This is a genomic window from Exiguobacterium sp. Leaf187 (genome assembly GCF_001423925.1).
GTDB lineage: Bacteria > Bacillota > Bacilli > Exiguobacteriales > Exiguobacteriaceae > Exiguobacterium_A > Exiguobacterium_A indicum.
The window spans coordinates 57706-115376 of sequence record NZ_LMPR01000012.1; the positions used below are offsets into that span (position 1 = coordinate 57706).

Below are 57671 nucleotides of genomic sequence, written 5' to 3' on the forward strand. Positions count from 1 at the left end.
TCATCCCAAAATCAAGCAAGACGATTTTGCCGTTGGACTGAACGAGGACGTTGCCCGGGTGTGGGTCGGCGTGAAATTTCCCGCCGAACAGTAGTTGTTCACCAGCGTTCAAGAATAGATTACGTGCCAGTTCGTCACGATTAATCTGATGTTCCGCTAAATAATCGAGATCGGTGATACGTGTCCCGTCAATCCATTCCATGACGAGAACACGATTCGTACAATGTTCTTCATAATAGCTCGGGATATAGATGACAGGATTCGTCTCATACATCTTTTTAAAGTAGAGACCATTTTTTAATTCAGTTCGGTAATTCAATTCATCACCGATGACGAAGACCATTTGGCGATATAGACTTTGTAAATCAGTCGATTTGTTTAACGAAGTCCGGCGTAACATGGCGATGACGATGCGCATGGCACGGAAATCGGTTTTGATGATTTGTTCGATGTTCGGTCGCTGAACTTTGATTGCGACTTTTTTACCGTTTGATTTTAAGGTTCCGCTGTACACCTCACCAATCGAGGCAGAAGCGACAGGACGGGGACTGATGTCCGAGATGATCTCTTCAATCGGCATACCCCAATCCTCTTCGATGATCTTACGTGACTCTCCAAGTTTACTTGAAGGAACTTTATCGACCAGTTCGGTCAGTTCCATCAAAACGGATGGCGGAAACAGATCGGCTCGAATCGATAAGAACTGACCGAGCTTGATCAATAATCCTTCTAACCGTAATGCTTTTTTCTTATAGTCACGCGCAATCCGGATCATGATGCGCTCAAACTCTTCGTTGTTCGTACCTGGCCGGTTTTTCCGGGTGAATCGATAGATCGTAAAGATGTAACGTGCGAACATCGTCACGATGACGACGATGCGATAAAGCGCCCAACGTTTCATACGGTCACCTAGCTTCCTGTACAGTTTGTTTCAGTATAGGTTACTTTACCTAAAAACGTCACTCGCAAACGGTCGAAACGGTGACAGAAAATTAATGCTTTACGGAAACTAAAAAGAGAGTATAGTAAGTATTGGAATTTCTTTGTAGAAAGGTGAAATGTGCGCATGTCCTGGGACTTATTGAATATCATCGGCACGGTCGCTTTTGCGATGAGTGGAGCAATCGTCGCGATGGAAGAAAAATATGATTTATTCGGTGTCTGGTTACTTGCTTTGATCACAGCATTCGGCGGTGGTGCCATTCGTAATTTACTGATTGGTGTACCGGTATCTGCTCTCTGGTCACAAGGTGGTCTCTTTTTAGTCGCGATTCTCGTTGCGTTGTTGATCTTCATGTTACCCCAGTTGTTCTTGCCGCACTGGACACGTTGGGGCGTCCTTGCGGATGCGCTCGGGTTGTCTGCGTTTGCGATTCAAGGTGCCTTGATGGCGACAGCAAAAGGACTGCCGTTGTCAGCGACGATTTCAGCTGCTGTACTGACTGGTGTTGGTGGTGGAGTGATTCGCGATTTACTCGCTGGTCGGAAACCACTCGTCTTGCATAAAGAGATCTATGCGATGTGGGCCGTCATGGCAGCACTTGTGATTGATCGTTTCCAATTGACGAATCCTCTACATTTGTTCACATTGCTCGGACTCATCACCGTTTTACGTATGCTATCGTATTATTATGAATGGAATTTACCAGCACGACGGTTAGGGGGAGAATAAGCATGAAAGTTTTCATTATGATTGGCGCGATCTCGATGATGTTATCGGTCGCACTAGGTGCATTCGGTGCACACGCCTTAAAAGATATGTTGACGGAACGGATGCTCGCGAACTGGCAGACAGGCGTACTTTACCAGATGGTACACTCGCTCGGTATCCTAGCACTCGGGGGACTCTTATTAAAAGCATCGATCCCGCAATGGTCATTAGCTGCATGGCTGATGCTTGCTGGAATCGTCTTCTTCTCGGGTAGTCTGTACGTCATGGCATTGACGAATGTAACGAAACTGGGTGCCATCACACCAATCGGTGGCGTCTTGTTCATCGCAGCATGGATCTTTGTCGCAATTGGTGCCTACAAAGGACTATGAGGATTGACCGTTTTTCTTCCGTTATGGAGAAGAACGGTCTTTTTTTTGTATGAAAAACGCCTACTCGCGATGGAGTAGGCGTAAGTATCAAAACGAGTTCATCGTTTTGTCGTTTGTGTTTTGTTTAGCTTCGATAATGCTTGCTCATAGCGATCCAGTACGCGATCTGCAACCGGTTTCAGCTCTTTTGAAAGCACAGCGAATTGCAATTCACGCGATCGTGTCGATCGGTTCATAGCATTCCCCATGGTAATTCCTCCTTACGTAATCAACCTACTATTTTATAGCCTGTTTTGTAGACGCAAGGAGTATATTCCCATGAGATATTTCAATCAAACGTCATTCAACACATTAAAGTGCAAAATGAGTACTTAATTGTTCACTTTCGAGACGGTTCCCGATGAAGAACTCACCAAACTCACCGTACTTCGCGCTGACTTCGTCAAAACGCATTTCATAGACGATTTTCTTGAACTGGAGAATGTCGTCTGAGAAGAGCGTGACGCCCCATTCCCAATCGTCAAATCCAGTTGATCCACCGATGATTTGCTGAATTTTCCCAGCATAACTCCGACCGATCATACCGTGACGATACATGAGCTCTTTACGTTTCTCCATTGAGAGCGTGTACCAGTTGTCGCCATCGCGACGCGACTTGCTCATCGGGTAGAAGCAGATGTGCTTCGCTTGCGGCAAGATTGGATAGAGACGATCACGCACGTAAGGGTTCTCGTATGGGTTTCCTTCGCCTGAACCACGGTACGTACCGAGTTCGACGACAGAAACGTAAGAATACGTCGGGATCAAGTAATCATAGAGATCGAGTTTTTGCATTTTGACTTCGACGTCTTGGATTTGTTCCATCGTTGGACGAAGAACCATCAAGACGAGATCGGCTTTTTGACCGATGATCGTGTAAAGTGCATGGCTTCCGTCTTTTGTCGCTTCGACACCAGAAAGCTCTGAGAGGAAGGCTTGGAACTCTTCAATCATGCGCGCGCGTTCTGTCGCGTCGACTTGTTTCAAGCGTGACCAATCGATCCGGCGGAAATCATGTAATGTATACCAGCCGTCGAGTGTTTCAGCGGCTTGTTGCGTAGCAGTCGGTTCAGATGTTTGGTGTTGCATGGGATGACCTCCTGAGTCTGAAATAAATTGTCTTTTTCCATATCTTATCTTATCACATTCTACTGAAACTCTTCGCCCGAAAAGGTCTTTGTCCATGAGATCGTAACACATGAAAAAAGCAGAGAGTGGGTAAAAGGGGAAGTGGAGATTACGTTGCTTGGAAATAGTCTCTGTACCATTCTTGAAAATGACTGTAATAGTCGGTGAATATGGCTTCAGTGCTTTTGTTAGATAACTTTTTTGCAAATTGTTTTAACAACGATTGAGAACTGTGTATAATAAACGATGGAAAAGAAAATGGATCAAATCGACGACGTCGTGTTTACCTAAAAAGGAGAGAAACTCATGCAATTATTCGATATGTTAGAACAAAAGATTAAAGCGCACCAACCGAAAATCGTCTTCCCAGAAGGAATTGACGCGCGTGTTCTTGGCGCAGCTGTCCGTTTGAAGAAAGACGGTCTCGTCACACCGATCGTCATCGGACCACGTGTACAAATCGAAGAAACAGCAGCAGCGAACGGAATCGATGTCACGGGACTTGATACGATCGATCCTGCTTCTTATGCTGGAATTGATGAGCTCGTCGCATCGTTCGTTGAGCGTCGTAAAGGGAAAGCAACAGAAGAGCAAGCACGTGCTGTCATCTTAAAAGACGTGAACACGTTCGGTACGATGCTCGTTCACACAGGACAAGCAGAAGGTCTTGTATCGGGTGCGATGCACGCAACAGGCGATACAGTTCGTCCAGCACTTCAAATCATCAAAATGCAAGAAGGCTATAAAAAAACATCAGGCGTCTTCATCATGGTACGTGACGATGAGCAATACGTCTTCGCAGACTGCGCAATCAACATCGCACCAGATGCGAACGATCTAGCAGAGAACGCGATCGCATCTGCGAAAACAGCGAAAACATTCGGGATCGATCCGAAAGTGGCATTGCTCAGCTTCTCAACAAAAGGTTCAGCAAAATCACCAGAGACAGAGCGTGTCGTTGAAGCAACTCGCATTGCTAAAGAACGTGCACCAGAACTTGCGATCGATGGCGAACTCCAATTCGATGCAGCATTCGTTCCAAGCGTCGCGAAATCAAAAGCACCAGAATCAGATGTCGCCGGTCAAGCGAACGTCTTCATCTTCCCAAGTCTTGAAGCTGGAAACATTGGCTACAAAATCGCACAACGTCTTGGTGGATTCGAAGCAATCGGTCCGATCCTTCAAGGGTTGAACAAACCGGTCAACGATCTTTCACGCGGTTGTAACGAAGAGGATGTCTACAAACTCGCGATCATCACGGCAGCGCAAGCAGTCGAAGAACGCCAAGCCTAAGCATGGTGTGAAAAAGTCTTTACTTTTTCGCTAAACCCCGTACAATGGTACACATCACGAAAATCACGAAACGTAAACGTATAGCAACGCTCGTATAATAGTGGGAATTGGCCCACGAGTCTCTACCGGATCGCCGTAACGGTCCGACTACGGGTGGTGAGTTACTGCTCTCTTTTTTGGCGTACAGTGGCTGCCCCCGGGTAGCGGCTGTACGTTTTTTCGTTTTTAAAGAGGAGAATGCATGTATGAAACGTCTACACGACATGATTAATCAAGAGGGAATCGTATTATCGGATCAAGTATTGAAAGTGGATGCCTTTTTAAACCACCAGGTCGACCCGACCTTGATGTGGGAAATCGCCTATGAGTTCATGGATCGCTTCCAAGATGCCGGTATCACGCGGATTTTGACGATCGAAGCAGGTGGTATTGCCCCGGCAATGATGACGGCGCTCCGTTTAGGGGTACCAATGGTCTATGCCCGTAAGACGAAATCCGTCACCTTGAATGAAGGAACGATTTCAGCTGAAGTCTTCTCGTTTACGAAACAACAGACGAGTACGATTACGGTTGCAGAAAAATACCTACAACCGGGTGAACGAGTTCTGATCATCGACGATTTCCTCGCGAACGGAGAAGCGGCATTTGGTCTCGCTCGCCTCGTTGAGCAGGCAGGTGCGGAAGTTGCTGGTTTTGGAATCGTCATTGAAAAGTCGTTCCAACCGGGACGTCAAAAGTTAATCGAAGCCGGGTTCCGCGTCGAGTCACTCGCTCGTGTGGAGTCATTGAAGGATGGAAAAGCGACGTTCGTTGACTCGGTGACCGTATGAGACTATCGAACTTCAAAGCCGCTAGTCTCGGACTTCAGCATGTGCTTGCGATGTACACAGGAGCAGCTGTAGTTCCGCTGATCGTCGGGAGTGCGATCGGATTGTCGGGAGAAGAACTTGCTTATTTAGTGGCGATTGATCTCTTCATGTGTGGCGTAGCGACCTTACTACAAGTGCTCGTCACGAAATATACAGGCGTCGGTCTTCCTGTCGTCCTCGGTTGTACCTTCACCGCAGTCGGTCCGATGATCGCGATCGGTAGTCTTCAAGGGATTACGGCGATTTATGGTGCTTTAATTGCGAGTGGGTTGATCATTCTCGTCATCTCAGGCTGGTTTAGTAAGATTGCAGTCCTGTTCCCGCCAGTCGTCCTTGGTTCTGTCGTGACGATCATTGGGATTTCCTTGATTCCGGCTGCAATCAACGATATCGGGGGCGGACAAGGGGTGAAGGACTTTGGTGACGCACGTTATCTTGGACTCGCCGGACTAACGATCGTCTTGATTTTAATCTTGAATCGCTACGGCACGGTCTTTTCAAAAGCAGCAGCCGTCTTGATTGCTGTGATGATCAGTACACTCGTTGCGTTTGGCATGGGGATGATCGACTTCAGTCCGGTGGCGGAAGCGTCATGGTTCCAAATGGTGACGCCGTTCTACTTCGGTGTTCCGACATTCAATGCGACGGCGATCTTGACGATGACGCTGGTTGGTCTCGTCTCGATGGTCGAATCGACAGGTGTGTTCTTGACACTTGGTGAGATCACGGATCGCCGTTTGACGGATAAAGACCTAGCACGTGGCTACCGGGCAGAGGGTGTCGCGACGATCGTTGGCGGTATCTTTAATAGTTTCCCGTATACGACCTATAGCCAAAACGTCGGTCTAGTTCAGTTGACTGGCGTGAAGACACGTAAAGTCATTCTGTTTGCGGGCGGATTTTTAATCTTGCTCGGCTTCTTACCAAAAGTGGCGACGTTCACGACGTTGATTCCAAAACCTGTCCTAGGTGGGGCGATGTTGATCATGTTCGGAATGGTCGCAGCGAGCGGGATTCGTATTCTGTCGCGGGTCGATTTCTCGAAGAATGAACACGTCATCACGGTGGCACTTGCCCTCGGAATTGGTCTAGGAATCAGTATGAATCCTGAGATCGTAGCCGGTCTCCCGTCACAAATCCGTGTCTTGACGGATAGCCCGATCGTCGCAGGGTCACTAACGGCATTATTGCTAAATGGAATCTTCCGATTGACGAGTAAGTCGGAGTCACCGGATGTACCACTTGCTAAAGTTGAATAACAATTGTAACTTTCAGAAAGGAGCCATCCTGTATACTACATAGTAGCAGGAGGTTCCTTTTTTTATACCGCTAACGTAATCAGAATATTCCGAGTATGTGGATTTGGTAAGAAATATACATTGAAAACGTTTACAAAATCGACACATCTTCTTTATACTGACAACGTAGCGGTACGGGGAACTGCTAAGAAACAAACAGAGACGGGAAGGACGTCGTAAAAATGAAACAACAGACAGAGTTGAATCGGGGACTGGAAGAACGTCATATTACACTGATGTCGCTGGGGGCGGCAATCGGTGTCGGACTCTTCCTAGGGTCAGCAAAAGCGATCCAATTAGCAGGACCAGGGATCTTACTTGGTTATCTGATTGGTGGTGTCATCATTTTCATTATCATGCGAGCACTTGGGGAGCTTGCAGTGCGGGAGCCGGTGGCTGGTAGTTTTGCGGAGTATGCCCGGAAGTATGTCAGTCCATTAGCTGGCTTTTTAACAGGTTGGAATTATTGGTTACTCTGGATTTTTACGTGTATGGCGGAAATCACAGCAGTCGGTATTTACATGAAAGTATGGTTCCCGGATTCTCAGGGGTGGGTATGGGCACTAGCAGCACTTGTCTTGATGACAAGCATCAACTTCATTGCTGTTAAATTTTATGGTGAATTCGAATTTTGGTTTGCGTTGATTAAAATCGTCGCGATCGTCGCCATGATCATCTTAGGGACCTTGACGATTGTCATTGGTCTTGGAAACGGCGGCACACCGGTTGGGATTTCGAACCTGTGGTCACATGGTGGATTCTTACCGAACGGATTCGGTGGAGTACTCCTTGCCATGCAGATGGTCATGTTTGCGTTCTTAGGAATTGAAGTGATTGGGGTCACAGCAGGGGAAGCGAAGAATCCGAAGAAAACGATTCGAAAAGCCGTCAATAACGTCTTCCTTCGGATCTTAGTATTCTATATCGGAGCGCTCTTCGTCATTTTATCGATTTATCCGTGGGATCAAGTCGGTGCGAACAATAGTAGTCCTTTCGTATTACTATTTCAATCGCTAGGTATTCCGGCAGCAGCCGGCATCATCAACTTCGTTGTCTTAACGGCAGCACTTTCGTCATGTAACTCGGGTATCTTCTCAACAGCCCGGATGATGATGAACTTATCCGAGAACAGTGAAGCACCACGTCGTTTCTCGAAAATCTCGAAAAACGGTGTTCCAGCACTGGCGACGATTCTTTCAGGTGTCGCCTTGCTCGTCGGTGTCGCTTTGAACTACTTCTTACCGGAAGATGTTTTTGCAATCGTTACGAGTATCGCAACGTTCGGTGCCGTCTGGACGTGGGCAATGATTCTGATCGCACAAATGCGGGCGCGGAAGGTACATGGTTCAGCAGAATTTGCTGTTCCGTTCTTCCCGGTTGCCAACTATATCGCCCTTGCGGCACTTGCTGGTGTCATCGTCTTGATGGCATTTGACGCAAGTACACGCATCGCTCTGGTCGTTGGACCACTGTGGTACGCGATTTTGATTGCCGTCTATTATGCACGGGGAATGCATAAGGAAACACGTCAATCGACGCGTCGAGCATCAGGAGAATAATGAGATGGGCGGATCCGCAAACGGGTCCGCTTTTTCATCACTTCGTATCAAACGGTTTCGTTTTGTTTTGATGATGAATTTGCTACACTTACGGCAGAACCATACAGGAGGTCATACGAAATGAAAACGATTCATGTAGACGAGTTACAAGAGCGATTAGAGGCAGGCGAGGCGTTACACGTCGTTGATGTCCGGGAGCAGGATGAATACGATGCAGGACATATTCCGAACGTCCGCTTCCTTCCGATGTCTGAAATCGGTGAACGCTATACGGAGCTGCAAGAAGGTGAAACCTACTACTTAATCTGTAAAGCGGGCGCGCGAAGCGAAAACGTCGGTCGTTTCCTCGAGCAATATGGATACGACATCGTCAACGTCGAAGGCGGCATGATGAACTGGAAGGGCGATCAAGAAGCATAAGAGGAAGCGTTACCAAGGAAGACGACTCCATGAGAGTCGTCTTTTTTTCATGTGAATCAATGAACGATTATCGATTTCTCTATGAACATTTTTCGTTATTCTTCCGATAAAGAAGGTAGAATAGCGGGTCCTTGCACTCGAGAATGGAGTGACACATGGAACAAAAGATCAAACGAACGATGAGTATCAAACAAAAATTAATTCTGACATCGATTCTATTATTAGTAATTCCAGCGCTCGTGATCGGATTCGTCGCCTACAATCAGGCGAAACAATCGATGACGGAGCAAATTCTACAATCGGCACATGGTGGAGTCGATCGAATGAACGATGAGATTCAGAATATCATTGATCCGATGCGACGCGATGTCGCCTTTTTTGCGGACCGAATTGACGGGACGCTCTATCAAAAAGGAAAACAAAATGCAGCGTTGAAGGAAAAAATGACGGAATATCTCGACATGCATCCGCAAGCGGCGAACATCTATTTCGCGACGACAGAAGGGGATATGAACATTTTCCCGGAACAAGTCATGCCCGAGGATTATGACCCACGTGAGCGCTCGTGGTACCAATCGGCTGAAGCAGCCGGTGGAAAAGTCGTCATCACCGATCCTTACGTCGATGCTGCCTCGAACAAGATGATGGTGACATTGTCACAAACGACCGGAAACGGAAGAGGTGTCGTGGCGATTGATGTCGATGTCGACCGCATCGCGGAAATCGCGAAAAAGATTAAAATTGGTAAAGAGGGTTATGTGACGATTCTCGATTCGAATAAGAAGTTCGTTACGCACCCGACGCTAAAACCAGGTGAAAAGGCAACAGGGAACTGGGTTGCGCCACTCTACGATGACCCAGCCGGACAATTTTCGTATGAATTCGAAAATGAAGGTAAACAGATGGACTTCATGACGAACGATTTAACGAAGTGGAAGGTTGCCGGAACCCTGTACGATCATGAAATCACCGATGCGACGTCGAGTATTCTGTGGACAACGCTTGCTGTCATCGGCGGAATGTTACTCGTCGCAGCCGTCTTCATTTACTTCATCCTTCGCTCGATCTTACGCCCACTCGGTCATTTGACACGTGGGGCAGAACGGATTCAATCTGGTGATTTGACGGAACCCGTCATCGTTGAATCAAACGATGAGGTCGGACAGGTCGCGCAAAGCTTTAACGTCATGGTCGATTCACTCCGCTCGATCATCATCAATCTCGACCAGTCGATCACACAAGTGGCTGGCTCGTCGCAGGAATTAATGGCGAACTCTGCCCAGACGACGTCCGCATCGGAACAAATTGCGGGATCGATTCAACAGGTCGCAGCAGGGGCGGATCAATCGAAACGTCAACTCGATGCAAATGCTGTTTCGCTCCAGTCGATTACAGCGGGCATCATGCGAATTGCTGAGAGCTCAACCGATGTGTCAGAGCTATCACGTTCAACGGCAACAGAAGCCGAGAACGGAACGGTTGCTGTACTACAGAACGTCCAGCAGATGAAAGAAATCGATGCCTCCGTTCAAAACTTCGGTGGTGTCATCAGCTCACTCGCACATCGTTCGAATGAAATCGGGAAAATCGTCGATGTCATCAACGGCATTGCCGAACAAACGAATTTATTGGCACTGAACGCGGCGATTGAAGCAGCACGGGCAGGCGAAAACGGAAAAGGGTTCGCCGTCGTCGCAAGTGAAGTGCGTAAACTAGCAGAGCAGTCACAGGATTCAACGAAGCAGATTGCACAGCTGATTCAAAACATCAAGCAGGAGACAGATCAGTCAGTCACGATGATGAAAGAAGTATCAGGACAGACGAAAGCCGGTTTATCGACGACAGAAGCATCAGCAGAACGATTCCAGAAGATTCTCGAACGGACGCAAGAGATGACACCGCGGATTGAAGATGTGACGGCAACTGTCGAGGAAATCGCAGCGAACGTTCAAGAGGTTTCTGCCTCTGCAACCGAAATCGCACATATCGCGCAAGAGAATTCATCGGCGTCGAAACAAGTCGCAGCGACGACAGAAGAACAGTTGAGTGCGATGGAAGAGATTTCGCAATCAGCCAAAGCATTATCCGATATGGCGGAAGAATTACAGGTGCTCGTTGCCCGTTTCCGTGTTTAAGCCATCGATTATAAAAAGCAAGGAAGCTAGTCTTCCTTGCTTTTTTCGTCTGTCACCATTCTGTGACGAACTGAACAAATAGCTTGGAATCCTTGTGAATCCGGGCTTGAGATGGTACTAAATCGGGAATTTAATAAATATCTAAACACTTCGAAGGAGGTGGGTGCGATGAAGCAGTTACGCAAGATGAGAGAGTGGAGTGAAGCGGGGCTTTTGGACGAAGCAACCGTCAAACGAATCATCGATTATGAGAACAATCGTAAGGAAAAACAACGTCTACCGCTCTTGTTGATTGTAGGGGGTACGTTCGTCGTATTGGCTGTGTTCAGCTTTTTAGCCGCTAACTGGCAAGTCATGCCGATCGGATGGAAAATCGGACTTGTCGTAGCACTCATGTGGAGCTGTTACGTCATGGCGGATCTTTCGGAACGTCGGAGTATGTTGCATCCGATTGTCTTCCGAATCGGTGGAATCCTAGCGTTTGGCGCCTCGATTCTCGTCGTTGTTCAAAGTTTCCACTTGCCGATGGAAGGATCATTACTCGGATGGTGTGTGTTTGTCGCCGCGTTAGCGCACTATGTGCTTTGGCGTCATGAAGCATACGGTGTCGTCGCCTTCCTTTCCGGATGGACGATCTTTACGAGTCTCGGTGGTTTTGGTCAGGAGCAGGCGAGTTATCTCGACTGGACATCGTTCGGTCTGATGGTCGTGCTGTCGTTCAGTTGGTTTTACTTCAGCCAACGTCTGCCATCGCTTTTGTTTAGCTGGCTGTTTCTCTTCTTCAGTGGTCTCTCCTTGTTTCTCCTTGTATCATATGACGGATTCCTGTGGCCGGTCTGGACGCTATTTTTACTCGTTCCAGTTCTCTGGCTTGTTCGTGAGGAGTCCAATCGTCGGATCGTCGAAATGGTCTATCTGGTCGTTGCTGCCATCAGTTCGATCGTCTATCTGTCTGTACGTGCGGAATCAAATGCCGCATTACCATCTATGACAGAAGCGATTCTGCTAGCTATCGTATCCATTGGGTTAGGAATTTTCCTCTATCAAAAACGTCGCTCCTTATTGTTTATCGTTCCGCTTGGATTCGTTGGAGTCCTGTGGCTTGATGAACAGGCCATTCTACTCGCCATCCTCGTTGAACTATCCGCGCTACTGTATCTGTTGTATCAAGAACGTCGTCATGCGGTCGTCTGGCCAGCCTTCCTCTATTTCATTCTCGTTCAACTCGCGATATACGTCATCTATGCGTGGGATCGTTTGAACATGTCTTTGTTTTTCCTCATCGGTGCGCTCCTCATCTTCCTATTGTCCGGTGTCTTATGGTGGTTACGCCGTAGAGGAGGTGCGACGTCATGAAGCGCTATTTAATGCCCGTATTGCAGACGTGCGCCGTTGGTCTGTTGATCGTCAGCTTTTTTGCGACCTCCTGGTTCGGAACATCGTACCGTTTTCGGGCAGAGCCGTTTGATCCGTTTGATCCCGTTTACGGTGAATACGTGATGCTTCAGTATCCGGATTTAAAACCAGGTCCGACGATTCAAAATGGGCGTGTTTATGTCAGCTTCAAGACAGATGCTTCTGGTTATGCTCAAATCGACCGGATTTCGAATGAACGATTCTTCGGAAGTGTTGCTGGCGACTATTACGATCAATACGTGTCGATTCCACAGTTGACGCAGTATTATGTCGAACAGGGAAGCGGAAAACAATATGAAAAAGCAAAAGCACTGGAAGTCCGTGCGGATGTGTCACCATGGGGAACGATCCGGACGACGAATTTAAAAATTTCTGAGTAAAAAACCTTGCTTCAGGAATGAAACGGTTGCACTATTAATTTAAATTTTCAGACAACTAAATCTGCATGCGTAGACGGGAAGAGTAAAGTGATCAGAAATCGATAGAGAGTCTCTGTTGCTGGAAATGAGACGATTTCGTCATTTGAAGATGGTCCCGGAGCAGTCGGAAGAACGTGAACCGTGTTCATCAGTAGAACCGACCGGTAGGACGGATACCGTTAGCATTCCAGGGAGTCTCGTACTCCTAGAGGTGGCTGAACGTGAGTTGAGCCATGAACGAAGGTGGTACCACGTGAATAGACATCACGTCCTGAGAGATAAGGGCGTGGTGTCTTTTTTGTGGAGACGTTCCCGCAGGAGGAGGATGACGAGATGGCAGAAGCATTGGTATTGCAATCAGACTTTGGCGTGAGTGACGGGGCGGTGAGTGCGATGTATGGGGTTGCGCATAGCATCAATCCAGAGATTCGGATTTTTGATTTGACGCACGACATTCCGCCCTTCCACATTTGGGAAGCGTCCTATCGGTTACTGCAGACGGTGCCGTACTGGACGGAGCAAACGGTGTTCGTTTCTGTCGTTGATCCAGGTGTTGGATCAAGTCGAAAGAGTGTCGTCGCGCGGACGCATGCGAATCAATACATCATCACACCGGATAACGGGACGTTGACGCATCTTTGGCAAGCCGGATACATTGCTGAAGTGAGGCAACTCGATGATCGACGGCATCGCTTACCGCGGATGGGTGAATCGTATACGTTTCACGGACGAGATATCTTTGCCTTCACGGGTGCTCGGTTATCGAGCCATGTCATCACATTCGAGGAAGTAGGACCCGTTTTACCTGCTTCGGACATCGTCTTGCTCGACCGGACAGTTGCCTCGTCATCGGATATCGGTGTTACTGGTATCGTCGAGATTCTCGATGTTCGCTTCGGAAATGTCTGGACGAACATTCCGGTCGCTCTCGTCCGTCAGGCGGGTCTCGATATCGGTAGCCAGGTCAAGGTAACGATTTCGTACCGAGAACGGATCGTCTATGAACAGACACTACTCTTTGGTCATTCGTTCGCCGATGTGCCAGTTGGTTCAGGCGTCGTCTATATCAATTCGCTGGATCAGATTGCTCTTGCCTTGAATCAAGGTTCGTTTGCGCATGCATTTGAGGTTGGGATCGGAAATGATTGGAGTGTTACCTTACAACAAATCAAAGGAGGAGATCGAACATGAAAGGATTTACGACAAAACAGATCGTCGCAACCGGGATCGGAGCAGCAGTATTCATCATTTTAAGTCGATTCGCTGTGATTCCGACAGGCGTACCGAACACGTCAATTGAGACATCCTATGCATTTCTCGCATTCATGGCAGTTTTGTTCGGACCAGTCACAGCCGGTTTGATCGGTCTGATCGGTCATGGATTAAAAGATGCGATTTTATATGGGTCCCCGTGGTGGAGCTGGGTCATCGTATCCGGGTTCGTCGGTTTTGGCATCGGATTGATCGCTAACCGGATTCGTCTAGAAGAAGGCGGATTGACGACACGTAAAATCGTCTTATTCAATGTCACACAAGCCATCGTGCAAGCGATCGGTTGGATCATCATTGCACCGGTACTCGATATCTTAATTTACACGGAGCCAGCGAACAAAGTCTTCGTCCAAGGGGCTGTCGCTGCGACATCGAACATCTTGACAGTCGGTGTCATTGGAACGTTGTTGCTCGTCACCTATGCGAAAACAAGAAGTAAAGCAGGCAGCTTGAAACGCGAAGCTTGACCGAATGAGCTATGATCCTGTGCGAAGAGACGGCAGGATCATAGCTCATTTAGCTTGGGGGGAGAAGGATATGACAAACGTAATCGAATTTCAGGATTTTTCATTTACATATCGGAGTCAGTCGGAACCGACACTCCGGCAGATTCAATTAACGATTCAAGCAGGCGAACGCATCTTAATCGTTGGACCGTCGGGTTCAGGAAAAAGTACGCTCGCCCAGTGCATCAATGGGTTGATTCCGTTCTCGTACCCTGGAACGTGGGAAGGACAGGTCCTGATCAAAGGGCAGGATGCCCGGGAGTTATCGTTATTTGATCGTTCGCTGCATATTGGAACGGTGTTACAGGATCCAGATGCGCAGTTCGTTGGTTTATCGGTTGGCGAAGACATCGCCTTTGCGCTCGAAAATAAACAGACTGGGCGACCGGAAATGCAGGAGATCGTCGAACGCGTCGCACGGATGACGGATGTCGAGATGCTCTTGCAAGCACGATTGAATGATCTATCAGGAGGACAACGACAACGGGCGGCATTAGCCGGAGTCCTCGTCGAAGATGCGGACATCTTACTGTTTGATGAGCCGCTCGCGAATCTCGATCCGGTAGCGGGACAAGAAGCGATGGCGCTTATGGATCGACTGCAACGTGATACGAACCGCACATTGATTGTCGTCGAACATCGCATCGAGGATGTTCTGGTTATACCGTTTGACCGCATCATCGTCATGGTCGATGGGGAAATCATTGCCGATGACCATCCGGATGTCATCTTAAGCAATGGTGTGCTTCAACAAGCGATTTTACGTGAACCCCTTTATGTCAGTGCCGCGCGCTGGGCTGGGCTTGCCGTTCAACCTTCAGACCAGCCGAGTCGCATCGATACCTTTTTAAAGCAGTTCAATCAGACGGCCGTGTTGGAGCGTTTAGAGGAAGCGCCTCAAAAAGAGACTGCAACCTCTACTGCATGGCTCGAACTTGAACAGTTGGCGTTTCATTATCGCCAAGGAACGCCGGTGCTTGAGAATGTGACAGCCTCTTTTCAAAAGGGAACGCTGACGACGATCGTCGGTCAGAATGGTGCCGGGAAATCCACGCTTGCGAAAGTGTTGAGTGGTTACCAACGGACGACAGGTGGTCGGATCCTACTTGACGGAACCGACATCACGAACCAATCGATCGCAGAGCGGGCGGGGGCGATCGGATTCGTTCTGCAAAATCCGAATCATATGATTTCGAAGCACCTCGTGCAGGAGGAAATCCGCTACGGGATGCTGGCGCTCGGATTAAGTGAGGCGGAAGAAAACGAGCGTCTCGAGCAGACATTACGTCGTTGCGGATTATATCCGTTTCGTAATTGGCCGATTCAAGCACTGAGTTTTGGTCAGAAGAAACGAGTGACGATTGCTTCGATTCTCGTTCGACGACCGGATATCTTGATTCTCGATGAACCAACAGCCGGTCAAGATTATCGGCATTATTCGGATATGATGGACTTTTTAGAAGGATTGAAGCAGGACGGAATGACGTTACTCATCATCACACATGATATGCACCTCGTCTTAGAATACAGCGATCAAGTCTGCCTCGTGCAAGCTGGGCGTATCCGTTATGCTGGAACATCATTTGGACTGCTGAATCAAGAACAATTGCTGCATCATGCCCATTTAAAACAAACATCGCTCTTTACGCTAGCGCAACACCTCGAAGTCGATCCGGAACGATTCGTCGAGTCCGTGATTACGGCGGAGCGAAAGGAGCGGGAACAATGGCTGTAGAAATGCTTGGCTATATTGAAAAAACGTCACCGATTCATCGATTGACGGGAACGACGAAACTGATCGGATTCTTATTATTTACGACAGCAACGATGTTCACCTATGATACACGTGTCTTACTTGTAATGGGGTTAGTCAGTATCGTGTTATTCCGTTTGTCGCGTATCCAGTTTCGGGAAGTCCGGTTCGTCTTGATCTTTACAGCGATTTTTGTCCTAATCAATGCGCTCGCTGTTTATCTGTTCGAACCAGAGCAGGGCGTAGCGATCTACGGGTCGCGTCACGTCTTACTTGAAGGAATCGGACGATTTACGGTGACCGCAGAACAATTATTTTATCTATTCAATTTAATCTTAAAATACAGTGTGATCGTTCCGATTGCTGTGTTGTTTCTCGTCACGACCCATCCGACGGAGTTCGCTTCTTCTTTGAATCGGATTGGTGTTCCGTATAAGATCGCATTTGCGGTCTCCTTAGCGCTCCGTTATATTCCGGACGTTCAATCTGATTTCCGGACGATCGCGAACGCTCAAGAAGCACGAGGGATTGCTGTCTCACACGGCTCCCTTTGGCAGCGGGCACGCAATAGCATCCAGATTTTACTTCCGTTGCTATTTACGAGTTTGGAGCGGATTGAGACCGTCAGCAATGCGATGGATCTCCGTGGATTCGGTGCCGGACGAAAGCGAACGTGGTACAACCAACAGACGATGACACGAATCGATTATGTCGCGATCGGCTGTGTGCTACTTTTGACGGTTTTGTCATTCGTCGTCACTTTCTATGATGGTAATCGCTTTTATAATCCGTTTTAAAAATGAGATACGAAAAAGGCAGTGGATGCGTCCACTGCCTTTTGTCATATGACCAATCCGCTTACGCAGATCGTTTTTGATTTTCCCAACGTGGTGAATTCAACAGTTCAATCCATTTCTTGACGGCTGAGATCGTGATGACGATCGCGAGCAGTCCCATCGTTACGGACAAGACCGTATTCAAGATGCTGAAACCTGGAGAATCGGGATTCGCATAGACGTTTGCGACCATCCAGATATCCGCGAACGTTACTGTGATCAGAAGATAGACGAGCGGGATGAACGTCGTCAGCGCATAGACTTTTTTATCGGCGATTTTCAAGATGATCGTCGTTCCGATGATCAAGCCGATTGAAGCCATCAGCTGATTCGATACCCCGAATAATGCCCAAATCGAACCGATGTCACCCGAAAACAGGAGATAGCCCCAGAAGAACGTCCCGAGTGCCGAAGCGAAGATCGCACCTGGAATCCAGTCGACACGTTTGAGTGGTTTGTAGAACTCCCCGAAGAAATCTTGAATCAAGTAACGGGCGACGCGTGTTCCTGCATCGATTGCGGTTAAGATGAAGACCGCTTCGAATAGAATGACGAATTGGAAGAAGAATCCGGCAATCTCTTTGAACCACGGGATGGCGCGGAAGATGAATGTCATACCGACGGCGAGTGAGACGGCACCACCTGTTCGACCTGCCAGATCGAGACCGATTTCACGGGATAAATCATCAAGATAGACCGTGCTCATACCAAGCTTCGCGAATACTTCTGGTGTTGAGTTGATGGCGAAGTAATCACCGACTTCAAGCGATGTCGCAGCGATCAACGCCATGACGGCAACAAGACATTCGACAAGCATGGCACCGAAGGCGACCGGTTTGATGTCACTCCACCGATTGATCATCTTCGGTGTCGTACCAGAACCAACGAAAGCGTGGAAACCAGAAATCGCACCACAGGCAATCGTGATCGAGATGAATGGCCAGACTGGACCAGCGATGATTGGACCACCGCCATCAACGAACTTCGTAAATGCCGGGAATCGAATGTCTGGGTTGATGATGAAGACACCAATGATCAAAGCAAGGAAGACACCGATTTTCATGAAACTCGATAGATAGTCGCGAGGTGCGAGTAAGAGCCACACTGGCAGTGCAGCAGCGAAGAATGCATAAATCGGTAAAGCAATCGCGAGTTGACGTGACGACAGATCGAACCAATCGCCGATGAATGTTTCCGTTAACTGAGGACCAAAACCAATCGCAGCTAGAATCAGTAAGAAACCAACTGTTGAAGCAAGTGCTAAGTTACCACCTTTACGTAAGTAAATCCCAACGAACATCGCAATCGGAATCGTCGAGAAGACAGCGAATGTACCCCATGGGTTATGTTCAAGGGCGTGTAAGACGACCATCGATAGACCAGCCATCGTGATTGTAATGATGAAAAGCATCGCCAGACCGGCACAAAAACCAGCGACGGGACCTAATTCTTTTTTAGCGACTTCAGAGAGCGATTGACCATCTTGGCGCATCGAAGCAAAAAGGACGACCATATCATGGACCGCTCCACCGATGACGGCACCGATTAAGAGCCACAGTAAGCCGGGGAGATATCCGAACTGTGCAGCAAGGACAGGTCCGACGAGTGGACCGGCTGCAGCGATTGCTGCGAAGTGGTGTCCGAACGAGACCCATTTATTCGTTGGAACGTAATCTTTTCCGTCCGCTAATTTATGAGCGGGCGTTTCGCGATCATCTTTGATTTTTAAGACTTTCGCAGCCATGAACGTACCGTAAAGGCGATACGCAATTAATAAGATACAGATGACAGCAATAACGATTGGAGTAGCGCTCATCTAAAATTCCTCCTCTTGAATGAACTATGATGGATTTAGTATACAAGTTATGGAAGCGCTTTCTTTGATTTTTAGATGAGTTGTCGGTTTCGTTCGATGAAAGGTTGAAAATGGACCTTGAATCACAAAAAAGAAGCGCTCAAATACCGAGCGCTTCTTTCAGTAGTTTGACATACGTCCGACTGACTGGCACATCAATCTGATGAATTTTTAAATTATAGGCTCCGTTGAACCAAGGTTCGATGGCATCGATTGCTGATAAGTTGACGAGGTATGAGCGGTGAACCCGTAAAAAGCGATGATCTTGAAGCTTTCGTTCAAGTTCGAGTAAGGTCTCGTTCGATGGATACGCATGGTGCTCTGTGACGATCTTCGTCTTTCCGTTCTCAGCGACGATATAATTGATATCTTGAGGAGACAATAATTTCAGTTGTTCGCCCGTCTCGACGGCTAAACGTTCAAGGCGAGGGGCTTTTTTCGGCAGCGGTCGCGCGACTTTTTCAATCGCACGGACAATCCGTGCCGGATCATATGGTTTCAAGATGTAGTCATAGGCATTGAGCTCAAACGCTTCAAGCGCATGAGCATCATACGCCGTCACAAACAAAAGAGCCGGAGGACGTGGCATCGACTTTAAGCGTTTAGCGACTTCAAGACCACTTCCGTCCGTCAGCTCGATATCGAGAAAGACTAAGTCGGGTTGAAGGGAGCGAACGAGTCGTTCGGCTTCCTCGACACTACCGGTTTCCCCGACGACTTCAAGACCGGCTGCGGTCACGTGATAACGGAGCTCGTCACGTGCGAGCGGTTCATCTTCAATCAACAAGGTGCGCATGCTGAATCTCCTTTCTGACTTCAATCGGGAGACGAATCGCGATCGTCGTGCCGTTTTGACCGTCACTCGTGATCGTAAACTGTCCCTTTTCACCATATAAACTTCGAATCCGTTCTGCCGTATTGAATAATGCGGTACCGGTGCCTGAGGACGGAACGACTTCTCGACCGAGACGGGCAAGGCGCGAGGCGTCAATCCCGCGTCCGTTGTCGACGACTTCGAGACACAGCTGGTCTGCCTCACACCATGCCGTCACCCCGACATATCCTGTCTGTTCAGAAGAAAACGCATGAAGGAACGCATTTTCGATCAATGGTTGTAAGATGAACGGTGGAACGAGTAAAGCCGTCGTCTCGTCTGCTAAATCGATATCGAGAAACGGGCGATTCGGAAAACGAGCGGCTTCAAGAGATGTGTATGCTTCAATGTGCTCGAGTTCCTTTTGGAGCGGAATTTTCGTCGATCGTGCGCCTTGGAGGTTACTGCGGAAGAACGTCGACAATTCGAGCAACAACGTGCGTGCTTGTTCGACATCCGTCCGGCACAGTGCATAAATCGTATTGATCGCATTAAACAGGAAGTGGGGATGAATTTGTGCTTCGAGTGCCCGGATCTCGGCATCCTTCAGTAAACCGGCTTGCCGCTCTGCGTTCCCGAGTGCTAGTTGTGTCGAGAACAGTTTCGCTAATCCTTCAATGAGTTCGACTTCGACGGCGTCGAGCAATTCGGCATGAGGATAATAGACTTTCAACGTCCCGATCGTCGTTTCCCCGACGATGAGCGGAGCGATGATGCCGGCTTGAAGCGGACAATCCGTTACGGGACAGCCGATATCGAGTCGTTCCGTCACAAGACGAACTTGTCCGTCTTGCAAGACATGCTCAGTCGGTTTCGTCGTCCAGTGACTCCCAGCTTGATGGTGGTCGCTCCCGATACCGATATGGGCCAGGATGATGGAACGATCCGTCAGTGAGACGGCTTCGGCTCGCGTTTGCTGCAACAGAATTTCCGCGACAGCTTCTGCCGTATGGATATGTAGACCACGCGTCAGATGCGGAAGCGTCAAATCGGCGATATGCAACGACCGTTCGGCTTCTCGTGCCCGAACCGTTTCCTCTTCTCGCGCAGCAAGGCGGATGATCGATAAGAACAACCAGACACCGAGGACGTTGATCAGTGTCATCGGTAAGAAGATGAACTGGACGAGTTCGACTGCCGCATCAAAGGGGCGGGCGAATAGTAAAATCAACGACATTTCAAACAGCATTAAAAAAGCAGTCAGACACACAGGCAATAATGCTTGGCTACTGAGACGGTCGCGCCAATAGGAGCGTAAGAGACCGCTGACACCACCGGCGATGACGGTCGAAAGCGCGCAAGCGAACGCTGTGAATCCGCCGAGGGAATACCGGTGAACCCCGACGATGAGTCCGGTCATCAATCCACCGAGCGGACCAGCGAGCAGTCCGCTGATGACGACGATCATCGTTCGTGTGTTTGCAATCGCTGATGTTCCGTCGACTTCTTCGAGCCAAGCATGGGGTAAGAATTCAGCTAAATCGACTTTGACCCCTGTATAGTTACTTAAAATGCCGTACGTCGCAAAAAACAGGACGAGAACACGGAATTGCCAGCCTGCTTCCGGTTGACGCAGTAGCCGTCGTGTCGGTCCCCACTGGGCGAGGATGAACGCTAAGATGATCATGATACCAAGTCGTTCGAGTAAAAAAGGAATCAATTCTAACATGTGCATTCCTCCATTCGAGTTAAGTGTAAACGCTCGCAAAACGGAGGGCAATGCCGGTATACAAAAAAAGCCGTACTCCCTCGGATTAAGAGGGAGTACGGCAGACTTACTTATTGTGCGTCTTTATCGAACGTGATCCGTGCGATCGCGTCGTGTTGGTGAATCGTTTCTTCGTTACGGCATTCGACGTAGAACGAAGCGATTGGATCCATTTCGTACAAATCAGCAGCAATCAAGCGAACCATATCTTCTACGAAACGTGGATTTTCGTATGCCATCTCTGTCACGCGCTTTTCATCGGGACGTTTGAGTACTGGGTGAAGTGGCGCTGAGGCATTGGATTCCGCAGCATCAAGCAATGATTGTTTCCAGTCAAAGTCTTCTGCTTCATCACGTAACGATGCTTCCATCGTGACGTAACCACGTTGGTTGTGAGCACTGTATTCGCTGATTTCTTTTGAACATGGGCAAAGTGTCGTGACGTTGATCGTCAAGCCGACAGACAACGTCGCTTCGTCCGTTTCCGTGTTGACGCTGACCGTTTGCCATACTTCGGCATTCATCAAGCCACTAAGACCTGTTGCAGGTGCTTTACGTGTGAAGAACCATGGATAACGGATCGTCAATTGACCTTCCGTTTGTTCCATGCGGTCTGCTAAATCACGCGCGAATTGAATGAGTGACTCGTTCGTGACCGTCCAACCTTCGTTGTGGTATTGATCAAGTTGCTCCGTTAAACGGCTCATGTTGATCCCTTTACGGTCTTGTACGAGTGATGTCGACAGTTCAAACGTCGCGACTGTCGCTTGTGTGTTGTCTCCGTCTTGGATGACGACAGGATGTTTGACGTTCGAGATTCCGACAGCATCTAGTGCGAACAGGAAGTTCTTCGGTGTATTTTGCAAGTCGACCATCTTATCTTTTTCAGTCGGTTTTGTTCCTTTGATCGGTGGTACCGAACCGAACAGCTTATGGCGCTCTTCTTTTGTTGGTAACGTAATCGGGTAGGTAGACATATTCATTGGCCCCTTTGTCCTTTTGTAGTGTTTCAATAGTAATAACATGACAGGAATGCTAGAGACGAGCAAGTCTGATGATTCCGCAAATGTGTTTCATCTTTTCATCGCTAGAAGTATTGTCTTGAATTTTATCACGAACGTTCGATAAACGAAACTCGCACGACTCAAAATCGACACATTCTACATCTGTAGGAATAACTTACTTGCAATCGGGTATACTATCCTATAGTATATGTTCAGGTGAACGTGTAATCATTGTTTTTTCGTCATGGTCAATAATTGAAGTTTTTTTATTTTACAGGTAGTAAGAGAAAGGGATGACAGAGATGGATTGGCAGTTACTATTACAGTATGCCTGGGTCGTACTCGTCTTGATCGCGCTTGAAGGATTACTTTCAGCGGATAATGCACTCGTACTCGCGGTCATGGTCAAGCACTTACCAGGAGAACAACAAAAGAAAGCACTTTTTTATGGACTAGCTGGAGCGTTCGTCTTACGATTCGCGGCATTGTTCGCGATTTCGTTCCTCGTCGATATTTGGCAAATCCAAGCACTTGGAGCGGCGTACTTGCTCATCATGGGACTACGGCATATTTATAAGACCGTTAAAGCCAGAAAGCTCGGTGAGAACCATGGGGCTGAAAATGAGCTAGATGAAGAACCGAAGTCGGAAGAGCCAGTTTCAAAAGGTGAATTCTGGCGGACAGTTGCGAAGATTGAATTTGCAGACTTAGCGTTTGCTGTCGATTCGATTCTTGCAGCAGTAGCACTTGCCGTTGCCCTTCCAAACTGGGGATCAGGCGAAATCGGTGGTTTGAACACAGGTCACTTCATCGTCATCTTAACAGGTGGTTTGATGGGTGTCGTCTTGATGCGTTTCGCAGCACGTGTCTTTGTTAAATTACTCGCAGAGCGCCCAGGTCTTGAGACAGCAGCGTTTGCGATTGTTGCCTGGGTTGGTGTGAAGCTAGCCGTTCTTGCGCTCGAACACCCGAAATACCACGCATCAATCGAAGGAACAATCTTTGAAGCCTTAAAACTTCCTGAAGGATTTGCCCACAGTACACCGTGGCAGGCTTTCTTCTGGACAGTCATGGTCGGTCTTGCTCTTTGGGGTTGGTTCTCTTCACCAAAAACGAAACCAAATCCAGATGCTGAAAAGAAAGTTGATCAAAACTTATAAGAAATGGAAACGATCCGTCGATGACGGGTCGTTTTTTTGTGTTAGGTTTTCTTAAACAATGGGAATAAAACACAAGGTTAAGTACTTGAGTCGAGCTTTCATCTTTTTCTTTCCGATCGACCGGCATATAATAAATAGACTGAACAATAAAGGGGATTCGTTAGTATGGATATTGGATTAATTACACAGTATGCGACCGTCGGGCTCGTACTGATCATTTTGCAAGGATTACTATCCGCCGACAATGCGATGGTCATGGCGGTCCTCGTCCGACCGTTACCAGACGATCAACGTAAAAAGGCGCTTTTCTATGGTCTCGTCGGAGCACTCGTCTTACGTTTCGTGGCAATCTTCTTTGCCTCGTACTTAGCGACGATTTGGGAGCTTCAGGCACTCGGAGCAATTTATCTCTTTTATGTCGCGTTTAAAGGAATCGTCGAGGCACGATCGAATAAACACCAAGTACCGGACACGATTGCCTCACAAAAAGCCTCACCGAACTTTTGGTGGACGGTCGTTAAAGTCGAGTTCTCTGATTTAGCGTTTGCGGTCGACTCGACGCTTGCTGCTGTCGCCATGGCGACGACACTACCGATGATTGGTGGAACGATCGGTGGTCTGAATACAGGACAATTCTGGGTCGTCTTCTTCAGTGGGATCATCGGTCTCGTCATCATGCGTTACTTCGCGAGCTGGTTCGTCGTCTTGCTCCAAAAGCGACCAGGCATCGAAGAAGCTGCCTTTTGGCTTGTTGCATGGGTTGGTGTAAAACTGGTCGTCATGACACTCGCGCATCCGTCAATCGACGTCTTGCCGCATGAGTTTCCAGAGAGTACACTATGGCAAACGATCTTCTGGGTCGTACTTGCCCTGATTTTAATCATCGGTTGGTTCCGTAGCGGAAGTAGTTCAACCAAATCAGCAAAATAATACAATGGCGGGCAGGGTACTCTCTGTCCGTCTTTCGTTAGGAGAGATTTCATGCAAAACGGTAATTTCATTCGAATGCTGACACGGATGCAAAACGTTCCACGGTGGGATGAATATGCACCACGTTTTCCGGACAACGCAGCCAGTCACAGCTTTCGTGTTGCCTTATTCAGTTTGATGGCAAGCTATTTAGAAGAAGCAGACGGGCAAACACCAGTCGATCGCCTGACATTGCTCGGAAAAGCTCTATTCCATGATATGAACGAAGTCATCACTGGACCAATTAAACACCGGACAAAAAAAGAGCCAACGTTACATGCACACATTCAGGCAATGGAACAACAAGCAAGTGAACAGCTCGTTGCCTTACTCTCAAAGTCGCTTCAACCAGCGTTTACGACATACCTCGTACATGCAGAAGATGAATCACCGGAAGGACGGATCGTCGAAGCCATCGATACGTTCGATGCGATGTTGTACGCACGAAGGGAAGCACGGATGACAGAGTCCGTCTTTTTCGAACAAAAGGCAGCGGAATTACAGGCTGTTCTAGAACGACACCCACTCGTTTCGATCCGTCGCTTGACACAGTCGGTCATGGAAGAGGACGAGATGTCTCATTTCATTGAAAACGTCTTGATGATGGATACGATTCGGCGCTGGAAAGGACGTTTCAACACGATTGATGATAACGACGCGACACATGCGTTTCGAGCAGCCTCGCTTGGTATCTTCAATGGTCTGATTGAATCAGAGAAGTACGGCGTCACGATCGACATCGAAGAAGTCGTCTCGCGTCTCTTGTGTCATGATCTCGTTGAAGGAACGACGGGAGATGTTCTTGGACCTGTCAAACATGCGACACCGGTCACAGCAGCAGCCTTCGAAGCTTACGAACGGGCAGAAGGAGAGACGTTGATCAATAATCTACCGAAAGAAATCCGAGCACCGTTCCGTCGGTTCGTCGTGGAAGCAAAAGACGAGACATACGAAGGACAGATGGTCGATGTGATCGATAAACTCGACGCATTGATTAAAATGAACATGGAACGGAAGTTGAACGGGGTCGAGTATGAGACCGGTTACCGCGCACAACTCAAAAAGGTTCAGATGACATATGAAAATCCATCGGTCGTCTTTTTCCTCGCTTATGTCTTGCATGATTTGGATTACGTGACGTCATGACGAAAGAAACCATGACCCCACGCCGCTTAACGTTGATCTTGATCCTCGGTTCGCTTGCTGCACTCGGACCGCTCTCGATCGACATGTATCTACCTGCTTTTCCAGATATGTCACGCTCGTTTGATGCGAGTGCATCACTGATCCAATTAAGTTTGACGGCTTGTATGCTCGGAATGGCGCTCGGACAATTGATTGTTGGTCCGCTGAGTGACGTTCGCGGACGTAAACGACCGCTGATGGTTGCTCTGCTCGCATATCTGCTCGCTTCTCTCGCCTGTGCGATGGCACCGACGATCGAAGTGTTGATCGCGCTTCGATTCATCCAAGGGGCAGCTGGAGCGTCAGGAATCGTCATTTCCCGGGCAATCGTTCGTGACTTGTTTGACGGACCTGAATTGACGCGGTTTTTTGCTGCCTTGTCACTCGTCAACGGAACGGCACCGATTCTCGCACCCGTCATCGGGGGACAGTTGCTTCGGTTCGGTGACTGGCATTTCGTCTTCTACTTGCTTGCGATTTTAAGCACAATGATGTTACTTGCCGTCGCACTCCGTTTACCGGAAACGCTCCCGCTTGATAGACGTGTCGAAGGAAACCTGACGACGACGTTGAAGACGTTCGGACGCTTGTTGACGGATCGCGTCTTCATCGGCTATGCGTTCGCGCAAGCATTCGTCATGGGCGCGATGTTTGCCTACATCTCGGGTTCACCATTCGTCTTACAAAATATTTATGGCGCTTCGCCGCAACAGTTCAGTTTTTTGTTCGGTTTAAACGGAATCGGAATTATCTTAGCAGCACAAATCGCCGGTCGTCTTGCGGGTCGTGTCGATTCAGAGCGGCTGATGCGAATCAGTTTGACGATCGTTGCGAGTGCGAGCATCTTATTGTTCCTCGCCTTGACGTTAACGAATCAGCTGATCTTCGTTATGATTCCACTATTCTTCGTCGTTTCAAGCGTCGGTTTGATCTCGACGCTCGGTTTTACCTTAGCGATGCAAAATTACGGAGCAACGGCAGGCAGTGCCTCGGCTCTTTTAGGGCTCTTGCCGATGCTCGTCGGTTCGCTCGTGTCACCACTCGTCGGGATCATGGGAGAACAATCGGCTGTTCCGATGGGACTGATCATCATGACCTTAGATTGCCTGGCGCTCATTCTCTATTATGGTCTGATTGTTCGTCGACCGAATCGTTCATAAACGCTAATTATTCAAAAACGTTTGTCCTCTGTATGGGATGAACGTTTTTTTCTTTTAATGAAAGGAAAAGAATTGGAATTCATTTTGAAACATTTTCTAAAAAAAAAGCGTAGAAGAGAAAGAAAGCCAGTACTTCAGAAAGGAGTGGAGCGATGAAACAGGAGTTGCAGCGTGAACGAGAGCCGTCGATTGAGGCAAGATTAGCACGTCATTTTGCCGCACAGAAAAAATACTTACGTCGTCAAGAAGAGGCAATCGATCAACGAGACAAAGAAGTGGCTCGTTTATTGTTTGAGGAAAACCGGGCTGCTTATCAAAGGGCTTACCACGAACTGTATGGCTCACATCCTTACATCGAGGTGAACGAAGATGGACGTTAGTACACTTTATTTATATGCGTTAGCGGCCGCTGCTTGTGGTGTGTTTGTGTCCATCCTATTCTCAGACGTCATTCCAGGCGTCGATCAAATCTTTCATCCCACGTTGATCTTATCTTTTGTCATCATCACGTCAGCCATCGGATTCGGACTCGAACAGCTCAGTCCGCTGCGTTCGATGTTGATTTTAATCATCAGCAGTGTGATTGCGTTATTAGTGACGACGCTGATGCACATCTTTTTATTCGTTCCGATGGCACAAGCTGAACAGTCGCTTGGATTTTCGGAACAGATGCTAGAAGGTCGCAGCGCAACCGTCATCGTGCCGATTCCGACTGAAGGATATGGTGAAATCTTACTTGATGACGTCTCAGGGCGCGTATCAAAGTCAGCCGTTCTGTTTGAAGGACCTGCCTTACCACAAGGCACGAAGGTGCTTGTCATTGAGATCAAACAAGGCGTCGCGTCTGTCGTGACGTACCCCCAACAATGGAAAAAGGAGATGTTTACATGAATCCAGTGTTAATCGTATCGATCGTCGCGGTCGCGTTGATCGTTGCCTTAATCGTCTTATTCATCACGAAGTACCGAACGGTCGGTCCGGAAGAAGCGTTGATCGTATCGGGTAGTTATCTCGGAGGACGCAACGTCAATACGGATGAGTCCGGTAACCGGGTAAAAATTATTCGAGGTGGCGGAACATTCGTGTTACCTGTCTTCCAACAGGCGACACCGCTGAGTTTGTTATCGAGTAAACTCGAAGTCACGACACCTGAAGTCTATACGGAGCAAGGTGTACCGGTCATGGCAGACGGTACAGCGATCATCAAGATCGGTAGCTCGATTTCTGAGATTGCGACGGCAGCGGAGCAGTTCCTCGGAAAATCAAAGGAGGAGCGAGAAGGCGAAGCACGTGAAGTCCTTGAAGGACACTTGCGTTCGATTCTCGGGTCGATGACCGTCGAAGAAATTTATAAGAACCGTGATAAGTTCTCACAAGAAGTCCAGCGGGTCGCGTCTCAAGACCTGGCGAAGATGGGACTCGTCATCGTTTCCTTTACGATCAAAGACGTCCGTGACAAGAACGGATACTTAGAATCACTCGGGAAACCGCGGATTGCACAGGTTCGCCGTGATGCGGACATCGCAACGGCAGACGCGGAAAAAGAGACACGCATCAAACGGGCGGAAGCTTCAAAAGATGCGAAAAAAGCAGAACTCGAACGTGCGACAGAAATCGCTGAAGCGGAAAAAGAAAATCAGTTGAAGATGGCAGATTACCGCCGTGAACAAGATATCGCGAAGGCGAAAGCCGACCAAGCGTATGATCTTGAGAATGCACGCGCGCAACAAGAAGTCACCGAGCAACAGATGCAAATCAAAATCATCGAGCGTCAAAAGCAAATCGAGCTCGAAGAACGCGAAATCCTCCGTCGTGAGAAACAATATGATGCGGAAGTCAAAAAACGCGCCGATGCCGATCGTTACTCGATTGAGCAAGCTGCCCAAGCGGACCGTGCGAAGCAATATGCGGAAGCAGATGCAACGAAATACCGGATCGAAGCATCGGCAAAAGCGGATGCAGAACGAATTCGACTGGATGGTCTTGCAAAAGCGGATGCGGAGCGGGCACAAGGGGAAACGGAAGCGGAGATCATTCGTCTGAAAGGTCTTGCGGAAGCAGAAGCAAAAGAAAAAATCGCGCAGGCGTTCGAACAATTCGGGCAAGCGGCGATTCTCGATATGGTCATTCGGATGATGCCAGAGTATGCGAGAGAGATTGCAGCACCACTCGGCAACATCGATAAAATCACAGTCGTTGATACAGGTAGTGGTGAAGGTGGCGGTGCGAACCGTGTCACCGGTTACGCAACGGATTTGATGGCGTCGCTGCAAGAAACATTAAAGGCGTCGTCAGGATTAGATGTCAAAGAGTTGATCGAGAACTTCTCCGGTAAAGGAACAGCAAAACCGTTGACGGTCAACTTGAATTCCCATGATGCGGTGGCAGCGTCGAAAACAGAAGACTGATATAATAACTAGGCACTCGTAGAAGTAGTTTCTGAAAGGATATCTCATCATGGATAGTTTAGCTCTACTGCAAGAGCGTTGGATGCTGTTGCTTCCGTTCCTCGTCGTCTTCTTTATCAACGTCGGGTTATTGACTGCCCTTCTTAAGAAGCGACGTGATTTACCGAAACTGTTAGTCTTCGGAATGGGTGGGATGGCGATCGTGTTCATCGTCTCCTCGCTTGGATTAAGCATGGCACTGCTGTTCTTCGGATACAATTCATAAAAAACGGAGCTGACTCAAAAGTCAGTCTCTACAAAGATAGGGGTGGCAGAATGATGATCTGCCACCCCTATCTCGTAATAAAAAGAATGACTCGTCACACGCAACTCCTACAGGAAAAAGCGCATTTATGCGCTGTCAGAGACAAACAAGATCCGCTTTCCTGCTTGAATGAAGCAGGAAAGCGGATCTTGTGTCTCGCCTGAGGAAAGGGCGTGAACAGACGAATCATTCTTTTTTTGAGTCAGCCTCGTTTAATGAAGTAAGAATAAATGCCGTTAACGTGGAAGGTCATACCCAATGACGACGAGTCCCGGTCCTGTATGTGAACCGATCGCTGCGCCGGCGATCGTCAAGATGACTTCGCTTGGTGAAAACTGTGCTTCAATCAATTGTTTTAATTGTTCTGCGCGTTCGATCGAATCCCCATGACCAATCATGATTCGATGTCCGTCAATCGCAGGGCGTGCTTCTTCCATCCACTCGACGATCCGGTTCATGACTTTTTTCTGACCACGGATCTTCTCTTTTGGGATCAACTTCCCGTCTTCGACTGTCAATAGTGGCAAGATCGATAAGAGACCACCAATGAAGGCGCTAGCTCGCGAAACACGTCCACCGCGCATCAAATATTCGAGTGATTCGACTGTAAACAGATGACGAATCGTATTTACCTTGGCTTCAGCATAAGCCACTGTTTCTTCAAACGAATGCGTTTGTGCGTATTCTGCGACGTCGAGAACGAACAATCCTTGTCCTGTCGAAGCGGTTTTCGTATCGAGTACGAGATAAGGAACGTTCGGATATTTTTCGGCGAGTTCCTCCGCGAGCATCTTCGCGGTTTGATACGTTCCCGATAATTCGCTCGAGAAAGCGAGGTAGAGGAAGGGATCCCCTTGTTCGAAGTGACGCGTGAACACCTCGACCATCCGGCTGACTTCTACCTGGAATGTCTTCGGTGCTGCACCGTCACGCATCTTATCATACAGTTGTTTCGGAGATATCGATTCTCCATCGAAGAACGTGTCTTCGTCGATCAATACGCCGAACGGCATGACCGTAAAAGCATAAGCATCTAACATGTCTTTTGGTGCATCAGCACCACTGTCTGTGATCAATCGGATCATCACGTTCTCTCCTTTCTTAACCTAGGGCTTTTTCGTTTCGATCAAGCATTCGACTCAAGTTGACACCGAACCGCTCGTTCTCGAGTTCTGTCAAAGTCGCTGGTGTCAAATCAGCGCCGAGCGCAAGTAACGCTTCATACGCACGACGTAAGCATTCCTCGACCGTCAATGAGATGCCGAGTAGTTCTTCGAGGGAAGCCATCGTTTCCGGAACGACAGTCGGATAGACGAATTTCGTCGTCTCACCTTGAAGCGCTGCCGCGTAAAAGTCACGGACTAAAGCGGCGCGTTGACTTCCGCTTCCATTGACACAAAGATAGATTTGAACGGCAACTCCTCCACGAACACGACGCTGGGAGATACCAGCGAATTTTTTACCGGCAATCGATAAGTCATAAGAACCGGGACAATACGATCCGACGACTTCACCAGCGACGATCGCGTCCGTTTCTTGTGCGAACATGCGGCGAACGAGCGCAAGCATCGCTTCATAACCGCTGTCGATATCAATCCCACCGCGTTCCGGTAAGACGAGTGAAATATTCAAGACACCGGCGTCGAGGACGACGGCAAGACCACCTGAGTTACGAACGACGGGCGAGAAACCATGTTCATGCAGAACGGCTACACCGTCAGCAAGATGAGGAAGACGGGCATCCTGGATGCCGAGGACGACGGTTTCGTGGTGAATCCAAGAGCGGAGTGCGGCTCCTTCTGTTGCAACGGAGGCACATAATGTGTCGTCCATCGCAAACGATTGTGTCGCATGGAAAGCAGTTCCGAGTGACGTTTGATCAAAAATACGATAATGTTCTTGTTTTAAGAGTTCGATTCCCATAGGCTCGTTCCTTTATTGTAGATTTGCGACATCATTATAGCACAGGGTGTGTAAAGTTTCTGTGCGAAGCGCCGCGCGAGACAGGAATCCTTGGAAACAAAACCGAACAACAACGACATAGACTCGATTTAAAGGAGAGAAACATATGTATCAATCATTAGGACAATTAAAGGAAACGAAGGTCTTCAAAGATCCTGTTCATCGCTATATCTATGTCAGTGATCAGTTAATTTGGCAACTGATCGGTACACGTGAATTTCAGCGACTACGCCGGATCAAGCAACTGGGAACATCATTTTTGACGTTTCATGGAGCAGAGCACACACGGTTCCATCATTCGCTCGGTGTCTATGAAATCACGCGCCAACTGATCGATGTCTTCAACGGTCGTGCCGATTGGGACGATCAGTACCGGGAGTTGACGCTGGCTGCGGCACTCTTACACGATGTCGGACACGGTCCGTTTTCGCACGCATTCGAGAACGTCTTCGGTGTTAACCACGAGACGTGGACAGAGCGGATCATCCTCGGGGATACGGAAATCAAGAAAGTCCTCGACCAAGTCGGAGACGGATTTGCGGAAGAAGTAGCGTCGATCATCAACAAGACGCATCCGAATCAACTGCTCGTCACGATGATCAGCTCACAACTTGACGTCGACCGGATGGATTACTTATTACGCGATGCGCACTTTGCCGGTGTCAGCTACGGAAAATTCGATCTCGAGCGGATGCTTCGGGTATTGCGTCCTGCCCATAATCAGATGGTTGTCAAACAATCAGGGATGCATTCGATCGAAGACTACATCATGCGAAGGTATCAGATGTATTGGCAAGTCTACCTGCATCCGGTAACACGGTCGAGTGATTACCTATTAAAGGCTATTCTTGAGCGGGCGCAGGAGTTGTACCTGTCCGCATATCCGTTTGCGATTGCACCGATTCATTTGATGCCGCTATTTGATCAGAAGATGGAGTTGCGTGATTTCCTTGGGCTCGATGAGACGATCGTCTACTTTTACTTTCAGCAGTGGGCGAACGAGCAGGATCCAATCCTTGCTGATCTCTCGAGGCGATTCGTTGACCGAAAGTTGTTCAAGTATGTCGATTATCCGGCTGAAAAGCGTGAACTCGTCCACGATAAGTTGTGTGAGTTGTTTGAAGCAATCGGCTTGAATCCGACGTATTATCTGCTTGAAGATAAACTCAGTCGTCTTCCTTACGATTTATATGGAGATAACGGTGAAATTAGTAAGCAACCGATCATGTTACAGATGAAGGATGGGCAGATGAAAGAGATTTCGCAAGTTTCACCACTCGTTCAAGCCATCGCGACGTCACGCCAGACGGATGAGAAGCTGTTCTTCCCGCAAGAAATTTTGCACGACTTGCGCGAACATGCGAATGAGAAGATGCAGATCGACCAGTTATTGATTGGTAGTGTGACATCATGATATCGTCCGCTGTCCTTACGAAAATCTTGCAACAGCTTGGACAGGAGGGAGGAGAGGTCGAAGTCTTAAAAGGCGCGACATCCTCCCTTGTTTTTCGGGTCGGTGAGGGAATTCTTCGTGTCCATACGAATCAAGACTGGCTACATGAGGAGCCGGATCTTGTCTTGCACGAGGTGTTTGCGTTACAAGCAGCAGGTGACTTAGCACCAGATGTGTTGGACTATCAAACTGATGTTAGAGACGAAGTACCGCCGTGGTTATATATGACGCGTTCACCGGGAGAGATCCGGCTTGATCAGGTGGATGAGCAGTATGTCGAACGATTGGCACAGATGCTCGCGGCAATCCATGCGCTACCGGTACCAGAATCTCGATACGTCTATCAGCCGTATGCGACGGAACGTCACGTTCCGACGTGGACGCAGCATCCGGAGAGATGGCGTCAGCTACTGGCGGTCGAACCGGACGAAAGTCAAACGATCCGATTCATTCATCGGGATTTTCATCCGGTCAATGTGTTATACGAAATGAATGGAACGTGCCATACGATTGATTGGATTAATGCGTGTGTAGGTCCCATTGAAGTCGACCTTGCGCATTGTCGTTTGAATCTTGCCTTGCTTGAATCCATTGAGATGGCGGATCATTTTTTAAAAAGTTACCTCAAACAGACGAAACGTTCTTACGATCACGCGTGGGATATTCGGGCTGTTTTTGATTTTGGACCTGAAACGATCGACGTCTATCCGGGGTGGAAAGCATATGGAAGGCAAAACCTTAGTCAGGACAATGTTCGGGAACGCTTGGAAAAGTTTGTCTTGAAAGTCTATGAAAATAACGAAAGCGGTTACTAAATGAACTTTTCCTCTTGTAGTTCTTCGAAATATTGATTATTCTATTACTTGGAAAGAGATTAAACGTCAGACATCGTACGAATGTACAACTGATAAACAACTAATAGATAGAGGGGTACTTCATGAAATATCTTATCGCACTACTCGGACTGGCTATCGTTTTCGGCTTGGCACTCCTTGTCAGCAGTAACCGTAAAGGCATCAAATTGAAACCGCTTGCGGTCATGCTAGTTCTTCAGCTCGTACTTGGGTTCATTTTACTCAATACATCGTTCGGATATATCGTCATTCGTGGCGTCGCGAAAGTCTTTGAAAAACTGCTTAGTTATGCGGCAATCGGAATTGATTTCGTCTTCGGTGGTTTAGCGAACGAAGGCGCACAACCATTCTTCATCAATGTTTTGCTCCCGATCGTCTTCATCTCTGCTTTGATCGGGATTCTACAATTCACGAAGATTTTACCACTCTTAATGCGCGGTATCGGTTTCGTCCTATCAAAAGTCAACGGTATGGGACGTCTTGAGTCTTACAACGCGGTTGCTTCAGCTGCAATCGGACAATCAGAAGTATTCATCACAGTTAAAAAACAAATCGGTCAATTACCAGCAAACCGTCTCTACACATTGTGTGCGTCAGCGATGTCGACGGTTTCGATGTCGATCGTCGGTGCATACATGACGATGGTAGAACCGAAATATGTCGTTACAGCAATCGTATTGAACTTGTTCGGTGGTTTCATGATCGTCTCGATCATCAACCCATACACGGTTGATCCGGAAGAAGATATTCTTGAAATCGTCGAAGAAAAACAAACGTTCTTCGAAATGCTCGGCGAATACATCATGGATGGATTCAAAGTCGCAATCATCGTTGGTGCGATGTTGATCGGTTATAACGCCTTGATCGGTATGGTCAACGATATCTTCTTGATGGTTCTAAACATCTCGTTCCAAGAAATCCTCGGATACATCTTTGCACCGTTCGCTTTCATCATGGGTATTCCATGGGCGGAAGCTGTCAGTGCCGGTAGTGTCATGGCAACGAAATTGATCACGAACGAATTCGTTGCGATGTTGAGCCTTCCAGAATACTCAAAAGAATTCTCGGAACGCACACTCGGAATCGTTTCTGTCTTCTTGATCTCGTTTGCGAACTTCTCGTCAATCGGAATCATCGCTGGTGCGGTTAAAGGATTGAACGACCGCCAAGGAAGCGTTGCGGCTAGTTTTGGTCTGAAGTTACTCTACGGCGCAACACTCGTCAGTGTCTTGACGGCAATCGTCGTCAGCGTCTTGCTTTAAGAGATACACTTATAAAAGAGCAATGGATCATTGATCCATTGCTCTTTTTGTCTGTCATTTAGTCGTACCGTGCGACGCAATCCCGACACGGACGCGATGATGGGTTCCGTCACGGTAGACTTCAACGGCGAACTGCGCGACGTTTTCCCGGGGAATCGGTCCTGTCGGTGCAGTGAAGCGTGTCGCCTCGATCAACAGGTCGTCAGCAGCAAGTGCTTTGTCTTCCGTCAGTTGTGTTGGGCAGATGACGGTGAAGTCGACGTCTGCATCCTTTAAGGTCAAATAAGCTTTCAAGTGATCCTCTGCTGCAATCGTCGAGCGTCGACGGGACTCACTCGATTGGAAACGATACTTTCCTGGTTCTTCTGATGCATCGAGAATGCCTGCTGTACCGATGAAGACGATCCGTTCGATACCTACGTCCTTCATCTTCGTGACGAGATGTGGAATCGCTGTCGAGAGTACCTGCTGTTGATCGGTACCGAGACAACTGAAGACAGCGGTACTTCCTGCGAGTGCTTGTTCGAGATCATCTGGATTTGTCGCATCTCCCGTCAGGATATGAAGGCGATCATGGACGGGTAAGCCCGGTGACGTGGAACGTACGAGTGCACGAACGTCGTAGCCATCTTCTAATAATCGATCAATCAAAGGTCGACCCGTTCGACCGGTCGCACCAAGTACAGTAACAGTAGTCATAAGAATTCCTCCTTAGAGATCAAGTAGATGGGAAAAAGAGACGCACGGTAACGACCGGACGTCTCTTGTTGTTTATTTATCCGCGAACATGACGCCAGTTTGACCGTAATCTGTTTTTTCCATCTCTTCGATGAAGACCGTGATGTTTTCTTTAGGAGCATTCGTCGTTTCCGACACCGCTTCCGTGACTTTTTCAATCAAAGCGCGTTTTTGTTCGACTGTACGACCCGATAACATTTTAACCGTAACATATGGCATGACTTCATTTCCCCCTCTAGCATGATGACGATACGCCATCAGTATAGCGCATTCGATAGGGGATTCGTCAATTCGAACATCGTTTTCGAAAAAGAAGGGTATAAGGTAGGAGCTATTCTTGTCGGAAGCGAAGGTAGTCATACACATACGACAGAAAAGGAGAGACATATGGACGCAATCATACGGAAGAAGATTCATACGTTACTGATTTTTGATCGGGCGTTACCGGAAGATACGAATTATCCGTTGTCTGGTGCTAAAGGACTCGAAGTCGCAGATATCGTCTTTGAACAGAACATTCCATTCGGACGACTCGTAACGGATAAAGAACTCGCTCAACTGCTGAATCAAAAAGAAGCAAAGCGATACGGGATGTTGACGTTGCTTGAAGACGATGTACGTTTCAAACCGTTGTTTCAAAATCGAAAACCGACGGCTGACATGGAAGAAGAGGTCGAGGCGAAGGTACGCGAACTCGCGCATCAGTTACGTGCGATTCGGTCGCGGTGTTCTTCGCTGGAACGTCTCTTCTTGTTCGGTCGTGCGGCGCAAACCCTGTTTGACCGCGCTTTGCTTCATCTTGAAGAGGTCAATCCTCCGGCACATGAGGAAATTGCGTCCATGACGTGTTATCGTCTCCCGACGATTCGCCGAGCATCAGAGGAACAATTACAGTTACTTCGTTATGAGTGACTGGTTGCAGACACCTCGGAATACGGTATGATAGAAGCAACAGGATTAAAAGGGGACAAAACACGATGGAAAAAAAGATTAACTTTAATATCATTTCAGATAACTCTACAGACGGTCACGGAGGATTTGGTGTCGGGACACTTAGCTTAAATAGTATGTCACCCGTCATCATTTCTCCTGAAGACGGTGAAGCTTACATCGACATGGGTGCGATGCACGCGAAAGCAGCAATCGAGAAACGCGTCAAGTTCACGACGGATAAAGCCGATACGCCGAATGGCAAACTGTACTGGATCGTCTGGGTGACGGTCGGTCGTAAGCCAGAAGGATTCTATTACGGCGGTGTGGCTGCGTGCGATCTGCTAGTCGATGCGGAAGCGCGTCGCGGATTCAAGATTCTTGCTGATCACGTCAATAAGATGGATAAATCCCTTAAAGGACGAATTGTCGTCGATCATATGGATGAGCGTTCAAAAGAATTGTTACGTGATTTCTTGCAGACACATAAACCTGAGATGTGGGAAAATGCTGACGCTGCTTTACATGAAGCGTTGGTCTAAACAAAAGAACGTGTGCCGCGGCACACGTTCTTTTTTCATGGTCGTTTCAGCGTCAAGACGACGAGTTCTGGATGATTGAACAGACGAAACGGAAACAGGCTGTTTCCGAGACCACGACTGACGATCAGTTCGGTCTGCTGTTCCTGATAGCGACCTGCCGTCACGGTTGGAAAGAATCCTTGACCAGGCGCATACAGACCTTCCGTAAACGGCAGGCGGATCTGTCCGCCGTGGGCGTGACCGGATAAGACGAGATCAACGGAACGCTCGGCATACAAGGATTTATATTCCGGACGATGCGCAAGCAAAAGTCGAAACGCATCAGGTGATACGTCTTGCAATGCTTGATCGAGACTTTGACGAATTCCATCCGGTTCTGATAGCCCTTCGCGCCACCGTGTCGTCGTCGGGTCATCGATACCGATCAGCGAAATTGATTGACCTTGGTATTCGATGACACGTGATTGATTTCGGAGAACGGTGACACCCAGTTGCTCAAGCTTTGGCAAAATCGTTAGATTGAGCCGAACCTCATGATTCCCGGTGACGAAGTAGACCGGGTATCGATCAACGAGCGCTTTCATGAGTGTAAGGGCAGCTTCTTCACCGTTTCGCCTCGAGTCAATCAAATCGCCAGTCATGACGACGAGATCCGGCTTTTCGCGATCAATTTTCTTCAGTAGTCGTTCTTGTTCATTCCCGAACGCCTTGCCATGTAAATCTGCTACTTGGACGACACGATAACCATCAAATGCTTCCGGTAAGCGATTTGACGTAACCGTCACCTGTGAGACATCAATGATGTTATTTTCACGATATAAAAACCAGCTTCCTAATGCGAGGACGCTGAGGGATACTAACCAGCGTGTACGTTTTCGCATGAGCCACCTCATTTCTTTCTACTTTGCATAATTCAGGATAACAAAAAAGACCTCCTTCCGTATGCGACGGAAGGAGGAATTCAAAACGATTTAGGCATCTTGTTTTAAGTCTGTGACTTCTTTTTGCGCATCGGGTTCTTCCGATAAATCTTTGAACAGGGCGATGACCATCATTCCGACGACGAAGATGAACGGGAAGGCGGCTAGAACAGCTGCTGCCTGTAGGGCACTCAATCCTCCGGCATAAAGTAAGACGGCGGCGATTGAAGACTGGATGATACCCCAAGCAAGCTTGATGCGTAAGCTTGGCATGAGACTACCACCAGACGATAGCATACCGAGAACATATGTCGCGGAGTCAGCCGAAGTAATGAAGAACGTCGTAATCAAGAAGACAGCGACGATGCTAAGGAACGTGCCTAAGCCACCGAATGTTTCAAATAGAGCAAACATACCGGTTTCGACTCCTTTATCGTTGACCGTCGAGATCAGATCGACATTTTGGAACAATTCGTTCCAAATCGCTGATCCACCGAAGACAGAGAACCAAAGGAGACCAAAGATCGTTGGGACGAGCATAATCCCGATGACGAACTCACGAATCGTCCGTCCTTTCGAGACACGGGCGATGAACGTACCGACGAATGGTGACCAGGAAATCCACCATGCCCAGTAGAAGATCGTCCAATCGTTGATCCAGCCTCGTTCGTCTGGATTAAAGGCAGATGCCCGGAAACTCATGACCGGTAAGTTTTGCAAATAAGCACCTGTTGTTTGCACGAAGAGGTCCATGATGAAACTGAACGGTCCGAGGAACAGGACGCCGATCATCAACAGAACGGCGAGGACGATGTTGGCGTTACTGAGACGAACGATTCCTTTATCGAGTCCGGATGCCGCACTCATCATGTAAAGGACAGACACAACGACAATGATGATCATTTGTGTCAGGAAGGAGTTAGGAATACTACTCGTTAGGAAGTTCAATCCACCTGAGATTTGTTGTGCACCGAGACCGAGCGACGTCGCGACACCAAATGCTGTTGCGACGATGGCGAGTACTTCGACGGTACCTTTACCGGCAGAAGCATACCGAGGCTTCATCAATGAAGCGACAGTGTCACCAATCGTAGCTGGACGTCCTTTTCGGAATGTCGAGTAAGCGATAGCAAGCGCGACGATCGCGTATAATGCCCAAGGATGTAATCCCCAGTGGAAGAATGAATAGCGCATCGCGAGGCGTGCTGCTTCCGTTGGATCATCTGTTGCGACTGGCGGTGTATGAAAGTGCGTCAATGGCTCTGAGACACCCCAGAAGACAAGCCCGATTCCCATACCAGCACTGAAGAGCATAGCAAACCAAGAAATGAGACCATATTCAGGACGGTCCGAATCCTTACCGAGTCGAATCGAACCGAAGCGGGAAAAGATTAAAAAGATAGCAATGATTAAAAAAGCACTCATGCCGAGAAGATATAGCCAGCCAAATCCGTTAGAAACAAAGGATTGTGCTTTAGCTGTGACATTTCCGAGACTAGCTGCACCGATTAGGGATTCCGGTAAGATTCCCCATATGGTAAAGAGCACACAGAAAATGACGGATACCATAAAGACTTTTGTGATCTTACTTTTTCGATTATTTTCCATCGTGTTCAACACCTTCTTTCGAATTTTACATAGTTGTTCTGTATCAAATGATGGCAACGACATTATCATTACCCCGTCGATCCGATAACAAAACCTAATCACGCAGGGTACTACCGTAACAAACATTTGTGTGGAAAAGCAAATCGACCGGGAAATGAGAATAAAGAGATCAATGTTTTTCATGGAAGGATAAGCAAAAAAGATTGCAATCAAGCGTTTTTAAAATAATGTGGAAATAAAAAAAGGAAAACGTTAATACTATTATTTCCCGTTTCGTCTTAAAACTAACGTAAAGCTTGATGTGAGCAAATCAGAGGCGGTCTGAAATCAGATTTGATATAACAAAAGCAGTCATCATTTTGAAGGAGGCATTTCCAATGGAAAAACAACAACAAAAACAAGCGATTCTCGAAGCATTTCAATCTCGTCATGCGACCAAGACATTTAATGGTCAAATGATCCCAGAAGACGATTTTCGGTTCATTTTAGAAACGGCGCGTCTGTCACCGAGCTCGTTCGGATATGAGCCATGGAATATGCTCGTCATTCAAAATCCAGAAATCCGAGACGCATTAAAAGAAATCTCTTGGGGCGCACAAGGACAATTGCCGACAGCGAGTCACTTCGTCTTGTTCCTCGCCCGGACAGGAGAACAAATGCAGGCAAATGGTCCACATGTCACGCAGATGATGGATTTCCTTGGTCTATCCGAAGAAGCAAAGGCCGGACGGACGAAGCGTTATGGTCTGTTTTTAGAGGAGGATTTCGCGATTGGTGATAACCCAAAAGCGATGGAAGACTGGGCAGCAAAACAAGCCTATATCGCACTCGGAAACATGATGTCGACGGCAGCACAAATCGGTATCGATTCATGTCCAATCGAAGGATTCGACCAGCAAGCCGTCGAGCAATTACTCGTCGATCGTGGACTGCTCGATCGTTCTGTTTTCACGGTGCCGGTCATGGTCGCATTCGGTTACCGGGCAGACGAACCAAAACGTGATAAGCAACGTCGTCCACTTGATGAAATCGTGACGTTCGTCGAGTAAAGACAGAAGACAAAAATTTTCGAATTATATAGAAGTTTCTTTCGAAATTCGGTATACTCGCATTTGTATGATTAAGAAGCGCCGTAAACGCCACTCGCATACGAACAACTTTTGTCTTGATGAAAGAAAGGGGTTCTATCGCAAATGGAACAAAAATTAAAGTTATGGTTCACGGAACACCAAACGGAAGATTACGGTATCACATTCCGTGTCAACCACGTTTATGAGAGCGAACAAACGGAGTTTCAACGCCTAGAGATGGTTGAAACGGACGAGTTCGGTACGATGTTGTTACTTGACGGAATGGTCATGACGACAGATAAGGACGAGTTCGTTTACCACGAGATGGTCGCGCACGTCCCGTTGTTCACACACCCGAATCCAAAATCGGTTCTGGTCGTTGGTGGAGGAGACGGCGGAGTCATCCGTGAAGTCTTGAAACACCCGTCCGTCGAAAAAGCTGTTTTAGTTGAAATCGACGGAAAAGTCATCGAGTATTCGAAAAAATACCTCCCGAACATTGCAGGTGGATTGGACGATGCACGCGTCGAAGTCATCGTTGGGGATGGATTCATGCATATCGCAGAAGCAGAAAACGAGTATGATGTCATCATGGTCGACTCGACTGAACCAGTTGGTCCAGCGGTCAACTTGTTCACGAAAGGCTTCTACTCTGGTATTTCAAAAGCATTGAAAGAAGACGGTATTTTCGTCGCACAATCGGATAACCCATGGTTCACACCAGACTTGATCCGTGATGTCCAACGTGATGTTAAAGAAATCTTCCCAATCACGAAGCTCTACATCGCTAACGTTCCGACGTACCCAAGTGGTCTTTGGACGTTCACGATCGGATCAAAGAAACACGATCCGCTTGCTGTTGCACCAGAGCGTTTCCACGAGATCGACACGAAGTATTACACGCCTGAGCTTCACACGGCAGCTTTCGCACTTCCGAAATTCGTTAAAGATTTGACGAACGGCTGAGCTCAGTCACTATAGCACACATGAACAGAGCGGTTTCGATCTTCGAAATCGCTCTGTTGTCAGGTAAACAGACGTTTGTATCAGCAAACGGCAAATGAACAGGGGGAATGGATCATGCGTTTTGATGAAGCATATTCAGGAAAAGTCTTTATCGCTAGTCAACCGACTCACGAAGATGCAAAAGGAATTTTATACGGCATGCCGATGGACTGGACGGTCAGTTTCCGTCCGGGTTCACGATTTGGTCCGGCACGTATCCGTGAAGTATCTCTTGGTTTAGAAGAATATAGCCCGTACTTAGATGGTGACATCGCCGACGCGAAGTTGTTTGACGCGGGAGATATCCCGTTACCATTCGGGAATGCTCAAAAATCACTTGATATGATTGAAGATTACGTCGATTCGTTACTGACAGCAGGCAAGTTCCCGCTCGGTATGGGTGGCGAACATTTAGTCACGTGGCCAGTCGTCAAAGCGTTCGATAAACACTACGATGATTTCGTCGTGCTTCACTTTGATGCGCATACGGACTTACGCGATGAGTATGAAGGAGAGCCATTGTCGCACTCGACGCCACTTAAGAAAATCGCAAACTTGATCGGACCAGAGAACTGCTATTCATTCGGAATTCGTTCAGGTATGAAAGAAGAGTTCGAATGGGCGAAAACGTCAGGCTACAACCTCTTCAAATACGAGATCGTCGAGCCGCTTCGTCAAGTTCTTCCGACACTTTCCGGTAAAAAGGTCTATGTCACGATCGATATCGATGTTCTCGATCCGTCAGCAGCACCAGGGACAGGTACACAAGAAATCGGTGGAGTGACAACGAAGGAACTACTTGAAGTCGTTCATATGATCGCACGAGCAGACGTCGACGTCATCGGCGCGGATTTGGTAGAAGTATGCCCAGCGTACGATCAATCCGACATGACAGCGATCGCGGCAGCGAAAGTATTACGCGAAATGATGATTGGATTCATTAAATGAAAAAGCAAAAGAGACCGGACGTGATGTCGGTCTCTTTTGTTTTGTTTAGAGGAAGAATTGAATGATCCCGAACGCACCGAATCCGATGATTAGACTGGCAGACGTCCACTGGATGATACGTAAAGTGGGTGTCGCAAGCTGGTGCTTGAGCAGGTGTGTGATGTTCGCCAAGATGACCCACCAAGTGGCAGAACCGAGAAAAATACCGATTAGAAACAAAAAGGCATCCTGTCCGTTCGTCATCGTCAATTTAAATCGTGCGAACAACGCCAGGAATAGCGTGATCGTCATGGGGTTCAAGAACGTCAGGGGTAAGACGGATAGATAGTTACTTAACCGTGACGAGACTGTATCGGAAATTGAGGCGGTCGAAGAAGCTTGAAACATCGACCAGCCGATGTAACACAAAAACAGACTGCCGATCAGTTGCATCCAGGATGCTTGGGTGAGTAAAGATTGGACGAGTGAAAAACCAGATAAGGCAAGCAATCCATAAGTAAAGTCTGCCGTTGCGGCTCCGAGTCCGGAAACAATTCCGGAAATTCGTCCATGTCGAAGAGTTCGTTGCATGCATAAGAGGCCAATCGGACCGACGGGGGCGGCTAAGGCAAACCCGATTCCAAAACCAGTCGTAAACATCAGTCGACCTCGGGTAACGGAAAATGAAGCGACTCCTTTTCCGTTCGCATGATGATCGTCGTTTTCGTCCGCAGGATACCTGCTAATTCTTTGATGTGGTAGGTGATGATTTCATCAAGTTGTTCTGTATCCCGACAACGGATTTTAAGTAGGTAATCATCGTCCCCGGCGACGTGATGGCATTCCAGTACATACTCAAGTTCTTGAATCCGTTTTAGAAATGGCGCTCGATGTTCCGGTCGCTCGAGTGAAACAGCGACGAATGCAGCAAGACGATAGTCAAAGGAGGAGGGGTCTAGAACCGTCGTCAACTGACGGATGATACCTTGCTCTTGTAAGCGTGCGACGCGCTCTGCAACAGCCGGTGCCGATAAGCCGATGTGTTGTGCAAGTGTTGACCATTTCATCCGGGCATCCCTTTTCAAAAAAGTAATAATTTTTAAATCGTAGGAATCCATAGGTTTTAACCTTCTTTTCTATTGTTATTTAAGATATTTTATTTCGAAAAGAAAGAAAAAGTCAACGTGTTTGTAGAACAAGTTCATAGCACACTGAAATCTTTACACATTTACGGCAGTATCTTAAGTTTAAGATGTCACCACGAAGGAAATGTTCTGAAGTGTAAGAACATTGGTTTGAGAGCGATGTACATTTGACAATCAGAAAGGTGGAAAAAAGATGAAGAAACTCTTATCGTTTGTGACCGCTACGTTGCTGTTTGCACTATTCGTGCTACCAGTAGGCGCAGCGGATGACGCAATGGTTCGTGTCATTCATGCTTCACCAGATGCTCCGGCAGTCGATATCGCGGTCGATGGCAAAAAAGCGGTATCAGGAGCAAAATTCAAAGATGTCACAGATTATCTCACACTACCAGCTGGCGAACATAAAGTAGAAGTATTCGCTGCAGGAACTACGAAAGATCCTGTGCTCTCTCAAACACTCAACGTAGAAGCTGGTAAATTCTATTCGGTCGCAGCAATCGGCAAATTAGCTGATATCAAACTCGCGGTCATGGAAGACAATGGTAAAGGCGAAGATGGAAAATCAATGGTTCGTGTCGCACACTTTGCACCAGATGCGCCAGCTGTTGATGTCGCACCAAAAGGTGGAGACCCACTCTTCAGTAACCTTGAATTCTCAAAAGTCTCTGACTACGGTACACTCGATGCAGGTACGTATGACCTTGAAGTCCGTCCTGCAGGCGCAACGGATGTCGTCAAAGCACTGGATGGTGTCAAACTCGACAGTGGCAAAAACTATACAGCACTCGCAATCGGCTTACTTGAAGGCGAACCAGCATTTGAAGTCCTCTTGATCCCAGACGGTGGTGAAATGGCATCAATGCCAGAAACAGGACTTGGTGGTTCATCTGATACGGCTTCTGCTACACCATGGGCAGTCGCAGCAGCAGCTGCCTTGTTAGTAGGAACAGCGTATGTCGTCCGTCGTAAACAAAACGCTTAAGAGTAGTCTTCTTCTCTTACTCGTATTAGCCGGATGTCAATCGGGATCACCTCCAGATGCTACAAAGCCGGAAAAACCAAAACAAACCGAAACAACGACGTCTTCTTCGTCCACGCCATCCGAAAAGGTGGACGAAGAGGCGTTCATACCAACGCGTATTACAATTCCGACGCTCGATGTGAAAGCGAACATCGAAGTCGTCGGGAAGGATAAACAAGGACGGATGGATGTTCCGAAACAGACCGATCAGGTCGCTTGGTATAAATACGGAGCAAAGGCCGGACAAACCGGAAATGTCGTGCTAGCCGGACATTTGGATGATCAAGAAGGTCCCGCTGTTTTTTATGATTTAGCCAAGATGAAAAAAGGGCAACGGATTGAAGTGACGGGAAAAACAGGACAACAGGTATCGTACGTGGTGACGAACGTCATGTCCTATCCTGTCGATGAAGCACCTGTCGGATCAATCTTCGGTGCAACCGTCATGAATAAACTGACGCTCATTTCATGTATAGGTACGTTTTCAGAATCAAAAGGATACGATCAGCGTCTTGTCGTCACAGCAGAACAAGACGAGTAAAGTAAAATAGGCAATTCTTATTTCGGTTAAAACCGAGAATAAGAATTGCCTATTTTTTAATGTGTTTCGGAAGCAGCGACAAGATCCGTCGTCAGTGTCGTCAAGCCTTGTGTCGTCTTACTGAGACCTTGGATCGTCTCGACGATTTGCCCGAGGTTTTCTTTGTTGCGTCCAAACAAGGTGAGGGAATTCTCCATTTCACTCTTAACGGTTTGAATTCCTTGTTTAACTTGTTGCAATTCTTGCTGAGATGCGGTGTTGGCACGTGTAATGTCTTCCATCTGAGAAACGAGTTGTGTGATATTACCATTGTTCTTTTGAATCAGACCGTTGATACTGCTACTCAACGATTTCGCATTCTCGGCAAGGTTTCGAACTTCCGTCGCGACGACAGCAAATCCTTTACCGTGTTCACCGGCACGTGCTGCTTCAATCGAAGCATTCAACGCGAGTAAGTTCGTCTGATTGGCGATCGCTTCGATGCTTTGCGTCATCTGGACGATCTCATCCGATGTCGTCTTCAATTCATGGATGCTTTCAAGCGAAGTACCAACTTGTTGTGTCGATTGAGCGAATTGTTGCTCCATCTGTTGCATCTGTCGTTCGTTAGCAATCGTCATTTGAACGAGTTGCTGGCTTGTCTGCTCCGTCTGAGCTGTTTCTGCTAATACTTGTGAAGCACGTCGGCTCGTCTCGATGATGGCATGATCCGTGTGCTCAACTGAGCTTGCGACTTCTTGACTGACACGAACGACGTCCGTCAAAAGTTGACGGCGTGACTCGTTCGCCGTCGTCACTTCATTCAAGCGAGAATCGACGTACTGGCTCGTCACGATCTGAGCGTCTAAGTTCATTGCGTGAGTCAATGCAAGCACAGCTGTTGTCAGTTGTGCTGGGTCATGCTGATAGTGTTCGACGATTTTTGGAATCAACAACGTCTGAAACGCAGCATACGAAGCGATGAACCAAGTGACGGGAACGAAGTTGTGTTTATGTGTCTGTCCCATTCGCGTACGCATCGCGAGGAATGACTCGTTCATATTTCCTGTCAGTAGACTCGTGAAGTAGTCAGCAAAGACTTTCTTCAGTCGTTCGCGTGTCGACGATTGTTTTGCGATGGTTGCCATCTCAGGATTTAATAGAAGATGATCGAGGACCTGTTCAAGAACCTCATCTAAGATGCCTTGAACGACAGGTGCCATCGATTTAAGTGTCTGTAGCTGTTCTTCTGTATACCCCATGTATACGAGACGGGATGTGAGATCAGGATCTGCCGTCTTCGTAATGAGACGGGAATCAGGAAAGCCGATGGTAGCTTGATAAGCCGAAGTAGTCTTACTTTTAAAAGGATTACGCACGTAGTTGCCTCCAATACTCAAGATGTGAATAAAATGATGTCTGTTTCTTATCGGTTCATCTTGCCGAAGCGATACTGGTTTTCGAAAAAAAGACAAAAATATTGAAAAACATTGACCGGAAACAAAAAAACTCATGGCAAGCGCCATGAGGAGAATGGAAAAAGAACAGGATTAGACTGGTTGGTCTTCCTGAAATGCTTTTTTAGCGTCCACGATCGAGCGCATTCGTTGAACGCAAGCTTGAACGAATTGAATGTCAATGGAGGTGAAACGGGTGACAGGTCCACGAGCTGACTCGGCACTGAATGTGAAGGTTCCGAGATTCCAAAGTTCGATTTTAAATCGTTTTCCTTTGTTGTCGTCGAAGTGTTCTACGAATTCGATTTTCGGTACCATACGAACCCCTCCTTACTCCGTACATTCCCGCTTTTCAAAAAATAAAAAAGCCAAACTGCGTGTTAGAAGCAGTTTGGCATGAAAATTTAAGCAGTCGGTACATCGTAGCCGATTTCTTCGATCGCATCGACGAGACGTTCACGAGGAACATCCTCGTGCTGGACTGTAACCTGGTTTTGTTCGAGTGAGACAGTAGCATGTTGTACACCTTCGACTTCAGATAAAGCTGATTCGACACTTGCTTTACAGTGATTGCATGTCATACCGATAACAGATAATGTTGTTTCTTTCATGATGATGTTCCTCCTTCAGATAGTGGGGTACGTTTTAATCGTAACGCATTCGTCACGACAGAGACAGAGCTGAATGCCATCGCGGCACCCGCAAGCCATGGGGCAAGCAGACCGAGAAAGGCGACCGGAATACCAATCGTGTTATAACCGAGTGCAAAGACGAGATTTTGACGAATGTTTTTCATCGTCTGCTCACTCAGCTCGATCGCAAGTAAAACTTGTTTTAAGTCGTGTCCAAGTAGCGTCACGTCGGCTGCTTCAAGGGCAACGTCCGTTCCGCTACCGAGCGCGATGCCGACATCTGCTGTTACGAGAGCAGGGGCATCATTGATACCGTCTCCGACCATCGCGACACGTTTCGTTTGTTGAAGTGACTGAATGACATCTGCCTTTTCAATCGGCAAAACGTCAGCAAAGACGAACGCTGGATCCAGTCCCAGTTCTGTTGCTAAATGATCAGCGACTTCACGACGATCACCGGTCAAGAGATATACTTCTTTTGTCTCGCGCAACCGCTTGATCGTTTCTTTCGCTGAATCTTTTAGCGCGTCACGGATGGCGTATCCGGCTGCAACTTCTCCATCGACAGCGACGTATACGAGAGTCGCTCCAGGTGATGTCCAATCAGGAAGAATGATGTTTCGTTCCTGCATCATTCGCGCCGATCCGACGATGAGATCATGTCCCATGATTTGTCCCGTGATCCCACGTCCTGATTCGACGTGGAACCGTTCGATATCAAAGACGACATCCCGTTCTGCTGTGATGGCGCGAGCAAGAGGGTGTTCCGATTGCCGTTCAAGCGCAGCAGCGAAATCGAGCGCTGTCTCCGTACCGAACGTTTCGACGACGACAGGGCGACCGACTGTCAGTGTTCCGGTCTTATCAAAGACGACAGCATCGACATGTTGAAGATTCTCGAGTTGAGCGCCCCCTTTAAAGAGAATCCCTCGTTCAGCCCCTTTTCCAGTTCCGACCATGATCGAAGTCGGTGTCGCAAGTCCGAGTGCACATGGACAAGCGATGACGAGCACCGCGATGGCAGGACGAATCGCTTCCGCAAAGGATCCACTGATCATCCACCAAGCGGCTAACGTCAGAAGCGCGATGGCAACGACGATCGGCACGAACACACCAGAAATCCGATCGGCTTGTCGTTGAATCGGTGCCTTTTCAGTCTGCGCTTGTTCGACGACACGAATGATTTGTGAAAGAACCGTCGCTTGTCCGATCTTTGTCGCTTCGACTTGTAAAGATCCGTTCGTATTCAGCGTACCACCAATGACGGATGCCCCAACCGTTTTATGAACAGGCGCAGATTCACCGGTCAACATCGATTCATCGAGATACGCGTCGCCTGAGCGAATGATACCATCTGTCGGAATTTTATTCCCAGGTTTTACGAGTAAGATCATCCCGGTTTGAATTGCATCGATGGAGACCGTTCGTTCCTGTCCGTCCTCTAAGATGACGGCTTCCTTTGCTTGTAGGGAGAGCAGGCTTTTAATTGCTCCCGTCGTCTGTTGTTTCGCACGGTCTTCGAGGACCTTGCCGAGTAAGACGAGTGTAATCAGAATCGCACTCGTCTCAAAGTAGAGATGCGGCATATCAGAGACGAGTAGCATTTCAGCAACGGAATAAAAGTAGGCTGCCGATGTTCCGAGTGCAACGAGGACATCCATGTTGGCACTCCCACTCCGTAAACTTTTATAAGCCCCACTATAGAAGGGCGCTCCGATGATGAATTGCACCGGTGTCGCTAAAGCAAACTGTAGCCACGGATTCATTAAGAATGGAAGGTGGAACGGACTGTTTGGAATATGCGTCAGCATGCTCGCGAGCAACGGTAACGATAGAATGGCCGCGATCATAAAGCGATACAGCATCCGGCGATTCGATTTTGTTGCGTGTGGTGCTTGTTTGACCGTTGCCCCGTAGCCGATTTTTCGGATTTTTTCGATGATCGCTTGATCGTCATAAGAATCAGAAATCGAAACACGAGCGGTTTCAAGCGGCAAGTTGACCGTTGCTTCAACCCCGTCCATCCGGTTGAGGACTTTTTCAATCCGGGCGGAGCAGGCGGCACACGTCATGCCTTCAATATCAAACTCAATCGTTTTTGACATCAGAAAACCCTCCTTACTTTTTCAATCGAGCGATGACCGACATCAATTCATCGACGTAAGCGTCCGTACTATCTTGACGGGTGGCGACTTCATGCATGCACATCTTAACGTGGCGTTCGATGATTTGTAGTTCGACTTGCCGCAAAGCTGCTTGGATTGATGCCGTTTGCGTCAAAATGTCGATACAATACCGATCTTCAGCGACCATATTAGCAATCCCGCGGACTTGTCCTTCGATGCGCTTCAATCGCTTCATCAACGCATCTTGTTCTTCATTCGTTCGTGGAACGACGGGGTGATCGTGTGTCATAGTCGTGCCTCCTTTGGTGATCTTGTTGTTATCTTTACTCTAACATATAGGTATGGGGGGTACCAGTATATAGCTTAAGAAATAAAAAAGCAGTCGCGAGAGGCGACTGCTTTTGCACTTACTGATTGGAAACTTGTGGTTTGACGATCGTTTCGTTCAATGAGCGTTGATCGCTGATGATATCTTCGGCTTGTGTCGCCCGTTTAATGAAGAAGGCAAGGACGAATGCTAGACCAGCGATGAACGTCGAGATGAAGAACGCATAGTTGATTCCGTCAAGCGTCGCTTGCATCGTAATCTGCTGTTTCAGAGCAGCAGCCGCTTCAGCTGTCGGTTGACTCGTCATGTTCTTCGCCGCTTCAGCCGCGAGTTCTGTCCCACGTGTCTTCGCATGCGTCGACATGATCGTTACGAGCAAGGCTGTTCCGATCGCACCGGATACTTGTTGCAACGTATTGTTCATCGCTGTTCCGTGTGGATAGTAGCGCGTTGGTAACTGGTTTAAACCGTTCGTCGAGACTGGCATCATGACCATTGACATCCCGAACATCCGTAACGAATACAGGACGATCAGATGCGTATACGTCGTATCCATCTCGAGCTGACTGAAGTAGTAACTGGTAACGACTGTGATGAACAAACCAGTCAACGCAAGAGGACGTCCACCGATCTTATCAAACAGTTTCCCGTTGATCGGTGACATGACGGCCATCAAGATGGCACCTGGTAATAGCATGAGACCCGCATCAAGTGGTGAGATACCGCGAATCGTCTGGACATAGATCGGAAGCAATAACATGCCCGAGAACATCGCCATCGTGACGACCATCGAGATGGCAGAAGACAAGGCGAACATCGGGTAACGATAAATCTTGAAGTTGAGCATCGGACGTTCCATATGGAGCTGACGGTAAATGAATGTCACGAGTGCGATGACTCCGACGATCAAAGCTCCATAGACGTGGAAGCTATCCCAACCTTTAGAGCCAGCTGAGCTGAATCCATACAGTAAGCCACCGAAACCAAGTGACGAAAGTGCCACGGAAGCGAGATCGATCCGAGTGGCAGACCGTTCCTTGACGTCACGAAGTAAGAAGAAACCAGCAACGAGCACGATCAAGGCGATTGGTGTGATGAAGTGGAACAACATCCGCCAATCATAGTGCTCGATGATCCAACCAGACAACGTCGGTCCGATTGCTGGGGCACCCATCATGATTAATCCGAAGAAGCCCATCGCAGTCCCACGTTTTTCAATCGGGAAACTGACGAGCATGACGTTCATCAGTAACGGCATCATGATCGCAGAACCAGATGCTTGAATCATCCGTCCTGCAAGCAAGACAGGGAAGACTTCTGCGAAGCCGGCAAGAATCGTTCCAGCCGAGAAGAGCGTCATCGCGAATAAGAAGAGGCGACGAACCGAATATTTTTGAATCAAGAACGCAGATGTCGGAATCAAGACACCGTTGACGAGCATGAAACCAGTTGACAGCCATTGAGCAGTTGATGGTTCAATCGCAAGATCCTTCATGATCGAAGGCAGGGCGATGTTGAGCAACGTATTATTTAAGAAAGCAATGAATGCCCCGATCATCAAAACGGCGAGAATGCCGTAAGGAGCTCGAGCTGTGTGAGTTGCACTTTGTTGCATGAATATCCTCCTAACTAAACTAACGGTACATATTTCTATACGGTCGTTCTATCTGTAGTTTATCTTAATCCGATTTAGTTCGAATTACAAATAATAATAGCTAAGAAAGGTAATTTTATTTTTTATGTAAGATTGAAAGCGTTTTTCTAGTGAAGTAAACAAGGAAAGAAGCATGTTGTACACTCGACATCGCTTCCTAGGATAACGATTCGTGGTAAACAAAAAAGCGCAATCCTTCTCGTTAAAGAAAAATTGCGCTTGGTCTTCAGTTTGAAACAGCCGGAAGTCTAGCATTACTGGACGTTCGTTTCGAGTGCATCTTTCGTGATGTCGTAATGCGAGGCTGTCCAGACCGATTTACCGTCTTGAATGAATAAGACTTGTGGTGACTCGTGTCGAACGCTGTAATGTTCGGCGATGTGATTCGATAAGGTCCGAGCTTCTTGGACGAAAAGATATGCTGTTGGAACAGACGTTTCATCTGCAAACTTCGTATACTCCGAGAATCCTGCGGCACTAATCGGACATGTCGTGCTGTGTTTGCAAATCACGAACGCGTTGTGTTCGGACGCAAATTGATCAAAATCAGAAATGGATTGCAGCTTACGTGGTTGTGTCATGTATATCATCCTCCATACGTCCGGAGACGTTCACTTAACTTTAGATTTTCCCGGTAATCGACCGGACAGTCAATCAAAACGGGTCCATCACTTGCAAATGCTTGGTCAAGACAATGTGCGAGGGAGCCGTGTTCACCGACACGGAGACCGAGTGCGCCGAAAGCATGAGCCAGTTGAACGAGGTCTGGATTGTCAAACGTGATGTAAGACGAACGCCCAAACGCTTGTTGTTGTTTCCATTCAATCAGTCCATAGGTTCCGTCACGCCAAATCAATACGACGAGCGGAAGCTTCAGACGAACAGCGGTCTCGAGATCTTGTCCATTCATCAAAAAGGCACCATCTCCAGCGGCACAGGCGATTCGCCGGTCCGGATATAACAGCTTGGCTGCGAGCGCACTCGATAAACCATAGCCCATCGAAGCAAATCCGTTGGAAATGAATAACTGATCCGGACGTGTCGTTTGATAATGGCGTGCGAGCCAGACTTTGTGTGCACCAACGTCCGAGAAGACCATGCCATCCTCCCCGACAGTTCGTTCGAGTTCACGGACGATACTTTGAGGATGTAAAGGCAGGGCAAGCGAGTACGTTTCTTGAATCTCGTCGCGTAATTTATCGCGATCTTGTTGCCAGTCGTTCCACGCACGCTCGGGCAGTAAAGGAGTCAATACAGTCAGCATATCGACGAGTGGTCCGACTACGTTCGCGACAACCGGATAATAAGCATCGATTTCGTGAGGATTCGTATCCAAATGGACGATCGGTGTCTTTTTCGGATTCCATTTTTGCGGAGGTAACTCCGTAATATCGTAGCCCACCGTAATGATGAGGTCACTCGAATCGAGAATCCGTTGGTTGTAATCGACGTCTGGTAAACCGATTGTGTGTGCGGCAAGCGGATGGTGTGAAGAAATCGCTCCTTTTCCCATCATCGTCTCGACGACGGGAGCTTGGAGCTTTTCGACGAATGCTCGAAACGCATCAAGTGCTTGTTGCCGATGAATGCCAAATCCAGCAATGATGACCGGACGTTTTGCTCGTTCGATCAGACGTAAGGCGTCAGGATCATCAATCGTCAGGGAATGGAGATGCGTTGGTGTACTGTCCTGCTGTAAGGGTGTCGCTGCTTGATCACGTTCTTGTGTTGCGATGTCTTCTGGAAAAGAGATATGGGTTGAACCTGGTTTTTCACTTTTTGCTGTCGCGAAGGCACGTCGCACGATTTCCGGAATGACCTCCGCCGACAGAACGGATGTACTAGACTTCGTGACCGGACGATAGAGGTCTACGAGGTCAAATATTTGATGCGATGCTTTGTGTTGCCGTGCTGTCGCTCCTTGACCTGTGATCGCGACGACAGGGGAATGATCCATCGTCGCACTTGCAATACCGGTCATCATATTGGTCGCACCGGGACCAAGTGTCGATAGGCAGACACCCGGTCGTCCACTCAGGCGACCGAACATCGCTGCCATGAACGCAGCATTCGTTTCGTGACGCGTCGTGATGAACGTGATCGACGAACGACTGAGTGATTCGAGTAATGTGATGTTTTCCTCACCGGGAACACCAAAGATATGCGTGACGCCCTCTGCCTCTAAACATTGGACGAACCAATCCGCCGCGTTCACGCTAGTCCACCGATTGAAATGTACTTCGTCTCGAGATAGGCTTCGAGTCCTTCACTACCACCTTCGCGTCCGAGACCGGATTGTTTCATTCCACCAAATGGTGCTTGCGCAGCAGAAGGAACACCATCATTCCAGCCGACGATTCCGTAATCAAGCCCTTCGATCGCGCGAATCGCACGGGCGTAATCCTTCGTAAAGACATACGAAGCGAGACCGAATGGTGTCTGGTTGGCGTAACGAACCGCTTCCTCATCAGAACTGACACGCTGGACGGGAGCAACAGGTCCGAACGTCTCCTCGTTCATGATCAGCATGCCGGGTTTTACGTCCGCGAGAACGGTTGCTTCATAATAATAGACATCGTTCTCCTCATCCGTCGTTCCTGTTCCGCCCGTGACGACTCGTGCACCAGCGGATGTCGCATCATCAACATGTTTTTTGACTTTATCGTAACCCGCTTTATTGATCATCGGTCCAATCTTCGTCTCAGCATCAAGACCATTTCCGGTCTTCAGCTTCGCTGTCTCTTGCCCGAGTTTTTCAACGAACGCATCATAGATCGAGTCGGATACGTAAATCCGGTTTCCGCAGACGCACGTTTGACCGCCATTACGGAATTTCGACTTAATCGTCTCAGCGACAGCTAAATCGAGATCACAGTCATCAAAGACGAGAATCGGTGCATGTCCGCCAAGTTCAAGCGACATCGCTTTGATCGTCTCTGCTCCTTGAGCCATCAGCGTCCGTCCAACTTCGGTTGAACCAGTGAAAGTGATCTTATCGACATGTGGATGTGTCGCGAGTGATTCACCAAGCGCTTTCCCGCTACCTGTAACGGCATTAACGACGCCTTCTGGAATCCCGACTTCTTGACAGAGTTCAAGAAGACGAAGCGCGGTAAGCGGAGTCGCTGTTGGTGGTTTGATGACGAACGTACATCCGGCGACGAGTGCCGGAGCAAGCTTTCGGGTAATCATGGCAGCCGGGAAATTCCATGGTGTGATCGCAGCAACGACACCGACCGGCTGTTTGATGACTTGAAGTCGTTTGCTCGCATCATGCGTTGGAATGACACGCCCATAAGCGCGTTTTCCTTCCTCTGCAAACCATTTGACGAAGTTTGCGGCATACTGCACTTCACCTTCTGACTCAGCGAGCGGTTTCCCCATTTCAAGCGTCATCAGGCGAGCCAGTTCATCTTTTTTCTCAATCATCTTCGCATATAACTTCTCGAGAAGTTCGGCACGTTCGTAGACTGTCCGCTTCGACCAGTCAGGAAATGCCTTCCGTGCTGCTTCTACTGCGTCGTTGACGTCTGATTTTGTTCCGTTTGGTACACTACCGACGACTTCTCCAGTTGCTGGATTCGTAACATCCGTCCGTTCTCGTCCGTGATCTAGCCATTGCCCACCAATAAAGAATTGTCCCTTCATCCTGAAAATCCCCCTTTTTTACATGCATTGGTAAGGGTATACCCGAACGAAGAAAAAAAGATTCACTTTCGGAAGGAAAGGTTATGCAAAAGGGTAGAAATCGACCGATAAACAGTGTAGGATAATTCAGTAAATGTAATGTAAAACGATCTGAAATATTCAGTGTGAACGAAGAGTGACAACCGTTGATGTGAAATGGTGGAATCACCCCCGAAACATTGACTTTAAAAGTGGATTTGATAAGATGAAGGTAGAGGAATTGCGCAATCGGTTGCGCTGTGTATAGAAGTTCAATAACTAATGAAAATAACACCCCAAAGACTGACCTACGAGAGGATTCACGACACATGACACAAATGATACCGCGCCCTGAAACGGCCCAACAAACAATTACACGAGCTTGGTGGAAAGAAGCAGTTGCTTACCAAATCTATCCACGCAGCTTTTACGATGCAAACAACGATGGAATCGGCGATATTCCGGGTATCATCGCAAAACTGGATTATTTGAAGGATCTTGGCGTCGACGTTCTTTGGATTTGCCCGATGTTCAAGTCACCGAACGACGATAACGGATATGACATTAGTGATTATGAAGACATCATGGATGAGTTCGGTACGATGGCGGACTTCGATCTCTTAATGGAAGAAGCGCATAAGCGTGACATCAAGGTCTTGCTTGATCTCGTCGTTAACCACACATCGGATGAACACCCGTGGTTCCTTGAATCACGTTCGTCAAAAGACAATGAGAAACGCGATTGGTACATCTGGAAAGATGCGGTCAATGGTGGAGAACCGAACAACTGGGAAAGTATTTTCGGTGGATCAGCATGGGAATATGACGAAAAGACGGAGCAGTACTTCCTGCACGTCTTCTCTCGTCGTCAACCAGACTTGAACTGGCAAAACCGCGACATGCGTCAAGCGGTCTATACGATGATCAACTGGTGGCTCGATAAAGGCATCGACGGTTTCCGAATCGATGCGATCAGTCACATCAACAAGGATCAATCATTCGCTGATCTCCCGAATCCGCTTGGTATGCCGTATGTCCCTTCATTCGATATGCATATGAACGTAGAAGGCATCCATGCGTATCTCGAAGAGTTGAAGGATGAGACGTTCTCGAAATACGATATCATGACAGTCGGAGAAGCAAATGGCGTCACACCGGAAGAAGCGGATCTCTGGGTCGGAGAAGAGAACGGTAAGATGAACATGGTCTTCCAGTTCGAACACATGGATCTCTGGCGCGCAGACGCTGAAAAAGGCGTCGACGTCGTCAAACTGAAGCAAGTGCTGACGAAATGGCAAAAAGGACTTGAAGCAACAGGTTGGAATGCGTTGTACCTCGAAAACCACGATAAGGTTCGTTCGGTCTCTCTTTGGGGCGACGAGGAACAGTACTGGAAAGAGAGCGCGAAGTCGCTTGCGATGATGTATTTCTTCATGCAAGGCACACCGTTCATCTATCAAGGACAAGAGATTGGGATGACGAACGTTCAATTCCCGGACATCTCGGATTATGATGATGTCGCGACGAAAAACATGTACGAGATGCAACTTGCTTCCGGGAAGACACATGAGGAAATCATGGAAGTCATCTGGAACTCGTCCCGTGATAACTCACGCACACCAATGCAGTGGACGAACGAGCAAAACGGTGGCTTCTCAAATCAATCTCCATGGTTTGGTGTCAACCCGAACTACGCGGACATCAACGTCGCGTCGCAAGAACAAGATGAAGATTCAATCTTGAACTTCTACAAACGAATGATCCAAATCCGTAAGATGGAAGAGACATTGATCTATGGCGCGTATGATCTCATCTTACCGGAAGATACGAAAGTCTACGCGTATACACGGACGTTTGGTGACGAACAATTCTTGATCGTTACGAACTTAAAAGGCGAAACAGCAGAAATCGATACGGACATCATCTTGCACTCGGACAATATGTTGCTCGGCAACTATCCGACGATGCACCATGAAGGAACAGAGCTGGAACTTCGTCCATTCGAAGCTCGTCTGTACCGTGTGCGCTAATATGTTTTGAACGGATTCGATAGTTGTCGAATCCGTTTTTTTCTTGCATGTAAGCAGAAGGTGCATCAGACGAAAAAATCGTGTACGCTAAACGATGAGGTGATAGAAGTGAAACCAGTAAAGTACCCGGTGTCATTACGACAAGTGACGACGATCGAAGATGGTCCGATGCGTGAATCGGTCGAACTTGAGGCGGACGGCACATTGT

Annotated in this window: 58 protein-coding genes and 1 riboswitch (2 of these 59 only partly in view); of the genes, 34 read left to right on the plus strand and 24 right to left on the minus strand. The window is 48.0% G+C overall.

Translation table 11 applies throughout. The annotated features are described in order from the left end of the window. A protein-coding gene (locus ASF99_RS15605; RefSeq protein ID WP_050677314.1) for an ABC1 kinase family protein crosses the window boundary here: on the minus strand, positions 1-901 show its 5' portion. Its footprint begins 728 nt before the window's first position; only the first 901 of its 1629 coding nucleotides appear in the window; it begins with the start codon at positions 899-901; its stop codon lies beyond the left edge, outside the window. Between the two features lie 165 nt (positions 902-1066). On the opposite strand from ASF99_RS15605, the gene ASF99_RS15610 reads away from it, so the two are divergent. Together ASF99_RS15610 and ASF99_RS15615 are read left to right on the plus strand one after the other, a co-directional pair. After that, positions 1067-1672, plus strand: a complete 606-nt coding sequence (locus tag ASF99_RS15610; RefSeq protein ID WP_023466752.1) for a trimeric intracellular cation channel family protein — start codon at positions 1067-1069, stop codon at positions 1670-1672. A gap of 2 nt (positions 1673-1674) precedes the next feature. After that, complete coding sequence (locus ASF99_RS15615) at positions 1675-2043, plus strand: DUF423 domain-containing protein (protein ID WP_023466753.1); 369 nt, start codon at positions 1675-1677, stop codon at positions 2041-2043. 98 nt (positions 2044-2141) lie between these two features. Here the strand turns inward: ASF99_RS15615 and ASF99_RS17490 are convergent, their stop codons facing one another. Both ASF99_RS17490 and hemQ read right to left on the minus strand, forming a co-directional pair. Further along, positions 2142-2291, minus strand: a complete 150-nt coding sequence (locus ASF99_RS17490) for a hypothetical protein (RefSeq protein ID WP_023466754.1) — start codon at positions 2289-2291, stop codon at positions 2142-2144. Between the two features lie 103 nt (positions 2292-2394). Next, positions 2395-3171 (minus strand): hydrogen peroxide-dependent heme synthase, encoded by a 777-nt coding sequence (hemQ, locus tag ASF99_RS15620; protein ID WP_055969914.1) that lies wholly within the window; start codon positions 3169-3171, stop codon positions 2395-2397. 345 nt (positions 3172-3516) lie between these two features. Between hemQ and pta the strand changes: the two genes are divergently transcribed. From pta to ASF99_RS15680, 12 genes are all read left to right on the plus strand, one after another. Next, positions 3517-4503, plus strand: a complete 987-nt coding sequence (gene pta, locus ASF99_RS15625) for a phosphate acetyltransferase (RefSeq protein ID WP_055969917.1) — start codon at positions 3517-3519, stop codon at positions 4501-4503. A gap of 70 nt (positions 4504-4573) precedes the next feature. Beyond that, a riboswitch (purine riboswitch) is annotated at positions 4574-4673 on the plus strand. 75 nt (positions 4674-4748) lie between these two features. Beyond that, the gene (locus ASF99_RS15630) at positions 4749-5333 is read left to right on the plus strand and encodes a xanthine phosphoribosyltransferase (protein ID WP_023466757.1); all 585 of its coding nucleotides are present in this window, start codon (positions 4749-4751) and stop codon (positions 5331-5333) included. Next, complete coding sequence (locus ASF99_RS15635; protein ID WP_055969920.1) at positions 5330-6631, plus strand: nucleobase:cation symporter-2 family protein; 1302 nt, start codon at positions 5330-5332, stop codon at positions 6629-6631. Before ASF99_RS15630 ends, ASF99_RS15635 begins: the two co-directional genes overlap by 4 nt. A gap of 221 nt (positions 6632-6852) precedes the next feature. Beyond that, the gene (locus ASF99_RS15640) at positions 6853-8229 is read left to right on the plus strand and encodes an amino acid permease (RefSeq protein ID WP_050677311.1); all 1377 of its coding nucleotides are present in this window, start codon (positions 6853-6855) and stop codon (positions 8227-8229) included. 120 nt (positions 8230-8349) lie between these two features. Further along, a complete protein-coding gene (locus ASF99_RS15645) occupies positions 8350-8649 on the plus strand; it encodes a rhodanese-like domain-containing protein (protein WP_023466762.1) in 300 nt (99 codons plus the stop codon). 155 nt (positions 8650-8804) lie between these two features. After that, entirely contained in the window at positions 8805-10784 is a 1980-nt protein-coding gene (locus ASF99_RS15650; protein WP_035399193.1) for a methyl-accepting chemotaxis protein, read from the plus strand. Positions 10785-10952: 168 nt separating this feature from the next. After that, positions 10953-12140, plus strand: coding sequence for a DUF2157 domain-containing protein (locus tag ASF99_RS15655; protein ID WP_055969923.1), 1188 nt, complete (start codon positions 10953-10955; stop codon positions 12138-12140). Next, on the plus strand, positions 12137-12580 hold the full coding sequence (locus ASF99_RS15660; RefSeq protein WP_047391952.1) for a GDYXXLXY domain-containing protein: 444 nt from the start codon (positions 12137-12139) through the stop codon (positions 12578-12580). Before ASF99_RS15655 ends, ASF99_RS15660 begins: the two co-directional genes overlap by 4 nt. Before the next feature lie 372 nt (positions 12581-12952). After that, entirely contained in the window at positions 12953-13810 is an 858-nt protein-coding gene (locus tag ASF99_RS15665) for an SAM hydrolase/SAM-dependent halogenase family protein (protein WP_055969926.1), read from the plus strand. Continuing rightward, a complete protein-coding gene (locus ASF99_RS15670; RefSeq protein ID WP_023466768.1) occupies positions 13807-14358 on the plus strand; it encodes an ECF-type riboflavin transporter substrate-binding protein in 552 nt (183 codons plus the stop codon). The genes ASF99_RS15665 and ASF99_RS15670 overlap by 4 nt, the downstream gene beginning before the upstream one ends. Positions 14359-14428: 70 nt before the next feature. After that, the gene (locus ASF99_RS15675) at positions 14429-16132 is read left to right on the plus strand and encodes an ABC transporter ATP-binding protein (RefSeq protein WP_055969929.1); all 1704 of its coding nucleotides are present in this window, start codon (positions 14429-14431) and stop codon (positions 16130-16132) included. Beyond that, entirely contained in the window at positions 16123-16947 is an 825-nt protein-coding gene (locus ASF99_RS15680; protein WP_055969932.1) for an energy-coupling factor transporter transmembrane component T family protein, read from the plus strand. The genes ASF99_RS15675 and ASF99_RS15680 overlap by 10 nt, the downstream gene beginning before the upstream one ends. A 61-nt stretch (positions 16948-17008) precedes the next feature. On the opposite strand, the gene ASF99_RS15685 is transcribed toward ASF99_RS15680, so the two are convergent. The 4 genes from ASF99_RS15685 to folE2 all read right to left on the minus strand — a co-directional run bounded on the left by ASF99_RS15685 (position 17009) and on the right by folE2 (position 22400). Beyond that, positions 17009-18802, minus strand: a complete 1794-nt coding sequence (locus tag ASF99_RS15685; protein ID WP_055969935.1) for a carbon starvation CstA family protein — start codon at positions 18800-18802, stop codon at positions 17009-17011. 139 nt (positions 18803-18941) lie between these two features. After that, entirely contained in the window at positions 18942-19637 is a 696-nt protein-coding gene (locus tag ASF99_RS15690) for a LytR/AlgR family response regulator transcription factor (RefSeq protein WP_023466772.1), read from the minus strand. Then, positions 19618-21384 carry a LytS/YhcK type 5TM receptor domain-containing protein gene (locus ASF99_RS15695; RefSeq protein WP_023466773.1) on the minus strand — a complete coding sequence of 589 codons (1767 nt, stop codon included), beginning with the start codon at positions 21382-21384 and terminating at the stop codon, positions 19618-19620. Before ASF99_RS15695 ends, ASF99_RS15690 begins: the two co-directional genes overlap by 20 nt. Before the next feature lie 110 nt (positions 21385-21494). Further along, entirely contained in the window at positions 21495-22400 is a 906-nt protein-coding gene (folE2, locus tag ASF99_RS15700) for a GTP cyclohydrolase FolE2 (protein ID WP_035399184.1), read from the minus strand. Between the two features lie 329 nt (positions 22401-22729). On the opposite strand from folE2, the gene ASF99_RS15705 reads away from it, so the two are divergent. The 8 genes from ASF99_RS15705 to ASF99_RS15740 all read left to right on the plus strand — a co-directional run bounded on the left by ASF99_RS15705 (position 22730) and on the right by ASF99_RS15740 (position 29574). Then, a complete protein-coding gene (locus tag ASF99_RS15705) occupies positions 22730-23587 on the plus strand; it encodes a TerC family protein (protein WP_035399265.1) in 858 nt (285 codons plus the stop codon). A 165-nt stretch (positions 23588-23752) separates the two neighbouring features. After that, entirely contained in the window at positions 23753-24517 is a 765-nt protein-coding gene (locus tag ASF99_RS15710) for a TerC family protein (protein ID WP_029343196.1), read from the plus strand. A 51-nt stretch (positions 24518-24568) separates the two neighbouring features. Next, positions 24569-25702 carry a YfbR-like 5'-deoxynucleotidase gene (locus ASF99_RS15715; protein ID WP_023466777.1) on the plus strand — a complete coding sequence of 378 codons (1134 nt, stop codon included), beginning with the start codon at positions 24569-24571 and terminating at the stop codon, positions 25700-25702. After that, positions 25699-26901 (plus strand): multidrug effflux MFS transporter, encoded by a 1203-nt coding sequence (locus ASF99_RS15720; protein ID WP_035399180.1) that lies wholly within the window; start codon positions 25699-25701, stop codon positions 26899-26901. Before ASF99_RS15715 ends, ASF99_RS15720 begins: the two co-directional genes overlap by 4 nt. 152 nt (positions 26902-27053) lie before the next feature. Next, positions 27054-27281 carry a hypothetical protein gene (locus ASF99_RS15725; protein ID WP_035399178.1) on the plus strand — a complete coding sequence of 76 codons (228 nt, stop codon included), beginning with the start codon at positions 27054-27056 and terminating at the stop codon, positions 27279-27281. Continuing rightward, positions 27271-27792 carry an NfeD family protein gene (locus ASF99_RS15730; RefSeq protein ID WP_055969938.1) on the plus strand — a complete coding sequence of 174 codons (522 nt, stop codon included), beginning with the start codon at positions 27271-27273 and terminating at the stop codon, positions 27790-27792. Before ASF99_RS15725 ends, ASF99_RS15730 begins: the two co-directional genes overlap by 11 nt. Further along, positions 27789-29309 carry a flotillin family protein gene (locus tag ASF99_RS15735; RefSeq protein ID WP_055969941.1) on the plus strand — a complete coding sequence of 507 codons (1521 nt, stop codon included), beginning with the start codon at positions 27789-27791 and terminating at the stop codon, positions 29307-29309. Before ASF99_RS15730 ends, ASF99_RS15735 begins: the two co-directional genes overlap by 4 nt. 49 nt (positions 29310-29358) lie before the next feature. Beyond that, positions 29359-29574, plus strand: a complete 216-nt coding sequence (locus ASF99_RS15740) for a hypothetical protein (RefSeq protein ID WP_055969942.1) — start codon at positions 29359-29361, stop codon at positions 29572-29574. A gap of 275 nt (positions 29575-29849) precedes the next feature. Here the strand turns inward: ASF99_RS15740 and ASF99_RS15745 are convergent, their stop codons facing one another. Next, a complete protein-coding gene (locus ASF99_RS15745; RefSeq protein WP_035399175.1) occupies positions 29850-30698 on the minus strand; it encodes a DegV family protein in 849 nt (282 codons plus the stop codon). Between the two features lie 16 nt (positions 30699-30714). After that, entirely contained in the window at positions 30715-31536 is an 822-nt protein-coding gene (locus tag ASF99_RS15750; RefSeq protein ID WP_050677301.1) for a lipoate--protein ligase family protein, read from the minus strand. A gap of 145 nt (positions 31537-31681) precedes the next feature. Here ASF99_RS15750 and ASF99_RS15755 point away from each other — a divergent pair, with 145 nt between their 5' ends. The 3 genes from ASF99_RS15755 to ASF99_RS15765 all read left to right on the plus strand — a co-directional run bounded on the left by ASF99_RS15755 (position 31682) and on the right by ASF99_RS15765 (position 35144). After that, positions 31682-32989 (plus strand): HD domain-containing protein, encoded by a 1308-nt coding sequence (locus tag ASF99_RS15755; protein ID WP_023466787.1) that lies wholly within the window; start codon positions 31682-31684, stop codon positions 32987-32989. Continuing rightward, entirely contained in the window at positions 32986-33843 is an 858-nt protein-coding gene (locus ASF99_RS15760) for a phosphotransferase family protein (protein ID WP_035399171.1), read from the plus strand. The genes ASF99_RS15755 and ASF99_RS15760 overlap by 4 nt, the downstream gene beginning before the upstream one ends. A gap of 122 nt (positions 33844-33965) precedes the next feature. Further along, entirely contained in the window at positions 33966-35144 is a 1179-nt protein-coding gene (locus ASF99_RS15765) for a NupC/NupG family nucleoside CNT transporter (protein WP_023466789.1), read from the plus strand. 54 nt (positions 35145-35198) lie between these two features. On the opposite strand, the gene ASF99_RS15770 is transcribed toward ASF99_RS15765, so the two are convergent. Both ASF99_RS15770 and ASF99_RS15775 read right to left on the minus strand, forming a co-directional pair. Continuing rightward, the gene (locus ASF99_RS15770) at positions 35199-35843 is read right to left on the minus strand and encodes an NAD(P)-dependent oxidoreductase (RefSeq protein ID WP_055969945.1); all 645 of its coding nucleotides are present in this window, start codon (positions 35841-35843) and stop codon (positions 35199-35201) included. Between the two features lie 72 nt (positions 35844-35915). After that, on the minus strand, positions 35916-36101 hold the full coding sequence (locus ASF99_RS15775) for a 2-hydroxymuconate tautomerase (protein ID WP_055969948.1): 186 nt from the start codon (positions 36099-36101) through the stop codon (positions 35916-35918). 168 nt (positions 36102-36269) lie between these two features. Here ASF99_RS15775 and ASF99_RS15780 point away from each other — a divergent pair, with 168 nt between their 5' ends. Both ASF99_RS15780 and ASF99_RS15785 read left to right on the plus strand, forming a co-directional pair. After that, on the plus strand, positions 36270-36794 hold the full coding sequence (locus ASF99_RS15780) for a hypothetical protein (protein ID WP_023466793.1): 525 nt from the start codon (positions 36270-36272) through the stop codon (positions 36792-36794). A gap of 65 nt (positions 36795-36859) precedes the next feature. Next, positions 36860-37354 carry a YwhD family protein gene (locus tag ASF99_RS15785; protein ID WP_023466794.1) on the plus strand — a complete coding sequence of 165 codons (495 nt, stop codon included), beginning with the start codon at positions 36860-36862 and terminating at the stop codon, positions 37352-37354. Between the two features lie 35 nt (positions 37355-37389). Here the strand turns inward: ASF99_RS15785 and ASF99_RS15790 are convergent, their stop codons facing one another. Then, on the minus strand, positions 37390-38235 hold the full coding sequence (locus ASF99_RS15790) for a metallophosphoesterase (RefSeq protein ID WP_023466795.1): 846 nt from the start codon (positions 38233-38235) through the stop codon (positions 37390-37392). A gap of 90 nt (positions 38236-38325) precedes the next feature. After that, positions 38326-39882 (minus strand): BCCT family transporter, encoded by a 1557-nt coding sequence (locus ASF99_RS15795; RefSeq protein WP_035399263.1) that lies wholly within the window; start codon positions 39880-39882, stop codon positions 38326-38328. 377 nt (positions 39883-40259) lie between these two features. Between ASF99_RS15795 and ASF99_RS15800 the strand changes: the two genes are divergently transcribed. The 3 genes from ASF99_RS15800 (at position 40260) to speB (ending at position 42905) form a co-directional block, all read left to right on the plus strand. Continuing rightward, a complete protein-coding gene (locus ASF99_RS15800; RefSeq protein ID WP_035399166.1) occupies positions 40260-40931 on the plus strand; it encodes an NAD(P)H-dependent oxidoreductase in 672 nt (223 codons plus the stop codon). A gap of 144 nt (positions 40932-41075) precedes the next feature. Next, a complete protein-coding gene (speE, locus tag ASF99_RS15805; RefSeq protein WP_023466799.1) occupies positions 41076-41918 on the plus strand; it encodes a polyamine aminopropyltransferase in 843 nt (280 codons plus the stop codon). 114 nt (positions 41919-42032) lie between these two features. Then, positions 42033-42905, plus strand: coding sequence for an agmatinase (speB, locus tag ASF99_RS15810; protein WP_053452449.1), 873 nt, complete (start codon positions 42033-42035; stop codon positions 42903-42905). Positions 42906-42950: 45 nt separating this feature from the next. On the opposite strand, the gene ASF99_RS15815 is transcribed toward speB, so the two are convergent. Then, the gene (locus ASF99_RS15815) at positions 42951-43544 is read right to left on the minus strand and encodes a LysE family translocator (protein ID WP_055969952.1); all 594 of its coding nucleotides are present in this window, start codon (positions 43542-43544) and stop codon (positions 42951-42953) included. After that, entirely contained in the window at positions 43544-44002 is a 459-nt protein-coding gene (locus ASF99_RS15820) for an Lrp/AsnC family transcriptional regulator (RefSeq protein WP_023466803.1), read from the minus strand. The genes ASF99_RS15815 and ASF99_RS15820 overlap by 1 nt, the downstream gene beginning before the upstream one ends. Before the next feature lie 220 nt (positions 44003-44222). Here ASF99_RS15820 and ASF99_RS15825 point away from each other — a divergent pair, with 220 nt between their 5' ends. Beyond that, on the plus strand, positions 44223-45011 hold the full coding sequence (locus ASF99_RS15825) for a DUF4397 domain-containing protein (RefSeq protein ID WP_023466804.1): 789 nt from the start codon (positions 44223-44225) through the stop codon (positions 45009-45011). Continuing rightward, complete coding sequence (locus ASF99_RS15830) at positions 44983-45591, plus strand: class F sortase (RefSeq protein ID WP_035399163.1); 609 nt, start codon at positions 44983-44985, stop codon at positions 45589-45591. The genes ASF99_RS15825 and ASF99_RS15830 overlap by 29 nt, the downstream gene beginning before the upstream one ends. A gap of 56 nt (positions 45592-45647) precedes the next feature. On the opposite strand, the gene ASF99_RS15835 is transcribed toward ASF99_RS15830, so the two are convergent. The 9 genes from ASF99_RS15835 to ASF99_RS15875 all read right to left on the minus strand — a co-directional run bounded on the left by ASF99_RS15835 (position 45648) and on the right by ASF99_RS15875 (position 55415). Then, on the minus strand, positions 45648-46949 hold the full coding sequence (locus ASF99_RS15835; protein ID WP_023466806.1) for a globin-coupled sensor protein: 1302 nt from the start codon (positions 46947-46949) through the stop codon (positions 45648-45650). 171 nt (positions 46950-47120) lie between these two features. Further along, entirely contained in the window at positions 47121-47345 is a 225-nt protein-coding gene (locus ASF99_RS15840; RefSeq protein ID WP_023466807.1) for a hypothetical protein, read from the minus strand. Between the two features lie 86 nt (positions 47346-47431). Further along, positions 47432-47638, minus strand: a complete 207-nt coding sequence (locus ASF99_RS15845; protein ID WP_023466808.1) for a heavy-metal-associated domain-containing protein — start codon at positions 47636-47638, stop codon at positions 47432-47434. Then, positions 47635-49764 (minus strand): heavy metal translocating P-type ATPase, encoded by a 2130-nt coding sequence (locus ASF99_RS15850; protein WP_053452453.1) that lies wholly within the window; start codon positions 49762-49764, stop codon positions 47635-47637. Before ASF99_RS15850 ends, ASF99_RS15845 begins: the two co-directional genes overlap by 4 nt. A gap of 13 nt (positions 49765-49777) precedes the next feature. Continuing rightward, positions 49778-50074 (minus strand): metal-sensitive transcriptional regulator, encoded by a 297-nt coding sequence (locus ASF99_RS15855; RefSeq protein ID WP_023466810.1) that lies wholly within the window; start codon positions 50072-50074, stop codon positions 49778-49780. A gap of 118 nt (positions 50075-50192) precedes the next feature. Then, the gene (locus ASF99_RS15860; protein WP_055969955.1) at positions 50193-51728 is read right to left on the minus strand and encodes a DHA2 family efflux MFS transporter permease subunit; all 1536 of its coding nucleotides are present in this window, start codon (positions 51726-51728) and stop codon (positions 50193-50195) included. A 293-nt stretch (positions 51729-52021) separates the two neighbouring features. Further along, complete coding sequence (gene ytxJ, locus ASF99_RS15865; protein WP_023466812.1) at positions 52022-52348, minus strand: bacillithiol system redox-active protein YtxJ; 327 nt, start codon at positions 52346-52348, stop codon at positions 52022-52024. Between the two features lie 5 nt (positions 52349-52353). Further along, the gene (locus ASF99_RS15870; RefSeq protein WP_053452454.1) at positions 52354-53982 is read right to left on the minus strand and encodes an acetolactate synthase large subunit; all 1629 of its coding nucleotides are present in this window, start codon (positions 53980-53982) and stop codon (positions 52354-52356) included. Further along, the gene (locus ASF99_RS15875; RefSeq protein ID WP_023466816.1) at positions 53979-55415 is read right to left on the minus strand and encodes an NAD-dependent succinate-semialdehyde dehydrogenase; all 1437 of its coding nucleotides are present in this window, start codon (positions 55413-55415) and stop codon (positions 53979-53981) included. The genes ASF99_RS15870 and ASF99_RS15875 overlap by 4 nt, the downstream gene beginning before the upstream one ends. Positions 55416-55762: 347 nt before the next feature. On the opposite strand from ASF99_RS15875, the gene ASF99_RS15880 reads away from it, so the two are divergent. Both ASF99_RS15880 and ASF99_RS15885 read left to right on the plus strand, forming a co-directional pair. After that, positions 55763-57463 (plus strand): glycoside hydrolase family 13 protein, encoded by a 1701-nt coding sequence (locus ASF99_RS15880; RefSeq protein WP_052169408.1) that lies wholly within the window; start codon positions 55763-55765, stop codon positions 57461-57463. Between the two features lie 108 nt (positions 57464-57571). Beyond that, positions 57572-57671, plus strand: the start of a protein-coding gene (locus ASF99_RS15885) for a DUF1934 domain-containing protein (RefSeq protein ID WP_235147615.1). 323 nt of this gene lie beyond the right edge of the window; only the first 100 of its 423 coding nucleotides appear in the window; the start codon lies at positions 57572-57574; its stop codon lies beyond the right edge, outside the window.

Excerpts from the sequence above, each read along its gene's own strand:
- ASF99_RS15610 (WP_023466752.1), top strand. The coding sequence starts at position 1,067 with ATGTCCTGGGACTTATTGAATATCATCGGCACGGTCGCTTTTGCGATG.
- ASF99_RS15615 (WP_023466753.1), top strand. The coding sequence starts at position 1,675 with ATGAAAGTTTTCATTATGATTGGCGCGATCTCGATGATGTTATCGGTC.
- ASF99_RS17490 (WP_023466754.1), bottom strand. The coding sequence starts at position 2,291 with ATGGGGAATGCTATGAACCGATCGACACGATCGCGTGAATTGCAATTC.
- hemQ (WP_055969914.1), bottom strand. The coding sequence starts at position 3,171 with ATGCAACACCAAACATCTGAACCGACTGCTACGCAACAAGCCGCTGAA.
- pta (WP_055969917.1), top strand. The coding sequence starts at position 3,517 with ATGCAATTATTCGATATGTTAGAACAAAAGATTAAAGCGCACCAACCG.
- ASF99_RS15630 (WP_023466757.1), top strand. The coding sequence starts at position 4,749 with ATGAAACGTCTACACGACATGATTAATCAAGAGGGAATCGTATTATCG.
- ASF99_RS15635 (WP_055969920.1), top strand. The coding sequence starts at position 5,330 with ATGAGACTATCGAACTTCAAAGCCGCTAGTCTCGGACTTCAGCATGTG.
- ASF99_RS15640 (WP_050677311.1), top strand. The coding sequence starts at position 6,853 with ATGAAACAACAGACAGAGTTGAATCGGGGACTGGAAGAACGTCATATT.
- ASF99_RS15645 (WP_023466762.1), top strand. The coding sequence starts at position 8,350 with ATGAAAACGATTCATGTAGACGAGTTACAAGAGCGATTAGAGGCAGGC.
- ASF99_RS15650 (WP_035399193.1), top strand. The coding sequence starts at position 8,805 with ATGGAACAAAAGATCAAACGAACGATGAGTATCAAACAAAAATTAATT.
- ASF99_RS15655 (WP_055969923.1), top strand. The coding sequence starts at position 10,953 with ATGAAGCAGTTACGCAAGATGAGAGAGTGGAGTGAAGCGGGGCTTTTG.
- ASF99_RS15660 (WP_047391952.1), top strand. The coding sequence starts at position 12,137 with ATGAAGCGCTATTTAATGCCCGTATTGCAGACGTGCGCCGTTGGTCTG.
- ASF99_RS15665 (WP_055969926.1), top strand. The coding sequence starts at position 12,953 with ATGGCAGAAGCATTGGTATTGCAATCAGACTTTGGCGTGAGTGACGGG.
- ASF99_RS15670 (WP_023466768.1), top strand. The coding sequence starts at position 13,807 with ATGAAAGGATTTACGACAAAACAGATCGTCGCAACCGGGATCGGAGCA.
- ASF99_RS15675 (WP_055969929.1), top strand. The coding sequence starts at position 14,429 with ATGACAAACGTAATCGAATTTCAGGATTTTTCATTTACATATCGGAGT.
- ASF99_RS15680 (WP_055969932.1), top strand. The coding sequence starts at position 16,123 with ATGGCTGTAGAAATGCTTGGCTATATTGAAAAAACGTCACCGATTCAT.
- ASF99_RS15685 (WP_055969935.1), bottom strand. The coding sequence starts at position 18,802 with ATGAGCGCTACTCCAATCGTTATTGCTGTCATCTGTATCTTATTAATT.
- ASF99_RS15690 (WP_023466772.1), bottom strand. The coding sequence starts at position 19,637 with ATGCGCACCTTGTTGATTGAAGATGAACCGCTCGCACGTGACGAGCTC.
- ASF99_RS15695 (WP_023466773.1), bottom strand. The coding sequence starts at position 21,384 with ATGTTAGAATTGATTCCTTTTTTACTCGAACGACTTGGTATCATGATC.
- folE2 (WP_035399184.1), bottom strand. The coding sequence starts at position 22,400 with ATGTCTACCTACCCGATTACGTTACCAACAAAAGAAGAGCGCCATAAG.
- ASF99_RS15705 (WP_035399265.1), top strand. The coding sequence starts at position 22,730 with ATGGATTGGCAGTTACTATTACAGTATGCCTGGGTCGTACTCGTCTTG.
- ASF99_RS15710 (WP_029343196.1), top strand. The coding sequence starts at position 23,753 with ATGGATATTGGATTAATTACACAGTATGCGACCGTCGGGCTCGTACTG.
- ASF99_RS15715 (WP_023466777.1), top strand. The coding sequence starts at position 24,569 with ATGCAAAACGGTAATTTCATTCGAATGCTGACACGGATGCAAAACGTT.
- ASF99_RS15720 (WP_035399180.1), top strand. The coding sequence starts at position 25,699 with ATGACGAAAGAAACCATGACCCCACGCCGCTTAACGTTGATCTTGATC.
- ASF99_RS15725 (WP_035399178.1), top strand. The coding sequence starts at position 27,054 with ATGAAACAGGAGTTGCAGCGTGAACGAGAGCCGTCGATTGAGGCAAGA.
- ASF99_RS15730 (WP_055969938.1), top strand. The coding sequence starts at position 27,271 with ATGGACGTTAGTACACTTTATTTATATGCGTTAGCGGCCGCTGCTTGT.
- ASF99_RS15735 (WP_055969941.1), top strand. The coding sequence starts at position 27,789 with ATGAATCCAGTGTTAATCGTATCGATCGTCGCGGTCGCGTTGATCGTT.
- ASF99_RS15740 (WP_055969942.1), top strand. The coding sequence starts at position 29,359 with ATGGATAGTTTAGCTCTACTGCAAGAGCGTTGGATGCTGTTGCTTCCG.
- ASF99_RS15745 (WP_035399175.1), bottom strand. The coding sequence starts at position 30,698 with ATGATCCGATTGATCACAGACAGTGGTGCTGATGCACCAAAAGACATG.
- ASF99_RS15750 (WP_050677301.1), bottom strand. The coding sequence starts at position 31,536 with ATGGGAATCGAACTCTTAAAACAAGAACATTATCGTATTTTTGATCAA.
- ASF99_RS15755 (WP_023466787.1), top strand. The coding sequence starts at position 31,682 with ATGTATCAATCATTAGGACAATTAAAGGAAACGAAGGTCTTCAAAGAT.
- ASF99_RS15760 (WP_035399171.1), top strand. The coding sequence starts at position 32,986 with ATGATATCGTCCGCTGTCCTTACGAAAATCTTGCAACAGCTTGGACAG.
- ASF99_RS15765 (WP_023466789.1), top strand. The coding sequence starts at position 33,966 with ATGAAATATCTTATCGCACTACTCGGACTGGCTATCGTTTTCGGCTTG.
- ASF99_RS15770 (WP_055969945.1), bottom strand. The coding sequence starts at position 35,843 with ATGACTACTGTTACTGTACTTGGTGCGACCGGTCGAACGGGTCGACCT.
- ASF99_RS15775 (WP_055969948.1), bottom strand. The coding sequence starts at position 36,101 with ATGCCATATGTTACGGTTAAAATGTTATCGGGTCGTACAGTCGAACAA.
- ASF99_RS15780 (WP_023466793.1), top strand. The coding sequence starts at position 36,270 with ATGGACGCAATCATACGGAAGAAGATTCATACGTTACTGATTTTTGAT.
- ASF99_RS15785 (WP_023466794.1), top strand. The coding sequence starts at position 36,860 with ATGGAAAAAAAGATTAACTTTAATATCATTTCAGATAACTCTACAGAC.
- ASF99_RS15790 (WP_023466795.1), bottom strand. The coding sequence starts at position 38,235 with ATGCGAAAACGTACACGCTGGTTAGTATCCCTCAGCGTCCTCGCATTA.
- ASF99_RS15795 (WP_035399263.1), bottom strand. The coding sequence starts at position 39,882 with ATGGAAAATAATCGAAAAAGTAAGATCACAAAAGTCTTTATGGTATCC.
- ASF99_RS15800 (WP_035399166.1), top strand. The coding sequence starts at position 40,260 with ATGGAAAAACAACAACAAAAACAAGCGATTCTCGAAGCATTTCAATCT.
- speE (WP_023466799.1), top strand. The coding sequence starts at position 41,076 with ATGGAACAAAAATTAAAGTTATGGTTCACGGAACACCAAACGGAAGAT.
- speB (WP_053452449.1), top strand. The coding sequence starts at position 42,033 with ATGCGTTTTGATGAAGCATATTCAGGAAAAGTCTTTATCGCTAGTCAA.
- ASF99_RS15815 (WP_055969952.1), bottom strand. The coding sequence starts at position 43,544 with ATGTTTACGACTGGTTTTGGAATCGGGTTTGCCTTAGCCGCCCCCGTC.
- ASF99_RS15820 (WP_023466803.1), bottom strand. The coding sequence starts at position 44,002 with ATGGATTCCTACGATTTAAAAATTATTACTTTTTTGAAAAGGGATGCC.
- ASF99_RS15825 (WP_023466804.1), top strand. The coding sequence starts at position 44,223 with ATGAAGAAACTCTTATCGTTTGTGACCGCTACGTTGCTGTTTGCACTA.
- ASF99_RS15830 (WP_035399163.1), top strand. The coding sequence starts at position 44,983 with ATGTCGTCCGTCGTAAACAAAACGCTTAAGAGTAGTCTTCTTCTCTTA.
- ASF99_RS15840 (WP_023466807.1), bottom strand. The coding sequence starts at position 47,345 with ATGGTACCGAAAATCGAATTCGTAGAACACTTCGACGACAACAAAGGA.
- ASF99_RS15845 (WP_023466808.1), bottom strand. The coding sequence starts at position 47,638 with ATGAAAGAAACAACATTATCTGTTATCGGTATGACATGCAATCACTGT.
- ASF99_RS15850 (WP_053452453.1), bottom strand. The coding sequence starts at position 49,764 with ATGTCAAAAACGATTGAGTTTGATATTGAAGGCATGACGTGTGCCGCC.
- ASF99_RS15855 (WP_023466810.1), bottom strand. The coding sequence starts at position 50,074 with ATGACACACGATCACCCCGTCGTTCCACGAACGAATGAAGAACAAGAT.
- ASF99_RS15860 (WP_055969955.1), bottom strand. The coding sequence starts at position 51,728 with ATGCAACAAAGTGCAACTCACACAGCTCGAGCTCCTTACGGCATTCTC.
- ytxJ (WP_023466812.1), bottom strand. The coding sequence starts at position 52,348 with ATGACACAACCACGTAAGCTGCAATCCATTTCTGATTTTGATCAATTT.
- ASF99_RS15875 (WP_023466816.1), bottom strand. The coding sequence starts at position 55,415 with ATGAAGGGACAATTCTTTATTGGTGGGCAATGGCTAGATCACGGACGA.
- ASF99_RS15880 (WP_052169408.1), top strand. The coding sequence starts at position 55,763 with ATGACACAAATGATACCGCGCCCTGAAACGGCCCAACAAACAATTACA.